This window comes from Caenispirillum salinarum AK4, from assembly GCF_000315795.1.
Classification (GTDB): domain Bacteria; phylum Pseudomonadota; class Alphaproteobacteria; order Rhodospirillales; family Rhodospirillaceae; genus Caenispirillum; species Caenispirillum salinarum.
Map to the genome: position 1 here is coordinate 1 of NZ_ANHY01000026.1, position 56015 is coordinate 56015.

Below are 56015 nucleotides of genomic sequence, written 5' to 3' on the forward strand. Positions count from 1 at the left end.
CCCGGGCGCCGCCGGCTCCCCCGCAGGGCGCGGGGGGCCGGGGGGGCCCGCCCGCCGGAGCCGCTGTCCACGCCGCATCCGTCGCCGTCGACGGGCACCGCCGCATCGCCGAGTTTCGACATTGCCCCGGCCGTTTCGACTTGGGCTCAACCGCCGCCCCGAAAGGCGCAAACCCCCGAGCCCAAGTACCGGTCTTGTATATCATTATGCGGAGGCGCGGCGGAACACCTATTTTCCCCTGCTTGGTGGAAAATGCGGCGGCCGTCAATGCGGGTTCAGGCCGCGGTGCTCCCTCAAAAGGTCGCGCGCCGGGATCGGGCTCTCGCGCCGGCGACCGAAGAAATAGCTTCCGGCAGCGGTGTCGTAGGACCCTTCGCGGCGCGCCAGCAGGTGATCGCCGTAGCGCACCGGCCAGGACAGAAGCCGCGCCGCCGCCTGTAGGCCGCTGCGCACGGACCCGCGCCGGCCAAAGCTGGTCAGCCAGTATTCGAAGGTCCACGTCAGCGCCATGCCGGGACCGCCGGCCATGCCCGCGCGCAGGGTGTCGAAGCGGCGGAACAGCGCCCGGTGGCCCAGCACGGTGAAGCGGGTGAAGTCGTGCGCCCCCATGTGGACCTGGGCGATGAAGGGCGTCACGGCGTAGACCAGCCCGTCCGGCCCCAGCACACGATGGATTTCGGCGACGCAGGCATGGGGCTCCAGAACGTGCTCCAGCACCGAGCAGCAGACCACCATGTCGAACCTGCCGTCCGCGAAGGGCAGCTGGTGGGCGTCGCAGACGTAGTGGGCATTGGGACCGACAGCGACGTCCGTGTAGACCATCCGCAGCCCCGGCCGCGCCGGCAGGGTCGCCTCGCCGGCACCGATCACCAGGACGCGCGCCGCCGGAACCTGCGCCGCCAGCGCATCCAGGGCCTGGGCGGCGCTGAAGTCCGAGGTGTTGTAGCTGCGATCGGGCAGCCGCCGCAGCACCGCCCGCGCCAGGCGCTTGATGGCACCGCCCCGCGCCGCCGCAGAGGCCTTCACGGTGCCCGGCATGGCTGCGCCGCCCGCGGGTGCCGTGAAGTCGGCGATGCGGAACAGGCTGGCGTCGTCGTCGATGAGCACCGGCACGCCGCGCACGACGGGATACGCGCGCTCGGGCACCACGCCGACGCTCACCAGCGCCCCCTCCCGCGGTACCAGGGGCGCCCCGGTGGCGGGGCAGCGCAGATCGGCGATGGTCAGGCCGCCGGGCATGTCGGCTGGTGCGACCTGGGTGGTGTTGGACATTGCTTCCCCCGGACTCGAAAACGGCGCTCGCACGCCCCCTCAAAGGGTCCGCTCTGCGCCGGGCGAATTCCATTCCCACTGCGGGGTGCCCGGCTGCTGCGTCGGCGTTACGCCGTTCGGCGCCATGAGCCGCTGTCGCGCGCCTTTCTTGTCATGACGAATGGTCCTACATAGAGGGTCCGGCCGTAGAGGCGGGACGGAGAAAGACGGAGATCATGGTCAAGCGCCTGTTGTGGCTTCTGCCGCTGCTCATCCTGGCCGCCGGCGTGTGGGCCTACGCTGACGGCGTCCTGCGACTGCCGTGGCAGGAGACGGCCGCCGGCGCGGGCGGTGGTGCCGAGGCGTCGCGCGCCCGCCCGGCCAAGCCCGTGGCCGTGGCGCCGGTGGAGCGCGTCACCATCACCGACGAACTGACCGCCAACGGCACCGTCCGGGCCACCGAGAGCGTCACCGTCGCCGCCGAAGCCTCGGGCACGGTGGAAGAGGTGATGTTCGAACACGGGGCCGAGGTGGACAAGGGTGCGCCGCTGGTCCGCCTAGACACCACCGAGGCCGAGGCCGAGTTGTCCGCCGCCCGTGCCGAGCTGGAAACCGCCCGCCGCGCCTTCGACCGCGCCCGCCAGCTCCGCGCCAACGGCACCATCGCTCAGGGCCCCTTCGACGATGCCCAGGCCGCCCTGGAGGCCGCCCGCACCCAGGTCGCGCTGGCCGAGGTGACCCTGCGCAAGCGCACCGTCGCGGCGCCCTTCGCCGGCCAGGTGGGCTTCCGCGAGATCAGCCCCGGCGCCTACCTCCAGCCGGGCGACGAGATCACCACGCTCGATGCCATCGAACGCGTCTACGTCGACTTCATGGTGGCCGAGGACAATCTCGCGCGCGTCGAGCGCGGGCAGACCGTCACGCTGCAATCCGTCGCCCGCCCCGATGCCGAGCGCACCGGCGCGGTGCTGACCGTGGCGCCGCGCGTCGATCCGGTCAGCCGACAGGCCCGCGTGCGCGCCCAGGTCGACAACGCCGACGGCCTGCTGCGTCCCGGCCAGCTGGTGCTGGTGAACGTCGCCACGGCCCGGCGCGAGACCATCATGGTTCCGGCCAGCGCCGTCGTGCCCGTCGGCTACCAGCATTTCGCCTTCATCGTCGGCGAGGACGGGACGGCCCAGCGCCGCACCGTCACGCTGGGCCGGCGCACCGCCGACCGGGTGGAGATCACCGCCGGCATCGAGCCCGGCGAGCGGCTGGTGATCGAAGGGGCGGCGAAGCTGCGCGGCGGCGACGCGGTGCGGATGGTCGATCCCCTGGCAGTCGATGCCTCACGCGATACCGACGGCGGCGCGACCGGCGCCGTCCCGGCCGAGACCTGAGCGGCGGGAGGCGTCGTTGGTCATTTCCACCCTGTCGGTCAAGCGCCCCATCGCCGCGGCGGTGGTGAACCTGCTGATCCTGGTGTTCGGCATTTTCGCCCTGGGCCAGTTGTCGGTGCGCGAGGCGCCCGATATCAACCCGCCCATCGTCTCGGTGAACACCAGCTACACCGGCGCAGCCGCCGAGGTGGTGGAAAGCCGCGTCACCAAGATCGTCGAGGACTACCTGAGCGGCATCGAGGGGGTGGAGACCATCACCTCGGACTCCAGCGAGGGCCACTCCCGCGTGACGGTCGCATTCGACCTGGACCGCGACATCGACAACGCCGCCAACGACGTGCGCGACCGCGTCAACCGGGCCCTGCGCGACCTGCCCGAAGACATCGAGGCGCCGCGCATCTCCAAGGCCGACGAAAACGCCGACGAGGTCATGTGGCTGACGCTGCGGGCCGACCACCTGGAGCCCATGGCGCTGACCGACATGGCGGAACGGCTGGTGGTCGACCGCCTGACCAGCGTCGACGGCGTGGCCCAGATCAACGTCGGCGGCGAACAGCGCTACGCCCTGCGCGTCTGGCTCGACCGCGACGCCCTCACCGCGCGCGGCCTGACGGTGGCCGACGTGGACGAGGCGCTGCGGCGCGAGAACGTGGAGCTTCCCGCCGGCCGCCTGGAGGGCAGCGCCCAGACCCTGGCGGTGCGCACGGTGCGCAGCTACCAGACGCCCGACGAGTTCAACGCCCTGCCCGTCGCCACGCTGGACAACGGCGACATCATTCGGCTGGGAGAGCTTGCCCGGGTGGAGATCGGGCCGTCGGACACCCACCGCCACTTCCGCGCCAACGGGCGGGAAGCGCTGGGCCTGGGCATCATCGCCCAGGCCGACGCCAACGTTCTGGACGTCGCCGCCGGCGTGAAGGCCGAGGTGGAGCGCATCATCGCCGACCTGCCCGAAGGCACCGACGTCGGCGTGTCCTACGACAGTTCGGTCTTCGTGGACGCCGCGCTGGACGGCGTGCTGGAGACGCTGGTGGTCGCCATCATCCTGGTGACCGCCGTCATCTACCTGTTCCTCGGCTCGGGCCGCATGACGATCATCGCCGCCACGGCCATCCCGGTCTCGCTGCTGGGCGGCCTGCTCGCCATGTGGGCGCTCGGTTTCACCATCAACGTGCTGACCCTGCTGGCCTTCGTGCTGGCCGCCGGACTGGTCGTGGACGATGCCATCGTGGTGGTGGAAAGCATCTGGCGCCGCTTCGAGAAGGGAGAGGCCGCCCGTCCCGCCGCCATATCGGGGGCACGCACCGTGGGCGTGGCCGTCATCGCCACCACCGGCGTGCTGGTGGCCGTCTTCGCGCCGCTGGCCCTGCAGCAGGGCGACGTCGGCCGCCTGTTTGCCGAGTTCGCCCTGACCATGGCCGCCACCGTCATCGTCTCCACGGTGGTGGCACTGACGCTGGTGCCTGCCATGTCCGGCCGGTTCCTAGGCAGGGAGCACAAGCCAAACGCCCTGATCCGCCTTGTCGACGCGGCGCTGGAGCGGCTGGAGGGCGGATACCGGCGGGCGCTGACCCTGTTCCTGCGCTCGCGCGTGCCGGTCGTGGTGGTGCTTGTGGCCGCCGTGGCCGCCGTCTGGGCGCTGTACCGCGACATTCCCCAGGAGCTGACGCCGCCCGAGGACCGGGGCGGGTTCTGGGTCGTCGTCAACACGCCCGAGGGGTCTGCCTGGGACTACGCGAAAAGCTATGTGGAAACCCTGGAGGACGCCCTGCTTCCGCTGGTCGGCGAGGACGGCGGCATCCGCCAGGCGCTGACCGCCATCTGGGGCAGCGGCGAGCCGCGCGTGCGCGGCATCGTCGCCCTGCACGACTGGGAGACTCGCGGGCGCTCGCAGGACGAGATCATGGACGAGGTGCGCGCCAACCTCGCCGACCTGCCGGGCGCCACCACCTATGTGCGCGGGCGATCCGGCCTCGCGTCGGTGGGCGGCGGCAACAGCAGCCGGCTGAGCGTCGTACTGGGCGGCCCCACCTACGAGGACCTCGCCCGCTGGCGCGACATCATCGTGGAGGAAATGGAGGCACACCCCGGCCTGCGCGATCCCGGCAGCGACTACAACGAGAAACGCCCGCAGCTGCTGGTCACCGTCGACCGCGCCCGCGCCGCCGAACTGGGCGTTTCGGCGCGCGAGGTGGGCCGCACGCTGCAGACCGCCCTGGCCTCTCGCACGGTCAGCACCTTCGTCGATCGCGGCGAGGAGTACGACGTCATCCTGCAGGCCGGCGCCGCGGACCGCGACGCGCCGGCCGACATCACCGGCCTGTTCGTGCGCTCCGACCGCTCCGGCGACCTGATCCCGCTGGAAACGCTGGTGTCGCTTGAGGAAGTCGCCTCGGCATCCAGCTACAACCGCTACCAGCGCATGCGGGCCGTGACCATCTCCGCCAGCCTGGGACCGGACATGCCCCTGGCCGAGGCCGTGCAGTGGGTGCGCGACACGGTCCAGCGCGAGCTGCCGGGGGATGCGCGGCTGTCCTTCACCGGCGCAGCCCAGGAACTGGTGGAGGCCACCGACGCCGGCTGGACCACCTTCGCCCTGGCCCTGGCGGTGGCCTTCCTGGTGCTGGCCGCCCAGTTCGAGAGCCTGCGGCTGCCGACGCTGATCATGATGACCGTGCCGCTGGCCATGACGGGCGCCCTGTTCGGCCTGTGGGTGACGGGGTTGACGCTCAACATCTACAGCCAGATCGGCATCGTCATGCTGGTGGGGCTGGCCGCCAAGAACGGCATCCTGCTGGTGGAGTACGCGACCCAACTGGCCGAGCAGGGCAGCCGGCGCCTGGATGCCGCCGTGGACGCCGCGGTGGCGCGCCTGCGGCCGGTGCTGATGACCGCCATCTCCACGGCGGCCGGCGCGGTGCCGCTGATCCTGAGCACCGGCGCGGGGCACGAGACGCGGCAGGTGCTGGGCGTGGTGATCCTGTCGGGCATCGCCTTCGCGACGCTGCTGACCCTGTTCGTGGTGCCCACGCTCTACCGCTGGACGGCCGTGAAGGGGGCCGGCGACCGGGTCGGAACGGCGGTGAAGGACGATGCCGAGGCACCGGCCGTCGGCCGGGCGGCGGAGTAGCGCGCGGTCAGCGGCCGGACCGCCGCCGATCCTCCATGGCGATCTCCGCAAGAATGCCCCGCGCCACCGCCTGGGCTGTGGTGCGCGCCCCGAAGTGGCGCTTCAGGCTTTCGATGTGCTTTTCCACCGTGCGCACCGACAGGCCGAGCGCATAGGCGATCTCCTTGGCCATCAAGCCCGACGCGAGCAGGCTGAGGCACTGGCGCTCGCGCATGGTCAGCCCGTCCTGGCGCACGGGAGAGACGGCATCCTCCACCACCAGGCGGATGCGCGACAGCGACAGGCAGCTCTCGCCGTCCCGGGTGGGCAGGATCAGGCGGTCATAGACGGCGAAGCGGTCCTGGATGCGGCTGCGGACGCGGTACAGCGCCGCGCGCCGCTCGGACTTGGCGATGGCGTAGTGTGGCGCGACGTTGTCCAGAATGTACTGCCTGTCGGGATAGTCCCCCAGCGTGGACAACGAGCCACGCATGTCCACGCCCATCTCGCCGATCTGCACGGCAAAGCCCAAGGGATCGGCGGTCGACATGTCGACGCTGTAAAGGTTGGTCAGGCCGTCTTTCAGCCCAGGATCTGACGAAAGACGGTGCAGCACGCTGTCCAGCCCGTCGCCCGCCTGTTCATGCGCGGCCAGGGCCTCGCACAGCAGCGGGTCGGTCGTCGGCTCCAGCCGCAGCCGGGTCGAATCGCACAGCATGAACCCCCCCGGGTTGTATTCATTGCCAAAATATCGCTGAAGGACTGGGTATTATCCCCCATTGGCGGGCACTTTGGCACACCCCTATAGTTGGCGCTAATAAAAAGAGATCAGCGCTCAAAGGGTTGAGAATCATGACTGTTTCGCGCCACCGGCTGGTCGAGGCCGTTCGCGAGGCCGCCTACCAGTGCGCCTGCCCCGAAGGAAGACGAAGCGTCGCCGCCATCCGCCCCGACGCACCCCGCCTGACTGTCATCGAAGACGCCACCGAAGCCGCGTTGGCGTGCACGCAGTGCTTCGGGGAATGCCCGTGCCTGCAGCCGCTGGTACAGCTCATCAACCATTGCGTGATGGAAAGCCGCCGGCCGTTGGGCCTGCATGTGCCTCCTGACATGCGCGACGACCACGGCGAGCCCCTGTCCTGCATTGCCGGCGGTTGAGCGCCGCATCGCCGTTCCAGCGTCTCAGCCGGTCACCCGATCAACCCCAGCACGATCCCCAGAAGCGCCAGCCCGCCGATGATGATGCCGGCCCACAGGCCGGGGCTCATGGGGCTCTTGCGCTGGGGCTGTTCGTGCGCGGCAAAGTGCTTCTGCTTCTGCTGGGCGCGCTGGCCGGTGCGTTTCTGATCCTCGGCGGCCTTGGCGGCCTCGGCCTTCGGTGTCGGCGTGCCGGCGGCCTCGGCGCCCGTTTCCAGCGGCGCGGTCGCCGGGTCGTGCTGGTTGATCTTGTCGCCCGTCTCGCCCCGATCCGTGGCGGCGCGAACCTGGTCCGTCTCGGTCGGCTTCTGCGACGTGTCGGCCATGAGGCTGTCCTCTCCCTTCCGATGATCGGAGTGCTTGTGAAGGGAACGGGTACGGTCGCGCCGGGGTTTCCGCGGCGCCGCCACGCGCGACGCGGCGCGAACCTCAGCCGGCGAAGGGCGACGCAGCCTGCACCTGGTCGGGCAGCATCTCGTTGACCGGCCCGTCGTCGTCCACCTGCACGAAGCGGTCCGCCCAGAACCCGTTGAAGCCGGTGCGCAGGACGTTGGAATAGGCCCCCATCATGCCGATCTCGATCCAGTCGCCGGTGCGCACGTCGGCCGGCAGCCAGAAGGGTCCGGGCATGGTGTCGATGCTGTCGCAGGTGGGGCCGTAGAACTTGAACACGGCCTCCTCCCCGACAGGGCCGGCGCCCTCGGGCCGCAGCACGCGCATGGGGAAGACGGGGCCCAGCAGCTTCAATTCCGACAGGCCGCCGTAGACACCGTCGTTCAGGTAGAGCCGGTCGCCCGCGCGCAGCTCGACACGCACCACCGCCGACATGCCGCCAGCGACCAGCGCCCGGCCGGGCTCGCACAGGACCTTGGGATCGCCCTTGAAGGTGATCCAGTCCAGCGCCTCGCGGATTTCCGCCGAGACCTCGGGAAATGTCGGCTCATCGCCCCGGTACCGGGCCGGGAAGCCGCCGCCCACGTCCAGCAGGTCGATGGGCACCTTCGCCAGGTCGACGGCCTGTGACGCCATCTCCAGCGCCTTGATCCAGGCCGAGGCGCTGATGCACTGGCTGCCCACATGGAAGGTGAGTCCCGCCCGCCCGGTGCGGTCGCGACAGGCGCGCAAGAGCGGCGCGGCGGTTTTCGGGTCGATGCCGAACTTCGACGACAGGTCCACCAGCGCCATGCCCGCCACAGTGCCCAGGCGCACCATGAGCGTCAGGTCGTCGGCGTTTTCCGTGGCGGCCAGAATCTTGTCCAGTTCCTCGGCATGATCCAGCGCGAACACCCGCACGCCGTGCTCGAAATAGGCTTCCTCGATGGCCCTGGGCGTCTTGACCGGGTGCATGAAGGACAGCCGGTGATCGGGAAACAGGGTATGCGTGCCGCGCACCTCGGCGGCCGAGGCCACGTCCCAGTGCCGGATGCCGCCCTCGGCCAGGGCCTGAAGCACCACGGGATGATCGTTGCATTTCACCGCGTACATGACCTCGCCGGGGAAGGCCGCGATGGCCTCGCGCGCCGTATCCGCGATCAGGCGCGGGCGCAGGCAGTACATGGGCGAGTCCTGGGGTGCGGCATCCAGGGCCTCTTCCGTGGTGGCGAAGGTTCTGAGCATCGGGCCTCCGGTGCGGTGGGCAGAACGGCGCGGGCGCCGGCCTTTAAGCCTACGCCCTTGCGCTCCTTGCGAAAAGGCCCCGCCGAAGCGGGGCCCGTTCTGCTGCCGCCGGCGTCAGGAATGCTTGAGGTGCTTGAGCAGGAATTCCTCGGTGCGCCGGTTGGCTTCCGTCGCCGCATCTTCCTTGTAGTGACCCGCGTCCGTCTGGCGGGCGAAGGCGTGCGGCGCGCCGGGATAGTGGTAGGTGGTGACGTGGCTGTTGCCCTGCAGGCCCTCGATCACCGTCTCCTGCTGCTCCTTGGAGACGAACTCGTCGTTGCCGGCAATGTGCAGCATCAGCGGTTTGGTGATGCCCTTGCACTCGTCCAGGTACTTGTCGATGTTCACGCCGTAGTAGCCGACGGCGCAGTCGGCGTCGGTGCGGCATGCGGTCAGGTAGGCCAGCAGGCCGCCCAGGCAATAGCCGATGGCGCCCACCTTGCCGGTGGTCTCCTTCAGCGTGCGGGCGTGGGTGATGGTGTCCTGGATGTCCTGGAGGCCCTTGTCGATGTCGAACTTGCCGAACAGGTCGAAGGCCTTCTGCATTTCCTGCTCGTTGGTCGGGTCCAGTTCGATGCCGGGGTCGATGCGCCAGAACAGGTCGGGGCAGATGGCGGAATAGCCCATCTGCGACAGGTTTTCGCAGATGCGCCACATCTCCTTGTTGATGCCGAAGATTTCCTGGCACACCAGCACGCAGGGCGCGGGGTCCTGGTGGGCGGCCGGTGCGAAATAGGCCTTGAACGTGCCGTCGCGGCCGGGAATATGGATCATGTGGCCCAGCGTCTCGCGGGTGCTCTTTACCGGATCGGGGCCTTCCAGATCGGCCATGGTCTGTCCTCCCTCTCTGCTGTGCGTGGCCTTCGGCGATCAGCCTCTACAACGGGACCGCCCCGTCGCGCGTTGCGAGCGGCCCGCCCCCGGAAGCCGGTGGCGCCGCCGCGGCGCGACCGTAGAGGAAGCCTTGAAGATAATCCGCGCCGTGGGCCCTTAGCCAGTCCGCTTCCGCATGAGTCTCCACACCTTCACACACGGTCGCGATGCCGATCTCGCGCGCCATGCGCAGCAGGCCCGCCAGAATGGGCGCCTTGACCGGGTCGTGGTCGACGCCGCGCACCAGCGCCATGTCCATCTTGACGTAGTCGGGGCGCAACTCGTGCAGGGCGTTCAGCGACGCGTATCCCGCCCCCAGGTCGTCCAGCGCCACCTTGAAGCCGGCGGAGCGGTAGACGGTGAGGATTTCCTTCAGGTGGTCCATGCTTTCCACGCTGTCGCCCTCGCCCACCTCGAACACGATGTTTTCCGGCGGATAGCCCAGCGACTCGATGATCTTGACCGTCGAGCGCAGGCAATGGTGCGGGTCGTAGATGGCCGCCGGGCTGAAGTTGATGAACAGCCGGCCGCGATAGCCGCGCTCCACCGCGGTGCGCACGGCCGAGGTGCGGGCGGCCAGGTCGACCGGAAACAGCATGTCGGCGGCACGCGCGGCCATGATGATGCGCCCGCCGCCGATCAGGCCGTCCGGGCCGGCGTCCTCTCCGTCCAGGGGAAGGCCGCGCGCCAGGGCTTCCACGGCGAAGGGTTCGCCGGTGGCGGCCTCGACGATGGGCTGGAAGTGGCTGGTCAGCCGCTCGTCGTCCAGAAGCGCCGACAGCCACCGGGCCTCCCCCCGGTGCGCCAGGCCCTCCAGCGTCGTCACCTCGCCCAGGGCGGCCAGCCCGGCCTCGCCGCCGTCCGGCACGAACAGCGCGCGCACCGCCGTGCGCTCCACTGGCGTCAGGGCCTTGGACAGCTCCTGGCACAGCGGCGTCAGCCAGCCGGTCCCGACCGCAACCTCGGCCCGCTTGCCCGCGGCGGCGACCGTGTGGGGCAGGTCGGCTGTGCGAATGGTCTCCAACAGTTTCTTCGCGACATGCCCCGCCGGCCACCACAGGTGCAGCGTTCCGCCGGTGTCTACGGGCGCTGGCCGGGCGGCGCAGGAGGGACAGGCGATCGGCGCTCGGGTCATGGGAAAGCCTCCGTTCGGTCAGGGTCTGGGTCTGACGTCTTGCGGTCGATCTTACGGAGGGGTGGTACGACATCCGATCGGATATGGATCAGGGCGCCGGCTTTATTCCCTATACGACAAGGCGTTTACCTAAACGTCATTCGGCTGTAGGCTGGCGGCATCTCCATCATTCGGGAAACGACCATGAGCCTCGAGTCCATCGAACACCGGCTGACACCGCTTCTGCCCCGCCTGGGGACGGTCAACGCCAAGGTGAAGATCGTCGTCGACAAGACCGACATCATCCACCTGGATGCCACGCAGAAGCCTGCCGTCATGACCTTCGCCGACGGTCCGGCCGACTGCACCATCAAGATGTCGCGATCGAACCTGGAAAAGCTCATTGACGGCAAGATGGACCCGATGGTGGCCTTCGCCATGGGCCGGTTGAAGGTGGACGGCTCGAAGTCCGTCGCCGCCAAGCTGACCGGCATTTTCGGCTGAAGCACGCGGCGCGGAACCGGCGCAGGACAGACGCCGCGCCGCCCTGATCGTCGCAGGGAGGATGATTACGATGACCATGCTGCTTCACCGCACCGCCACCGCCGCGGCGGGCTTCGCACTCGCGCTGCTCGCCGCCCCGGCGCTGGCGGCCGCACCGGCGCCCATGGAGTTCACCGTGCTGAAGGACGGGAAGCCCATCGGCGAGGAGACCTACACCTTCTCCGAGGCGCCGAACGGCGCGCTGACGGTGGAGGTGGAGACGCGCACCGACGTCCAGGTGCTGTTCCTCAAGTTCCACTACCGCCACCAGCGCACCGAGGTCTGGGAAGACGGCGTGCTGACGCGCATGACCGCCAAGACCGACGACGACGGCGAGCCTCACAAGATCGCGCTCGCCCGCGAGGACGGCGGCTACCGCGTGGAAGCCGACGGCGCAATCCGGCGCGAGGCGCCCGACGTGCTGCCGCTGACGCTGTGGACGCCCAAGGTTCTGGAACACGACCGGGTGCTGTCCATCATCGACGCCGAACCCTATGCCGTGGAGGTCGAGGAAGCGGGCACCGAAACCCTCGACGGCGAGGAAGCCGTGAAGTACGAGATGTCCGGCGACATCGACCGCGACCTCTGGTATTCGCCGGACGGACAGCTTCTGAAGGTCCAGTTCACCCGCTCGGGCTACAACATCGAATACGTCCGCCGGTAGAGGGTGGGACCGACCGCTTTGCGCTCACGCGGGCGCCGGGCTATGCTCGGTGCCCGCGACGTTTTTCGGAGGCATCCCATGGAGTTGGCATACACCGAGTACGGCGAGGCCGGGGCGCCGCCGATGGTGATCGCGCACGGCCTGTACGGCCAGCGCAAGAACTGGACGACCATCGCCAAGGGACTTGCCGACGACCTGCACGTCTTTACCGTCGACCTGCGGAACCACGGCGACAGCCCGTGGGACGCCAGCATGGACTATCGCGACATGGCCGCCGACCTGCGCGAATTCATGGCGGCGCGCGGAATCTTGGGCGAGGCGATCCTGGTGGGGCACAGCATGGGCGGCAAGGCGGCCATGACGCTGGCGCTCACCGATTCCGACGCCATCGCGGGCCTGGTCTCGGCCGACATGCCGCCGGCGCGGCTGAAAGCCGACACGGTGCGCTACGCCGCCATCATGAAGGCCGTCGACCTGGATGCCTGCGAACGGCGCGGCGACGTGGACAAGGCACTGGCCGCCGACGTGCCCGAGCAGATGGTGCGCCTGTTCCTGCTGCAAAGCCTGGAAAGCACGAAGAACGGCTTCCGCTGGAAGCTCAACCTGGACGCCATCACCGAACAGTGGGACCGGATCGCGGACTTCCCCGTGACCGACCGGACGTACGACGGGCCGGCGCTGTTCCTCTCGGGCGGCGCGTCGCCCTATGTCCAGCCCGAGCACGAGGACATCATCGCCCGCATGTTCCCCAACGCCCTTGAAAAGCGCGTGCCCGGCGCGGGCCACTGGCTGCACGCGGAAAAGCCCGACGACGTGGTGCAGGCCCTGCTGGAGTTCGCGGGCGTGTAGCGGATTGCGGGGCGGCTCGCGGCAGGATGGTTAGCACCGTATGTGGACTCCTGCTTTCGAGCGTGTGAAGAAATCGGTGGACGGTCCCCGGTCGGAGCGCGGCAGGATGATTGGGAGCAAAGGTGGATTCCTGCTTTCGCAGGAATGACGGCTTATTTTTTGTTTTCACAACAATACGTTAAGAACTCCGTCGCCCCTGCGAAAGCAGGGGCCCACCGACGCGGTTAGCCGCCCTTGCGACACCTCTAATGGCAGCCGGCCGATTTCTTGACACTGTCGAAAGCACGGGCCCACGCACTCCGCCAGCCACCCCTGCACCCACAAAAAACGCCGGGCACCCCCTCGGGCACCCGGCGCTTTTCGCTCAGGGCGGCGCGCGCCGCCCTATTTGCGGTCCTTGTCCTTCCCCTCGGGCTCGCCAGGGGTGAAGGACGGCGGGTCTGAGGCGGGGAAGGTTTCCTCCACGGCCTCGTCTACCTTTTCATCCTTGTCCTGCGGGGTCTTGTCCTCGGGCTTCTTCGGATCGCCGGTCATCTGGGTCTCCTTGGTTCCGGTCCGGGACGGTCATTTCGTATGGTCGGGCGCACCGCTGTCCTGCGGCGTCCACGACGGCGGATCGCTCGCCGGGAAGGTCTCGTCACCGGCCTCGTCCACCGGGTCGGTCGGGGGCGGCGGAGGGGGTGCCGGCGCCTTGGCCGGGGCCGGCGTGTCCTCGCCCTTGTTGGGGTCTGCGATCATGGCTGGGCGCTCCCATTCTGAAGGGCGTTAACATTCTGAAAGACCTACGCCCGGTGACGGGTTCCGGTTCGGAAAGAAGGCGGGGACGGTCCCGCGTCACCGCCCCTCGCGCCACCAGGCCAGCACCACGCCCCCCAGGATCAGCAGGATCGCCGCCCACAGCGGCAGCAGCGGAATCTGCCGCACGCCGGCGACCACGTAATCGCCATTGGCGCGCATCCCCATCCAGCCCGAACCGGCCATGGCGGCGTCGGGGGAAACGCGGCGTATCTCCGGCAGGCCGTCCTCGGCCAGCCACCATAGGCCGCCGCCGGAGGCCTCCACCACCGGGCGCAGCTTTGCGTCCGTCGCCACCACGGCCGAGGTCTCCAGCGGATTGGCGGCGCCGGCGGCGGCGATGGCCTGCATCTCGCCGTCGCCGATGCGGTAGACGCCTGGCTCGTCCACCGGCAGCGTCGCGGTGGAGCGCCCGCCCGGCGCCTCGGACAGCGGCACGGTTTCCTCGCGGCCCGAGGGCGTGGTGACGGTCACCGTTTCCGGCGCCGGGTCCAGGGAGCGACGCTCGATCTGCAACTGCCCGCCCGAGACCTCGGCGCGCAGGGCCTCCTCTTCCAGGTCCGGTTCCTTCATCAGCCAGTGGGCCAGGCGCCGCACCAGTTCCGCCTGGGGCCCGCCGCCGCGCCAGCCCTTTTCCCACAGCCACAGCGTATCCGACAGCAGGAGCGCGACGCGCCCTTCGTCCACCCGGTCGAGCAGCAGCAGAGGCTCGCGCTCCGCGCCCGTCATGACGCTGGTGGCGTCGGGCTTGGGGCGGGCCTGGATGTGGCGGATCCAGGGGCCCAGCGGCGGCGCTCCCGCCTCGGGCACGATCGCGTCGGTCACCGGATGGCGCAGGCCGACGCCGGCGACGCGCGGGCGAAAGGCTTCCGGCAACACCTCGCCCGACGGCGCGGCGGGCAGGATGTCGGCCAGCGGGCTGTCGTACAGGCTGAAGGGCTGGGCGAACTCGGGTCCCACCGCCAGCAGCAGCGCGCCGCCCTGGCGCACGTAGTTGGCCACGTTCGCCATGTAGGGGTTGGGCACCAGGCCGGATCGCATGTAGCGGTCGAAGACGATCAGGTCGAAGTCGTACAGCCGTTCCTCGAACAGCTCCTGGATGGGAAAGGCGATGAGCGCCAGCTCGCGCAGGGGCGTCAGGTCGTCCTTGGACGGCGGGCGCAGGATGGTGAAGTGCACCAGATCGACGTTGGGGTCGGACTTCAGCAGGTTGCGCCAGGCGCGCTCGCCCATGTGGGGCTTGCCGGAAATCAGCAGCACGCGCAGGCGGTCGCGCACGCCGTTGATCGCCAGCGCCGCCTGGTTGTTGAGCGGCGACAGGTCCTCTTCCCCGCCCGGGGTCTCCAGCGCGACGACCGTCTGGCCGGCGTGGGAGATGTCGACGGGCACCCGCACGGCGCTGCCCACCGGCACCTGCATGGTGCGGGTTTCGCCGTCGTTGACGGTGATGGTCAGCGGCACGCGGGTGCCGTCGGCCAGGCTTTCATCCTCCACCCGCACCGTCAGGCTGACGGGCTTGCCGACCAGGCCGAAGTCGGGCGCGCTCTGCACCAGCAGGCGACGATCGCCTTGGTCAGGCTCGCCGGTCAGCAGGGCATGGACGGGATACCCCGGCCCGCCCTCGGCCGGGTCCTCGGGCGCGTCGTGGACCTGGCCGTCGGTCACCAGCACCGCCCCGGCCACCCGCCCGCGCGGCACGTCGGACACGGCGCGTTCCAGCACCTCGAACAGGCGGGTCCCGGAATCGAGCGTCGAGGTCACCCGCTCCACCCGCACGTCCAGGCTGTCGTCGGCCGAGAGCTGTTCGGTCAGCTTTTCCACCGCCAGCGCGGTCTGGCTCTGGCGCTCGCCGACGCGCTGCGACAGGCTTTCGTCGACCACGATGACGGCCACGTCCTCCAGCGGGCGACGGTCCTCCTGCACCACCTGGGGGTTGGCGACGGCGATAAGCAGGGCGGCGACCGGAATGGCGCGCACAAGCGTCCCCCGCGCCCGGCGAAACAGCCCCCAGCCGAACAGCAGCAGCGCCACCACCGCCAGGGCGATGAGGGCGGGCCAGGGGATGACCGGCGCGAAGACCAGGTCTGTAACGGCCTCGATCATTGCGTCAGGCGCTCCATGATGGCGGGCAGGTGGACCTGATCGGCCTTGTAGTTGCCGGTCAGGGCGTACATGACCAGGTTCACGCCGAAGCGATAGGCGACCTCGCGCTGGCGCTCGCCGCCCGGCACCACGGGCGCCAGATAGGCTCCCTGGGGCGAACGCGCCCAGGCCGCCGCCCAGTCGCCGTTGCCGATGATGACCGACGACACGCCGTCATTGCCGCCGCCGGGCGGCTCCACCCACAGGGTCACGTCGGCATACCGGCCCGGCGTCTCCGACAGCAGGTAGAAGCTGCGGGTGACGACGTGATCCTCGGGCAGGCGCACCAGCGGCGGAATGTCGAACTGCGCGAGCGTCGCCTGCACGTCCTGCGGCGGGGTTTCGCGCGTGTCGAACAGGATCATGCCGCCATGGCGCAGGTAGTCGTTGACCTTGGCGCGGGCCGAGACGGACAGCCGCATGCCGCCCTCGGTCACCGGCCAATAGATCATGGGAAAGAACAGAAGCCGGTCGGTTTCCGGGTCCACCGCCATGGGCTCGGCCAGTTCCGCCGACGATCGCGCGGCCAGCACGCGCGTCAGGCCGCGCATGCCGGCTTCCGTCATGTCGTCGACGGTGGAATCGCCCGTGCGCACCCACGCCAGCCGCGTGTCCAGAACCGCCTCCAGTGCCCGGTCCGAGGCCGGATCGGCGGGCGGCGCGTCCTCCTGCGCGCGGACCGGGCCGGGACCGAGCGCCAGCAGCGCCGACAAGCCGGCGGCGAGCATCACCGCCGCCGCGCCGGCACCGCCTTTAGGCGCCGGGATGCGTCGCGGCGGCCGCGGCGACAGGCCGCGCAGGGCATAGCTCACCACCCAGTCGACCAGCGCCAGGATCAACGCCGCCAGCAGCAGCCACGGACGCAACTCCACCTCGCGCCCGATATCGGCCACCGTCGCGCGCTCCACTCCGCGCGGCAGGCCGGACAGGGCTTCCAGCGGCGGCACGTGGTCGACCAGGTTCACCGCCCGGCGGTTCTGCGGCGTGCCGTAGTAACCGGGCGGATGCGCCGGCCCCAGCTCCAGGGCCGCCAGCCCGGCGGGCGTCACGGCGCGCGCCGTACCCGGCGGTTCACTCAGCCGGCCGAAGGCGTCCAGCAGCGACAGCGGCGGCAGCGGCCGCCCGGCATCGTCGCCGGCTTCCGCCCCCGCCACGCCGGGCGACAGCGACAGCAGCCGCTCCATCATGGCGGGGAACAGGCCAGACAGCGGCAGCGACGACCATTCCGCATTGGCGGTGGTGTGGAACAGCACGACCCAGCCCTGCCCCAGCGGCTCGGCGGTGACCAGCGGCGTGCCGTCGGTCAACCGCGCCCATGTCTTGTCGGGCAGCGAGGGGCTAGGCTCCGCCAGCACCTGGGCAGAGACGGAAACGTCGTCGGGCACCCTGAGGCCGGCGAAGGGGCTGTCGTCGGGGAACGGCGCGAGCGTCACCGGGTCCGACCACGTCAGCGTGCCGCCGAACTGCCGGCCGCCGCCGCGCAGGCGCACGGGCAGAAGCGGGTCGGTGACCACGTTCTGCTCCAGCCTGGGCCCGGCGAAGCGCACCAACACGCCGCCGGCCTCCACCCATTCCGACAGCCGCCGCGCCTGGGCGCCCTGCACCGGGCCACTGTCGGCGATGGCGAGCATGGCGAGCGGCCGGTCGAGGAGGGCTTCCACGGTGCCCTGCCGGGTCTCGGCCACGCGATCCAGCGCGCGCTCCAGATAGTAGATGTCGCCCAGCAGCGGCAGATCGGCCCCCATGGGCGAGCCCGAGGCCAGCCCCACCGGCCGCCGACGCCAGGTGTCGTCGAGCAACACCACGGCGCCGGCGCTGGCGACACCCTCCAGATCGACGCGCCCGATGGCGTTGAGCAGGTCCGCCGGCACGTCCGCCCTGGCGCTGGCCGTGGTTTCGCCGGGCGCGAAGGTCAGCTCCGCCCGCGCCACGCCGCGCCCCTGCGCGTCCAGCACGCGGGCGGCGACGGTGCGTTCCGGCGCATCGTCCCCGGCGGCACGTCGGGCGGTCAGCAGCAGGCCGTCGCCCTCGCGCTCCGGCCGATCCAGCAGCATGGTGCCGCTCCCGCCCGTCAGCACGGTCAGCGATCCCAGCCGCTGAAGCGTCTCCGCCAGGGCGGCCGATTTTTCCGTCTCCAGCCCGTCGGACAGCCACACGACTGCGGCGCTGCCCTCGAACGACAGACCCCGCACCACCTCGCGCGCCCGTTCGTGGTCCACCGGCCAGGGATTGGGCGTGAGGCTCTGCAGGGCGGGCCGCAGTTCCGCCGCGGCTCCCAGGTTGCCGGCCGTCATGGGGTCGCCGTCGGGCGGCGGCGCGGTGGTCAGGAGCTGCACCGGCCGGCCTTCGCGGTCGGCGCGGGACACCAGGTCCAGTGCCGCCTGACGCCGCGCCGGCCAGTCGGCGGCCGAGGCCCAGCCGTCATCCACCACCAGAAGCAGCGGCCCGCCGCCGTCCGCCCCGGCCACGGGGTTGAGCAGCGGCCGCGCCAGGCCGACGATCACCAGCACCACGATCAGCAGGCGCAGCAGGATCAGCCACCAGGGCGTGCGGGCGGTCACGTCCTCGCGCGCCTGCAGGCCCAGCAGCAGACGCAGCGCCGGGAAGGTCATGCGGCGCGGCGCCGGGGGCGTGACGCGCAACAGGAACCACAGGGCCGGCAGCAGGATCAGCGCGGCCAGCACCCAGGGCGCGGCAAAGGCGATCGGGCCGAGTGTCCACATGCTCTAGCGGCCCTCCGTCATGCGGGCGTGCAGGGCGAGAAGCGGCACCTGCGGCGGCTGGTCCGTGTGGTGGACGGCGAAGCTCCACGTCAGGGACCGGCAGAGGTGCGACACCGCCTCGCGCTGTGCCTGGAACCTGCGGATATACGCCTCGCGCACGTCCTCGGTCCGCGCGATCAGCAGGTCGCCCTCGTCCTCCGGCCCGGCGAAGCGGATGCGGCCCTTGAAGGGCAGGCTTTCCTCGGCCGGATCGACCACCTGCACGAGGTGCCCGCGCAACCCCTGGGAGGCCAGGGCGCGCAGGGTTTCCTCCATGCGCTCGGGCACATCAAGAAAGTCGCCGAACAAGACCACCGAGCCATGCCGCCCGATCGGCGCACCGGCGATCAGGCGCGGCCAATCGGCATGACCGCCATGGGGCGCGCGCTCCAGCGCATCGGCCATGCCCGACAGCGCCTTGCGGCCGAGCCCCGGCGGCGGCGCGCCCGGCGCCAGGAGGCCGATGCGCTCTCCGCCCCGGTTCAGCAGGGCCGCCAGCGCCATGGCCAGAAGCTCCGCCCGCTCGCGCTTGGTGGGCAGGGTGTCGGCGCTGCGGAAGTCCATGCTGGCCGAACGGTCGCACCACATGAGCACGGTTTGCGCCGCCGACCATTCGCGCTCCCGCACGTACAGCGGATCACCGCGCGCCGACTGGCGCCAGTCGATGACCGACACGGCGTCGCCCGGCTGGTAGCGGCGGTACTGCCAGAACTGGTCCCCCGGCCCCGCCCGGCGACGGCCGTGGATGCCCGGCGCCACCGTGGCGGCGACGCGCTCGGCCCTGACCATCAGCGGCGGCAGGACGCCGGCGGCGGCCTCGGCACGGCTCTGGAGGGGAAGGCTGCGGTCCTCGGCCATGGGCGGCCCCGTTTCAGGCGATGAGCTGGCAGAGGCGCGAAATGACCTGCGGCACGGTCACGCCGTCGGCCCGCGCCGCGAATGTCAGCGCCATGCGGTGCTGCAGGACCGGCCGCGCCAGGGCCAAAACGTCGTCCACCGACGGCGCATAGCGGCCGTCCAGCAGGGCGCGGGCGCGCACCGCCAGCATGAGCGCCTGGCTGGCGCGCGGGCCGGGGCCCCAGGCCACATGCCGGCGCACCTCGTCCACATCCGTCGCCTCCGGGCGGCCGGCGCGGACCAGCTTGAGGATGGCGTCCACCACGCTGTCGCCGACCGGGATCTGGCGCACCACGTGCTGCGCCTCCATCAGGTCGGCCGGGGTGAGCACGCGGGCGACCTCTTCCTCGGTCGCGCCGGTGGTGGCGATGAGCATCTCGCGCTCGGCCTCCAGGCCCGGATAGCCCACGTCCACCTGCATGAGGAAGCGGTCGAGCTGCGCCTCGGGCAGGGGATAGGTGCCTTCCTGCTCGATGGGGTTCTGGGTCGCCAGAACATGGAAGGGCTTGGGCAGCGGCTGGCTCTCGCCGGCCACCGAGACGCGCATTTCCTGCATGGCCTGAAGCAGCGCGGATTGCGTGCGCGGGCTGGCGCGGTTGATCTCGTCAGCCATGAGAAGCTGGCAGAACACCGGCCCGCGGATGAAGCGGAAGCTGCGGCGGCCGTGCTCGTCCTCCTCCAGCACCTCGCTGCCCAGGATGTCGGCGGGCATGAGGTCGGGGGTGAACTGCACGCGCCGGTCATCCAGCCCCAGTACCAGGCCCAGCGTGTGGACCAGCTTGGTCTTCGCCAGTCCCGGAACGCCGATCAGCAGCAGGTGGCCGCCCGACAGCAGGGTGACGAGACTGTCCTCGATCACCGCCTCCTGGCCGAAGATCACGCCGTTGAGCGCATCGCGGGCGGTGGACAGGCGCTCGCCCAGGCGGTCGATGGACTCGGCGGCGGCGGTGGCGTGTGCGGCGGAGGGCGCCGCTGCATCGTTGGAAGGGTTGGTCACGACGGCTTCTCCGCACTACATAGGACAGGACAACCCATGGAGGAACGGATGCCCCGCAACGCCGACCATCAGCCGCCCCACACGGATGACGACCGGACCGAAGCCAAGGCCTCCGGCGGGCGGCCGCCCCAGACCATCTGCGGCGACCTGGACATGCGCATCGCCCGCGACGGCACATGGTTCTACCACGGCTCCCCGATCGGCCGGAAGGAACTGGTCCGCCTGTTCTCCACCGTCCTCAAGCGCGAGGAAGACGGCACCTACTGGCTGGAAACGCCGGTGGAGAAGGGCCGGGTCGAGGTCGAGGATGCGCCGTTCCTCGCTGTCGAGATGGAGGCGGAAGGCGATGGACGCAACCGCAGCCTCCGTTTTCGCACCAACGTCGACGATTGGGTCACCCTCGACGACGAGCACCCCCTGCGGGTGGAGCATGATCCCGAGACCGGCGAGCCCAGTCCATACATCCACGTGCGCAAGGGACTTGAGGCAAGGCTCAACCGTGCGGTCTACTATGAACTGGTGGAACACGGCGTCGAGGAAGACGCCGGCGACGGCAAGGGGGTACACTACGGCGTATGGAGCAACGGGACCTTCTTCCCCATGGGCACCCTGACGGAGGCCGATTGACCGACGCTGCCTCGTCTTCCGATGCCGGCGTGGCGGTGTTCGACCGCGACCATCTGGTGCGCCTGCTGGCGCGCGGGCGGCGCGGCGGGCAGCGGTCGGACGTCGCGATCAACCGGGCGCTGGGCGGCGACCACGACTACGGGCCCGCCATCGACAGCGACCCGCGGGTGACCACCCGCGCGCTGGCACCCGGCGAGCCTGTGGACGACCGCCCCAAGACGCCGGCCGCCGTTCTGGTGCCGCTGATCCAAAGGCCCGAGGGCACGACCGTGCTGCTGACCCAGCGCACCGCCCACCTGAAGAACCATGCCGGCCAGATCAGCTTCCCCGGCGGCCGCTGCGAGGAGGTGGACGACGGCCCCGTCGCCACGGCCCTGCGGGAAAGCCACGAGGAAATCGGCCTCGCGCCGGGCCTCGTGGATGTTCTCGGCCACCTGGACGACTACATCACGGTGACGGGCTTCGCGGTGACGCCGGTGGTCGGCCTGGTGGCGCCGCCCTTCGACCTGGAGCCCGACCCGTTCGAAGTGGCGGAAGTGTTCGAGGTGCCGCTGGCCTTCGTGCTGGAGAAAGCCAACCACGAACGCCACACGTACCAGATCAAGGGGCGCACCCGCGCCTATTACGCCATGCCCTATCAGGGGCGCTACATCTGGGGCGCCACGGCGGGCATGCTTGTCAACCTGGCGGAGGTTCTGCGGCCGTGATCATCCGGCTCCTCGTCCTGCTCCTGCTTCCCCTGATCCTTCTTCTGATCTGGCGCCGTTTCACCCGGGGCGAGGGCGAGACCGCCGGCGCCCTGGACTACGGCCTGCTGGGCCTGTCCCTGGTGATCCTCGCCGGCCTCGGCGTCATGGCCCTGACGCAGGACTTCGGCCGCCCCGGCGACGTTTATGAACCCGCGCGCGTTATCGACGGACAGGTGGTTCCCGGAACCAGCCGGCCCGCCGACGGGGAAGGCGGCGAGGCCGCGCCCGCCGCCGACGAGGGGGCGGAGAGACAAGCGGCGGACTGATGGCCGAGATAGACTACCGCCATACCGGCGGGCAGACCCGTGAAACGGCCCATGCCACGCTGGAGACCCTGCTGGGGCAGGAGCGTGCGCCGGTGGGACAGCTGCACCCCCAGGACTGGATGCAGGACGCCCGCACCCGCGCCGTCGTCCGCGCGCTGACGGCCGGCGGTGCCGAGGTCCGGTTCGTCGGCGGGTGCGTGCGCGATGCGCTTCTGCACAAGGCCATCAAGGACATCGACATCGCCACGCAGGAAACGCCCGAGGTCGTCATCCAGCGGCTGCAGGATGCAGGGCTCAAGGCGGTGCCGACGGGCCTGGAGCACGGCACGGTGACCGCCGTGGCCGACGGACTGTCCATCGAGGTCACGACGCTGCGCCGCGACGTGAAAACCGACGGCCGCCACGCCGAAGTCGCGTTTACCACCGACTTCCGCGAAGACGCGGCCCGCCGCGACTTCACCATGAATGCGCTGTCCGCCACCCCGGACGGCGCCGTCTTCGACTACTTCGACGGGCTGTCGGACCTGGCGGCGCGCGTGGTGCGCTTCGTCGGCCGCCCGCACGAGCGCATCCGCGAGGATTACCTGCGCATCCTGCGGTTCTTCCGCTTTCATGCCCACTACGGCGAGGGCGCTGCCCAAGCCGAGGCCCTGCGCGCCTGCCGCGCCAATGCCGCCGGTCTCGACCATCTGTCAGGCGAGCGGGTGCGGGACGAGCTTCTGAAGATCCTCGACGCGCCCGACCCCGCCCGCGTTCTGGTGGAAATGCGCGGCGAGACCGTGCTGGACCGCATCCTGCCCGAGGCCGCCCACTTCGATTCCCTGCGCGTGCTGTCGTGGCTGGAGACCTCGGGCCTGCGACGCCCGGGCGTCGAACCGGATGCCCTGCGGCGGCTGGCGGCGCTGGTGGCGGTGGACCACGACGGCGCCCGCGCACTGGCAGAGCGTCTCAAGCTGTCCAACGCCGACCGGGACCGTCTGGCGGCCCTGGCCGCTCCGCGCACGGACGATCCGGAGCCCGATCCCGCCGCCGACGACCACGGGCTGCGGGTCCAGACCTACCGCCTGGGACCCGAGCGCCTGCGCGACCGGGCGCTCATCCTGTGGGCCGGCGAGCGCGCCGGCACCGGCCGGCTCGACAGCGCCCGCACGGCCCGGTGGATGCGGCTGATGGACGTCGCGCTGGACTGGACGCCGCCATCCCCGCCGGTGCGCGGCCGCGACATTCTGAACCTTGGGGTCCCTCCCGGCCCCCGGGTCGGCGACCTTGTGCGCACGGCCGAGGACGCCTGGATCGACTCGGACTTCCGGGCCGACCGCCAAAGCCTTCTTCAAACGCTCCGGTCGCGGCTGTAGACTGCGAACCAGGACGTTGAACATGGGCCCTGCATTTGTGAAAGTTGAGTGATACTCATCACTGCACAGACAGGGGCGCGGCGGGATGATCGTGGCATGGTGAACCGGACTCTGAAGCAAGGCGGCACGGTCATGCCGGTCAGGAAGTTCTGCGTCTTCGGCGACGGCATCGCGTTCGGCGTGGGCGACGACCGCCCCGGCGGATGGCCGGCACGCATCGGCCGGCGCGAGATGGACCTCGTTCCCGACCTGCAGGTCTACAACATGGCCGTGCCCTGGCAGTCCACCGCCGACATCGTCGCGCGCTGGCGCACCGAGGCCGAGCCGCGGGTGACCGGTGCGGCGCGCTGCGGCGTCGTGTTCCAGTTCGGGTTCTCCGACACCGCCGACGTGGACGACCAGGGCATCCGCGTCCCCCTGCCCGAGTCGCTGGCCCACGCCGAAAAAATGATCAATGACGCGCGGCACTGGCGCCCGGTCCTGTGGATCGGCCCGCCGCCCATGCTGCGGTCCGCCGAACCGCGCGAGGAAGGCGGCCACTGGGTGGCCTACGGGCCGGCCCGCCTGGCCGCCCTGAACGAGGCCTTCAGCGAACTGGCGCGCGAGTTGAAGGTGCCGTACCTGGATCTTTGCGACGTGCTGGGCGACCGCGCCGATTACCGCAACGCCCTGATCGACGGCGATGGCGTGCATCCCGCCGCGGCCGGGCATGCCGTCATCGCCGAGGCCGTGGCCCAGTGGGAGGCCTGGAAGGACTGGTTCCCCCGGCCCGAGCCGCCCAAGGCCAAGCCCGACCCCAAGGCGTTCCAGCCCCTGTTCTTCAAGAAGGCCAAGGCCGACGACCGGATCGCGACGGCTATTCTCTAGACCCCGCGCCGCTCCCCGTGGCGAAACCGCCCGTCTGGCGCAGTGCCTCGCCGACGACCATGGCGGCCGACACCGCCACGTTCAGGGACCGCGCGCCTTCGGCCATGGGGACGACGACGCGGGCATCGGCGAGGTCATGAACCTCGTCGGGCACGCCGGCACTTTCCCGCCCCAGCAACAGCGTGTCATCCGCCCGGAATGCGAAATCCGTATAAGGAACGGACGCCCGGGTGGTCAGCAGCACCAGCCGCCCCTCCCCGCCCGGACGGGTAGGGCGCGAGTCGAGAAACCGGCGCCACGAGGCGTGGCGGATCATGTCGACCTGCGCCATGTAATCCATGCCCGCGCGCCGCATGCGACGATCGTCGAACAGGAAACCGCACGGTTCAATGATGTCGCACCCCACGCCCAGACAGGCGCAAAGCCGCAGGATCGTGCCGGTATTCTGGGGGATGTCGGGCTGGTAGAGGGCGATCCGCATGACGCCAGATGCACACGGGAGTTACCGGCGGTCAAGCTTGGTGTCGGGGTTTGTCCTTTTCAAGAAGCGGCTTTTCGATTATACCGCGATCGCAACCGGACCCCCCTTTTCGCGCGGTCGGGGGCCTATCGCATGGGGCCGGTTCGGGCGATGTGAGGCCGCGCAGATTTGAGAACCTGGTTCGTTTCCCCGCAACGGGCCTTCAACAGACGACGAATGCGTGCCCCCCAGTGCGCTTTGAGAGGGTAACTGAGCATGGCTGACACGGCACATACCGCTCATGGGTCCTCCGAGGGCGAGAGCCGTCGCGACTTCCTGCTGTACGCCACCACGGCGGTCGGCGCCGTCGGCGCCGCGCTCGCCGCGTGGCCCTTCATTCACAGCATGAACCCGGCGGCCGACGTTCTGGCGCTGGCGTCCACGGAAGTGGACCTGTCGCCGATCGAGGAAGGCCAGGCGATCACCGTCACCTGGCGCGGTAAACCGGTTTTCGTGCGGCATCGTACCGCCGAAGAGATCGAGATGGCGAACGCCGTCGACGTCTCGGAACTGCGCGATCCCCAGACCGATGAAGAACGCGTGCAGAAACCTGAATGGCTGGTCGCCGTCGGCATCTGCACGCACCTTGGGTGCGTCCCCCTGGGCCAGAAGCCGGGTGAGCCGAAGGGTGAGTGGGGCGGCTGGTTCTGCCCCTGCCACGGGTCGCACTACGATACCTCCGGACGCATCCGCAAGGGTCCTGCTCCGCTGAACCTGCCCGTCCCGGGCTATGAGTTCATCGAGGACCAGCGGATCGTCATCGGCTAAGGGGCTGCCAGAGATGAGCGAACTCAACACCAACAACCGGGCCCTCAAGTGGTTCGAGGCGCGACTGCCCGTCGTGTCCTTCCTGGACCACTCGCTGGGCACCAAGTATCCGGCGCCGAAGAACCTGTCCTACATGTGGAACTTCGGCTCGCTGGCGGGCATCGTGCTGGTCATCATGATCATCTCGGGCCTGTTCCTGGCGATGAACTACACGGCGCACACGGACTACGCCTTCAATTCCGTCGAGCGCATCATGCGCGACGTGAACTATGGCTGGCTGCTGCGCTACATCCACATGAACGGCGCGTCGTTCTTCTTCATCGTCGTCTACATCCACATCTTCCGCGGCCTGTACTACGGCTCCTACAAGCCGCCGCGCGAGGTGCTGTGGTGGATGGGCCTGGTCATCCTGCTGCTGATGATGGCCACCGCGTTCATGGGCTACGTGCTGCCTTGGGGCCAGATGTCCTTCTGGGGCGCCACGGTGATCACCAACCTGTTCTCGGCCTTCCCCATCGTCGGTGACGACATCGTGACGCTGCTGTGGGGTGGTTTCTCGGTCGACAACCCGACCCTGAACCGCTTCTTCGCCCTGCACTTCGTCCTGCCGTTCGCCATCGTCGGCGTGGTGATCCTGCACATCTGGGCGCTGCACGAAGCCAAGTCGAACAACCCGCTGGGTATCGACATGAAGGGCCCGAACGACGCCATTCCCTTCCACCCGTACTACACGGTGAAGGACCTGTTCGGCCTGGGCGTCTTCCTGATCTTCTTCGCCTACTTCGTGTTCTGGGCCCCGAACTACATGGGCCACCCGGACAACTACATCCCGGCCGATCCGCTGGTGACCCCGGCGCACATCGTGCCCGAGTGGTACTTCCTGCCGTTCTACGCGATCCTGCGTGCGGTGCCGGACAAGCTGGGCGGCGTGCTGCTGATGTTCGCCTCCATCCTGGTGCTGGCGGCCCTGCCCTGGCTGGACACCTCCAAGGTCCGGTCGGCCGTGTTCCGCCCGATCTACAAGTGGTTCTTCTGGCTGTTCTTCGCCGACTGCATCCTGCTGGGCTACATCGGCGCCATGCCCGCGGAAGAGCCCTACGTCCTGATCGGCCAGTTCGCCACGGCCTACTACTTCCTGCACCTGATCGTTCTGCTGCCGCTGATCGGCTGGTTCGAGAAGCCCAAACCGTTGCCCGAGTCCATCTCGGCCGCAGTGTCGAAGAAGTCGAAGGGCGGCCACGGGCCCGTTCCCGCAAACGCTCCCGCGCAGGAGAAGGCCTGATGCGTAAGTTCATCCTGACCGCCGCGGCGGCCGTGGGTTTGTCCCTGGCCGCCACCACCGGCGCCAACGCGGCGGGCGCCATCGAAGTGCCCGACGAGAGCTGGACCTGGGAAGGGCTGTTCGGCTACTACGACAAGGCTCAGTTGCAGCGCGGCTTCCAGATCTACAACGAGATCTGCTCGTCCTGCCACGGCCTGTCGCTGGTCGCCTACCGCAACCTGCAGGAAATCGGCTTCTCCGAGGACCAGGTGAAGAACATCGCCGCCCAGCGCGAGGTCGAGGACGGCCCCGACGACACCGGCGAAATGTTCATGCGCCCGGCCCTGCCGGCGGACCGGTTCGTCTCCCCGTTCCCGAACGAGGAAGCGGCCCGCTTCGCCAATGGCGGCGCGCTGCCGCCGGACCTGTCGCTGATGGCCAAGGCCCGTCCGGCCGGCGCGGACTACATCTACCACCTGATGCTGGGCTACAAGGACGAAGCCCCCGAGGGCTTCGAACTGGGCGCCACGCAGTACTACAACGAGTACTTCCCCGGTCACGCCATCGGCATGCCGCCGCAGCTCTATGAGGGCATGGTGGAATACGCCGACGGGACCGAGGCGACGGCCGAGCAGATGGCCCATGACATCACCGGCTTCCTGCAGTGGGCCGCCGAGCCCGAGCTGGAAGAGCGCAAGTCGCTGGGCATCAAGGTGATGCTGTTCCTGATCGTGCTGACGGCCATGCTCTATGCCCTGAAGCGCCGCATCTGGTCGGACGTCGAGCACTAAGCCGACCCGATGCAGCCCGTCTCAGCCGGGCACTGGGGATACGAAGGCCGCCGACCCTGCCCAGGGTCGGCGGCCTTTCCCTTTTCAAGCCCCGCCCCTGCCGCTACAACTTGGGTCCACGGCCGGCCGCGTCTTCTCGCGCGGCCCGCGATCATGGTACAGCAGGCGGACAGGAGCACAGGGCATGGCGGACGGTCATTCCAAGCCGGTTTTCGGCATCATCGGCGGCAGCGGCGTCTACGACATCGACGGCCTGACCAACACCCGGTGGGAGACGGTCGAGACACCCTGGGGCGAGCCGTCCGACCAACTGCTGTTCGGGGAACTGGAGGGCCAGCCGCTGGTGTTCCTGCCCCGCCACGGCCGCGGCCACCCGCGCCCGCCGACCGAACTGAACTACCGCGCCAACATCGACGCCATGAAGCGCGCCGGCGTGACCGAAATCCTGTCGGTCTCCGCCGTCGGTTCGCTGAAGGAGGAGCTGCCGCCGGGCACCTTCGTCGTCGTCGACCAGTTCATCGACCGCACCTTCGCCCGCCAGAAAAGCTTCTTCGGCACCGGCTGCGTCGCCCATGTCTCCATGGCGCACCCCGTCTGCGGGCGCGTCGGCGAGGCCTGCAAGGAAGCGCTTGCGGAAAGCGGCATTCCCCACCACATCGGCGGCACCTACCTGGTGATGGAAGGGCCGCAGTTCTCCACCAAGGCCGAGAGCGAGCTGTACCGGCAGTGGGGCTGCGACGTCATCGGCATGACCAACATGCCCGAGGCCAAGCTCGCCCGCGAGGCGGAGATGTGCTACGCGACCGTCGCCATGGTGACCGACTACGACTGCTGGCATCCCGACCACGACCACGTCACCGTGGAGGCCGTCATCAAGGTGCTGCTGGAGAACGCCGACAAGGCCCGCGCCCTGGTCCGCGCCGTCGCGCCCAAGCTGGCCGACCGGGCGGAACCCTGCGGCAAGGGGTGCCACACGGCGCTGGACAACGCCATCATCACCGCCCCCGACATGCGCGACGAGGGCCTGCTGGACCGGCTGGACGCCGTCGCCGGCCGTGCGCTCAAGGGCTGACCCGCCCCTCAACCGGAGAGAACCGCCCCATGAAGGTCAACGGCACCCCCACCCGCACCATCTGGCGTGCAGAGGACGGCGCAGGCGTGGAGATCATCGACCAGACCAAACTGCCGCACGCCTTCGTGACGACGCGGCTGGAAACCCTGGACGACGCCGCCCGCGCCATCAAGGACATGCTGGTGCGCGGGGCGCCGCTTATCGGGGCGACGGCGGCCTACGGCATGGCGCTGGCCATGCGCGCCGATTCATCGGACGAGGCGTTGACCGCCGCCCACGATCAGCTCTACGCCACCCGCCCGACGGCGGTGAACCTGCGCTGGGCACTGGCCGACATGAAGCGCGTCCTCAGCCCCCTGTCGCCCAGCCAGCGCGAGAACGCCGCCTGGCTGCGCGCGGCGGAACTCTGCGACGAGGACGTCGCCATCAACGAGGCCATCGGCGACCACGGGCTCGACCTGTTCGGCGAAGCCTGGGAGAAGAAGGGCAAGACCGGCACGTTGAACGCGCTGACCCACTGCAACGCCGGCTGGCTGGCCACCGTGGACTGGGGTACGGCGCTCGCCCCCATCTACAAGGCGCACGACGCCGGGCTGCCCGTGCATGTGTGGGTGGACGAAACCCGCCCCCGCAGCCAGGGTGCGAGCCTGACGGCGTGGGAGCTGAACCAGCACGGCGTACCCCACACCGTCATCGTCGACAATGTGGGCGGCCACCTCATGCAGCACGGCATGGTGGACCTGTGCATCGTCGGCACCGACCGCACCACGGCGGCGGGCGACGTCTGCAACAAGATCGGCACCTACCTCAAGGCGCTGGCGGCGCACGACAACGGCGTGCCGTTCTACGTCGCGCTGCCCAGCCCCACCATCGACTGGTCCATCAAGGACGGCCTGAAGGACATTCCCATCGAGGAACGGTCGGGCGAGGAGGTTTCCGTCATCACCGGCCGCACCGAAAGCGGCGAGGTCGTGTCGGTGACCATCACGCCCGAGGGCAGCCCGTGCGGCAATTGGGGCTTCGACGTCACGCCGGCGCGCTACGTGACCGCGCTGGTGACCGAGCGCGGCGTCTGTCGGGCGACGGAGGAAGGCCTCAAGAGCCTGTTCCCCGACGTCGCCGGCAATGCGGCCGCCGAGTGATTGAAAAGAACAACAGACTGATACAGGGGGAAGACGCGTGACCATTCTCGCGCTGCGCAACCAGTTGGTGGACCTGTCGACGGCCCTGGTCCGCAAGGGCCTGAACCGGGGGACGGCGGGCAACGCGTCCATCCGTGTGGACGACGACAGCTTCCTGGTCACGCCGTCGGGGGTGGAGCCCCACGCCATGAAGCCCGCCGACACGGTGATGATGGAGATGGACGGCCGCTTCCGCGGCGAGCGCGCGCCGTCCAGCGAATGGCGCTTCCACCGCGACATCCTGGCCGCGCGCGAGGATGTGGGCTGCGTCATCCACACCCACGCCCCCTTCTGCACGACGCTGGCCTGCCTGGGCCGTGGCATCCCGTCCTTCCACTACATGGTGGCGGCGGCGGGCGGCCATGACGTGCGGTGCGCGCCCTATGCCACCTTCGGCACGCAGGGGCTTTCGGACCACGCGCTGGAGGCGCTGGAGGGCCGCCGCGCCTGCCTGCTCGCCCACCACGGCATGATCGTGACCGGCGAAACCTGGCAGAAGGCCCTGAAGCTGGCGGTGGAACTGGAGGAACTGGCGGAACAGTACTGGCGCATTCTCCAGGTGGAGCCCAACCCGCCCCTTCTGGACGCGGCGGAGATGGACCGCGTGCTGGAGAAGTTCAAGACCTACGGCCGCCCCATCGAAGCCGACGAGGACGGCCAGCGGACGGCGGCGGAGTAGGGCTCGCCACAAATTTCTCCAGCGGTCGACGGCGCGAATCGAGAGGTTCGCGCCGTTTTTGCGTGCCGCCTTCCGCTTGACCTGCCTTTTCTAAGCGATCAATCCGCGACCCGGATGAAAAAACTCGCTCAACGGGTTGCACGATTGCAAAACATGCATCGATTGCAGTTAGAGATCGAAAGACGTATCTTTCCGATCGGTCCGCGTGAGTCGCAGGCGGGATACACCTTTCGGCTGATCGGGCGTCAACTCAATTTTGTGTTTGATCTTGGATCAAACTTCCCCATATAGTTCCTCATGGTCGGAGCGCTGAAACGTTGTTCGAAACCGAAAGCGCTGAAATTCGCAAACTGATGCAGGATCGGAATGTCCGCCTCATCTTCACGACGCACGCGCGCAAAATCCGCATGCCGGAGCGAAACATTACGGACTCTGATGTACGGACCGTTCTGAGGTCCTGCACGGTTACGGACAAACGTTTCAGTCATCCCGGTGAGGTCCTGAGTGCCGAGGGAAAAGATCTGGATGGACGCAACCTGCGTATTTGCGTTCGGATCAACCCGCCGTGCACCCTCATCGTTGTAACCACCATCGACCTTGATAAGAGGAGCTAGGAGGGAGCCATGGCTACCTGCATCGCCTGCGGCGCTGATAACGCCACCGAGAAGGTGTTGGCGTCGTATGACGACGATGCGTTCGGCATCCCCGTCACCATCAAGAATGCCGTCGTTGAACATTCCTGCCCCGAGTGCGGGTTTGAAGGCGTCGAAATCCCGGATACCGAGGACCTGGAGGCCGCCATCGCCATTGCGCGCGTCCTGCTGCCCATCGCCCTGCGGGGCCCGGAAATCCGGTTCCTGCGGAAGGCGTGCGGCATGACCGGCAAGCAGTTCGCGACGGAGCTTGATTGCGATAACGCCTCGCTAAGCCGCTGGGAAAACCACGGCGGACAGGGCAGCTTCACCGACAAGCAGATACGCGATGTCGTCGCCGGTATCCTGCATCCGCGAGTGCCTGCCGTCACGCTCAAGCCCGGCGAGTTCCTGCGCATGCGGATCGTTTGCCTGGAAGAGGGCGCGGCGCTTCCCCGCCTTGTCCTTGAGCGCGTTCGGCTGAAGGATGGCGCCACGCATGAAAAGTCCGACGAATGGGACATCTGCGACGAGGCCGCCTGACCGCCGTTGCGGCCAAACCTGATACCGGTCGCCTCGCAAGGGGCGGTCGCTGTCTTTTCTCGCCTCGGGAAGCTGCTGGTGCCCGCTGCCGGACTTGAACCGGCACGACCTGAACGGTCAACGGATTTTAAGTCCGCTGCGTCTACCAATTCCGCCAAGCGGGCCCATGCCGGAGGCAACCTAGAGCGTCCCCCACGCCTGCGCAAGCGCTTAACACGCAAGCGCCGCCGCCGCGCCACGCTGCCTTGGTCGGGGCCTTCGCTACGCCCTTCATCCGGGCGCGCCTACCACCCATGACACGCCGTGGTCACGACTCTGTCACTTCCGTTCCGCACCCGTCTGGCGCGAAACTACGGGCGTTGGTGCACAGGAACAGAGCATCGGTCATGACCGCCGACAGTCGCCTCATGCTTGCGGAAATCTCGCGTCGGCGCCTGTTCGCCGTGTTGAACGTCGCGCTCGGGGCGCTGGCCGTCTCCGTCCTGCCGTTCACGCGGACGGGGCGCGCGGTCGCGGCGGCGGGCGGACCGGCCGGCGACTCCGCCCATGCCCGGGCGGCCGGGAAGTACGTCTGTACCAACCCCGACTGTGATCCCTACGTCTACGACCCGGCGCGGGGCGATGGCGACAACATCAACGGTGGCGGCCGTCCCATCGCGGCGGGCACCTCGTTTGCCGACCTGCCGCACGACTGGCTGTGCCCCTACTGCGGGTCGGGCAAGGACTGGTTCCGGCCGCTGAGCTGACCAGCCCCCTTTCAAGACACACGGACCGTTCACCCGCCGGCCCCTCCGCATCCACCATCCCCCCTCGGCGTCGTGAACGACAGAAGGGCGGCCCCTCCCCCGGGGCCGCCCTTCCTCGTTCCGGGGCGACGGCGCCCTAAGCCGCCGTCGCCCCTCCCCCTCAAGTCCCCCGGACAGGGTCAGGAGCCGATGACCCCACCGCCCTTCTTGGTGATCGCCACCACGCTGGGGCGCGGGGGCATGCCGGGGGTGAAGTCCGGCCAGCGGGTCACGGGGTTGGCGAAGGACGAACCACTCTCGTCGCCCGGGTGCTGCACGGCGACGAACAGGGTGGTGTCGTCGGGCGTGAAGCAGGGGCCGCACATCTCGGCACCGCGCGGGGTGCGGAAGAAGTGGCGGGTCAGGGCGCGGCCGTGGCCTTCCACGTCGGCCGCCCACACGCCGTCGGCCAGGCCGGACTTGGGCGCGCCGTCGGTGGTGATCCAGATGCGGCCCTTCTTGTCGAAGGCGACGTTGTCGGGGCAGGACAGCCAGCCGTTCTCGGTGACGCCCGAAGCGTACTGCGCGCCGTCCTCGGGGTTGGCGGGGTTGCCGGCCATCAGGAAGATGTCCCAGGTAAACTCCTGCGAGGCATGGTCGCGGACGGCCGGGGTGCCGCCCGGCGGGATCATCTCGATGACGTGGCCGTGCTTGTTGGCGGCGCGCGGGTTGGCGGCGTCCGTCTGCTCGTCCTTCCGCTTGGTGTTGTTGGTGAGCATCATGAACACGGTCGACGTCGCCGGGTTCGGCTCCACGTCTTCCGGGCGGTCCATGGGGGTGGCGCCCAGCAGATCGGCGGCGCGGCGCGTCTCGATCAGCACGTCGGCCTGGCTGTTGAAGCCGTTCTCGGCGGTCAGCGGGCCTTCGCCATGGACCAGCGGCATCCACATCAGGGTGCCGTCGGCGTCGAACTTGCCGACGTACAGCACGCCGTCGTCCAGCAGGTCGCCGTTGGCGGCGCGGTCTTCGGTGTCGACGGTGCCGTTGGAGACGTACTTGTAGACGTAGTCGAAGCGCTGGTCGTCGCCGGTGTAGACAATCAGGCGGCCGTCCGGGTTGACGATGGTGGTCGCCCCCTCGTGCTTGAAGCGGCCGAGCGCGGTGCGCTTCTTGGGCACGGAGTTCGGGTCATAGGGGTCGTACTCGACCATCCAGCCGAAGCGGTTGGCTTCGTTCGGCTCCTTGTTCAGGTCGAAGCGGTCGTGGTGGTCGGCCCAGGCGTAGCGGCTGGCGTCCTTGATGCCGTAGCGCTCGTAGTTGCGCTTCTCCGGGTGGTTCTCAAGGGTGCCCTTGAAGTAGCCGTGGAAGTTCTCCTCGGCGAACAGCACGGTGCCCCAGGGCGTCTCGCCGCCGGCGCAGTTGTTCAGGGTGCCGATGACCTTGCGGCCGGTCGAGTCGGCGCTGGTCTTCAGGCGGTCGTGACCGGCGGCGGGGCCGGTCAGTTCCATGGGCGTGTCCAGCGCCGTGATGCGGCGGGCGTACTGGCTGCCCGGCACGACGGTCCAGGTGTCGCCGTCCTTCTTGACCTCGATGACGGTGTGGCCGTGGGCCGCCATCTCGACGTCGACCATCTCCTTGGTCTGCTTGGCCAGGTCGTCCTCGCCGATGCCGTCGAACATCATGTGACGGTCGGTGTATTCGTGGTTGATGGCCAGCAGGCCGTGGGTCGAGTTGTTCGATCCCTGCGGCAGCGGGAAGAAGCCGATGTAGTCGTTGTTGTAGCCGAACTGCGTCTTCTGCGCGTCCGCCGTCAGGTTGTTGACGTCGAAGTCCGGGGCGCCGGCGGTCACCGCATCGCCCCAGCGGATCAGGACTCCGGCGTTGTAGCCGTCGGCGACGTGCATGTACTCGTCGTAGCCGTGCGGCAGTTCCTTGAAGGTCAGGGTCGAGGCCGAGGCGGCCAGCGCCTCGCGGCTGGCACCGGCGGTGACGGCGCCGCCGACGGTGGCCATGGCGGCGGCCACCGACAGGCCCTTCAGCGTGGCGCGGCGGCTGACGCGCGCGGCCACCAGGTCACCCATGGTGGGCACGGCCGGAGCGTGGGCGGGAACGTCGTCGTCGTCGTTCACGACCTCGACGAACTGAGAGGCGGTGTGCTCGGTCATGGAACCCTTCCGCTGCATTGATGGTGATGAGAAAGCACGAGATTTCGGCGTCAATGTAGAGCCGGCGGCAGGGATTTCCCGTGAATGTTACATGGCGTCGCGTTGACGAAATTGTTGCGCGAAAACGCAAATCATTCGCAGAAATCGGCTGTTGCATGATCCAGGCACGCGATCAGCGCGACACGCGCCGGACGTGCATGTTCGAGCAGAAAGGTCAATTGAACAGGCGCTCGCGGAAGGGGCCGATGTAGCCCAGGTAGCCGCGCCGGGCCGCTGGGGTCAAGGCCTTCTCGGTGCTGCTGTCGCCGTAGGGATGGGCGACGGAGCTGAACAGGTATCCCCAGTCCCCCATGTGCGGAAACCACGCCACGCCCGAGACCGCAGCGCCATACGGCGTCGTCTGGAGCCGGCTCAGCGACCCGGTGGCCGCATCCCAGGCCCAGAGGGCGTCGTTCTGGTGCCCCCGGGCGGTATCCTCGGCCAGGATGAGGGTGTCGTCGTCACCGAGGAACGCGAGCCCGCGCGGGTTGGCGATGCCGTTCAGGGCGCAGTCGTTGCGGTCGACCGCATCGGCGCCGGCATCCTCGACCGGCACGCCCGCCACCACCGCGCTGGCCCGCGTCGCCACCCGGTCGGACGCAATGCCCGCCACCGTCCCCAGCTGCATGGCATAGATGGTGCCGCAGGGGTTGGCCGGCAGCGCGATATGGTCGGTTCCGGGTCCGGCGGTTCCGCCCGGCTCGGTCATCGGCCCGGCCACCGCACCCACGGCCAGGAACACCCGCTTGCGCGCGGGATCAAGCGCGAGGCCGCCGGAGCGGACGAACTCGGTGGTGGCGCCCAGCATGGCGGCATAGCGGCGGGTTTCCAGGCGCGACGCCGCCATCTCCATGCCCGGCTTCACGGCCAGGCACTCGGGACCGGCGGCGGTTTCCAGTCCCGTGAAGCCGTCGGGGCAGTGTCCGTCCAGAGCCTCGCGCCGGTCGAACAGGTCGGTGAAGGTCACCCCGCGATCGAGCAGGCGGGCGATGTCCACCTCGCGGGCGTGGCCCAGGTCGATCCATTCCACGTCGGCGGCCCCGCCCGCGACGCTGGCCGTCTGGCGCCAGCGCGCCGCATACAGGTGCCCGGCCGACAGGTCGGCCATCTCGTCGGCGATGAACATGAACAAGCCGCCGCCGTCCGCCCGGTCGGTGATGTAGACCGTGCGGCCGTCGGGCATGGCAAGCACGTCTTCCGGCGCCGTCCGGCCCAGGGCAAACCGGCGATGCACCGTCGGCCGGCCCCGGTGGTCCACGTCGGCCTCGATGATGTGGCCGTAGCGATAGGGGTCCACCGTCTGGCGGAAGGCCTCCAGCGCCGCCCGGTCGCCACCCCGCGCCGAGCGGCCGAACCAGGACGCCATGGCGGCAGCGTCCTCGAGCGCCGCCATGTCCTGCGCCTCGTCCACCAGCCGCGCGTCGGGCGGGGCGCCCTCGGCAGCCAAGTGGGTGTCCCAGGGCGTCATGCCGCCTTCCATGGGCCGCCAAAGGCCGCCGATGGGCGCGGTGTCCACCGGCGCGGTCTGCATGGCGATGAGCGTGCCGTCGCGCCCCTGCACCAGTTCCGACAGATAAAGGGCGCCGGGCAGATCGCCGAACTGCGTCAAGGCGAACCACCGCCTCCCGCGGTGCAGCAGCGAGGTGAACCCGACCTCGTCGGAGACGCGCGGCTCGGCGCCGTCGTAGAGGGCCGTGCCGCGCTGGTCGTGAAGGACGCCGAAGGTGCCGGTCCCCACCTCCTGGCCGCTGCGGGCAAGCACGCGGTAGCCGATGGTCTCGCCCTCGCCGTCGCGGCGCAGGACGCGCGGCGTGGTGCGGATGGAGCGCTTTTCCAGGTCGGTTTCGGGCGCCTCGACGGCCAGGAAGGTCAGTTCGGGCTCGGCGGCCGCAGCGGCGGTCGATCCGCCGACGGCCAGCAGCGGCGCCAGAAGAAGGGCGATGACCCCGCCGAAGCGGGCGCGGCGCGGAAACGGCGGGCACGGCATGCGGCAGCGGTTCTCCCTGCGGCTGGAGGATCCATGGCACGCCGGCCGTGCAGGATCGGCCATGCGGCGTCCCGCGATGGTACGGCGCGCCGCCACCGCAACTGAACCCGGGCAGGGTGGTTACGACGTCCGGCCCGCCCGTCCCTCCAGGGTGGCAGGCGGTGCCCCTTCCGTCACGGCCTCGGGCGCGTCGTCCTTCAGCGCCACGCCGCTGACACCCAGTGCCCGCGCCTGCCCCATCAGCCAGGCGATCTTGGCGCCTGCGCGCGCCGGATCGAGCCCTTCCGGCCGGATGTTGGAAACGCAGTTGCGGTCGGCGTCGCGGCGACCGGCACGCGGCGCCCAGGTCAGGTAGGCGCCCAGGCTGTCGGACGCCGAGAGACCCGGTCGCTCGCCGATGAGCATCACCGAACACGCCGCTCCCAGCGCCTCCGCCACCGGATCGCCGAGCGCGACGCGCGCCTGCCGCGCCACCACCACCGGCGCGAGCGTCCATCCCTTCAGCCCCGCCACGGCGGCGGCCAGAGTGGCGGCGGCATGCGAATGAACGGCACGAGCCGACAGGCCGTCGCCGATGATGAAGACCGCGTCGAACGGCCCCTCCCCCGCCGCCTCGCGCAGCCGTGCCTCCTCCCCCTCAGCCAGGCGCCGGCCCAGGTCGGGGCGCTGGAGGTAGGCGGCGCGGTCGGGCGCGGCGGAGGCAGCCTGCATCACCGTCAGGTCCGGCACGGCCTCGCGCACGGCGGCCGCCACGCCGGCCGCGTCGAACGCCATGTAAACGGCGTCGCGCGCACGGGCGTGGGCCATCTGGAAACGCAGAAGTTCGGCCGTCGGCAGGCCGTCGCCCGCCCGGCCGAGCGCGATGCGGGCGGCGGTGTGGCGGCGCAGGACGTGCCAGGGATCGGGATTGCTCATGCCGCACCTCCACCGTCCTCGGGTGCGGTGGGCGCCATGTGGCCGATCATGCGCCCGGCGCCACTTCCGGCAGAGAGCGAGGGCCGCACCCGGCCGCCGGCATCCATGATCTCCATGCCGTGCAGCCACGCCTCGAACTCCGGTGCCGGCTTCAGCCCCAGGGCGGCCCGGACATAAAGCGCGTCGTGGAAGCTGGTGCTCTGGTAACTGAGCATGATGTCGTCGCCCCCCGGCACCCCCATGATGAACGAACATCCCGCCACGCCCAGCAGGGTCAGCAGGGTGTCCATGTCGTCCTGGTCGGCCTCGGCGTGGTTCGTATAGCAGACGTCGACGCCCATGGGCACGCCCAGCAGCTTGCCGCAGAAGTGGTCCTCCAGTCCGGCGCGGATGATCTGCTTGCCGTCGAAAAGGTATTCCGGCCCGATGAAGCCGACAACCGTGTTCGTCAGAAGTGGCCGGAACGCCCGTGCGACGGCATAGGCACGCGCTTCCATGGTCTGCTGATCCACACCGTGGTGGGCGTCGGCCGAGAGCGCCGCGCCCTGTCCCGTCTCGAAGTACATGACATTGTCGCCGACCGTGCCGCGCTTCTGCGCCAGCGCCGCCTCGCGCGCCTCGGCCAGCAGGGACAGGGAAATGCCGAAGCTGTCGTTGGCGGCCTCGCTGCCGGCGATGGACTGGAACACCAGATCCACCGGCGCGCCGCGCTCCATCACCGCCAGCGCCGTCGTCACATGCGCCAGCACGCACGATTGCGTGGGAATGGCGTAGCGCTCGCGGATGCCGTCCACCAGCTCCAGCAGCCGCACCATCGCCGCCGGGCTGTCGGTGGCCGGGTTGATGCCGATGACCGCATCGCCGCAGCCGTACATCAGCCCGTCCAGTATGCTTGCGGCGATGCCGGCGGGGTCGTCGGTCGGGTGGTTGGGCTGCAGCCGCACCGACAGCCGCCCCGGCAGGCCGATGGTGGAGCGGAAGGCCGTTGTCACCCGGCACTTGCGCGCCACCGCGATCAAATCCTGGTTGCGCATCAGCTTGCTGACCGCCGCCGCCATCTCGGGCGTCAGGCCGGGGCGCAGGGCCGCCAGGGCCTCGGGTGTGGCGGCGTCGCACAGGAGCCAGTCGCGGAAGGCGCCGACGGTCATGGACCGCACGGGCTGGAAGGAATCCGCATCGTGCAGATCGAGGATCAGGCGCGTCACCTCGTCGTCCTCGTAAGGCACCAGCGCCTCGTCCAGGAAGCGCGCCAGCGGCACGTCGGCCAGCGCCATGCGGGCCGCCACCCGTTCCTCGTCACTGTCCGCCGCCACGCCAGCCAGCACGTCGCCCGATCGCGGCGGGCTGGCCCGGGCGAGCAGCGTCTTCAGGTCGTGGAAGACGTAGCGGGTGGAGCGATGCGTCGCAGAGGCCTGGGTCACGGGCGCCTCCCTCGGGCTCGGGCCGGTGGACAGGACGTCAGTGTCCTACAGCCGCGCCCCGGAGGGAACCCGCCGGTGGCAACGCCGCCGCCGGCCGCCCGTTTTCCTGGCGGAACAGTCAGAGGAGGCCGCTCATCCTGAAGATCGCCGTCACGCTGGCCGCCGCGCTTATGGCCCTGGTCACGGTGGCCGTCCTGAACGCCCGCCTGTGGTGGCCGTTCGACCTTCTGACCCACTTCCGACTGCAGTATGTGGCGGCGGCGGCGGTGCTGCTGGTCGCCGCCCTGCTGCTGCGCGCGTGGCCAGCCGCGGCCATCCTGCTGACTGTCGCCATCCTGCACGGCTGGGTCATCAAGGACCTGTGGACGGCACCGACGCCCGAGGCTCCCCCCGGCGAGCGCCTGCGGGTTGTGGCCGCCAACGTCCTCAACGCCAACCGCACGCCCGATGCCGTGGCCGACTTCGTCGCGCGCTCCGATGCCGACGTGGTGATCCTGGTGGACGCCGTCGGCCCGCGCTGGACCCAGGCGCTGGAGGAGATCGGCGGGCTGTATCCGCACGCCGCACCGGACGGCTGGCGCAATGGGGCGCCGGCACTGATCTTCAGCCGTCACCCCATCTGGTATGACAGGGTGGCACGCCGCACCGCCGGCAAGACGCCGTACCTGGTGACGCGGCTGACGGTGGGGGAGCGGGCGGTGTCGGTGATTGGCGTGCACCCCACCTCGCCGGCGCCCTTCGACGGCGACGGCAGCCGGGCCCGCAACCAGCAACTCCGGCAGATCGCCCAGACGGCGTCGGGGCTGGACGATCCGCTGATCGTCGCCGGCGATTTCAATACCACGCTTTGGTCGCCCCATGCCGCGGCCCTGCTGGACGCCACAGGACTGCGCCCCGCCGCCCACGGCCACGGCTGGCACGCGACCTGGCCCCGCTGGATGCCGCCCGGCCGCATCCCCATCGACCACGTCCTGCTGCGCGGGCCGCTGACGGCGGAGCGCTTCGGGCGCGGCCCGGCCATCGGGTCGGATCATTATCCCGTCGTCGCCGACCTTGTCCTGGCACCGAGGTCCTAAGCCGCGATTGGACGAAAGGCGCACGCGTTACCCCTCCTGCGCCTTGCCGTTTCAAGACCTGCTTAACGTTTGCGGAGCCATCCTGAGCGCCCGATCCAGGAAAGCAGAACGCTGGACGAGACCGGAGAGGAAGAGAAGGAGGGGTACCCGCATGACGACGACGATGCACGCGCACCTGTCGGACTTTCTGGCCGGCTACGTCGCCGGCCTGGGCCGCGACGCCGCGCCCGCCGTCGCCCGCCGGCTGGACGACATGGCCCGCCGCCTGCCTGAATGGGAGGCCGAGGCGCTGGAGTGCCTGTACCGCGACATCGCCCTGTGGTTCGACGCCGGGCTGACGCAGGACCGCGTCGCCGCCCGCCTTGCCGACGTCCACGCTCCCGCCCTCAGTCCCGGCGAGTAACCCCTTGGTCCGCCGCTGCACCGCCACCCGGCAGCAGCCGGAGGAACGGCACCATCATGCCCCGCGTTTGCCCGGTACGTGACGTTCCTGCAACGGTTGTCGGCAAAGGACCATGACGGACCTTCTTGCGATCCTGATTGCCGCGCTGGGCGCGGGCGCCCTGGTGGCGCCGCTCCTGCTCATGGGGCGGTCCGCCAGCGCGCTGACCGAGCCGCAAAAGACGCCCTTCCTGGGTGGGTCCGCGCCGCGCACCCATGCGTGGCAGCGCTATCATGCGCGCTACTACTCCATGACGCTGCTCTTCATCGCCTTCGAGATGGAGATGATGTTCATGTACCCCTGGGCCGTCGTCTTCGTCGAGGAGGGCATGAAGGCGATGGTGGAGATGGGGATGTTCCTCGCCATTCTGTCCATCGGCATCCTCTACGGCTGGCGCGAGGGGATCTTCAAGTGGCAGTGACGGCCCTGGTGCATCGCCTGGCCGCCAGCGCGCCCGTGCCCGTCTTCGCCGCCGTCGGGGAAGACGGCCTGCGGGCGGTGGACCGGCTGGCGGTCGATCCGCGTGTGGACCTGGTGGCGAGCCCGCTTCACGCCGCGCTGCTGCTGGTAGTGGGAACGATCCGCGATGACGACCGGCCGGAGCTTGAGCGCCTGCATGACCAGCTTCCGCATCCCCGCGCGACCGTGTCCTGGGGCGGGAACGCGGTGTTCGAGGGCGAGGCGGTGGACGGCACCGTTGATCCACTGCCGCTTCTTTCCGACATGCATCGTGCATTGATGACCCGCGCCCGCCCGTCGGAGCCCGACCTGCTGCCGAACGCCCCGCCCAACGACTGGCGCGGCAAGGGGGACTTCGGCCAGGGCGGCGAAGGCATGATGGGCGGCGTGCCCTACGGTCGCCCCATGCCCATGACCGACGACGACATGCGCGACGGCCTGGCCCTGGACGCCTATTCCGCGCCGTTCGGCCCCTTTCTGCCGCAGTTTCCGGCGGGGCTGACGCTCGACCTGACTCTTCAGGGCGACGTCATTCAGCAGGCGAAGGTACTGCGCCCACCCTATCCCCAGCACGAATCGGGCGGCGCGGCGGTCGCCTTGCGCCATGTCGCACGGATGCTGCGCCTTCTGGGCCTGCCGGCGCGGGCGGAACGGGTGCTTCACGACGGGCCGCGCGAGCGGCTCGCGCAAACCCTCTCCCGCTGGGGCGCCTTCGCCGCCATCCCGCCGGGGCTGGGGATGATCGACGGCACCGACGTCCGCGGTCGCCTGCGCGCCTGGTGCGCCGAGGCCGGCGGCGGCGCCGGGCCGGTCGTCGAGGATGACGGCCCGCTGACCGACCTGCTGCCGGGGCTGGAGTGGCACGAGGCTGTGCTGGTTCTCAACAGCCTGCCCGATGCCGCCCTGCGCCGCCTTGTGCCCGTTCCGAAGCCGGACGACGACCAAGGCGAACACAAACACGAACACCATCACGACCATCATCACCACGATCACGATCATGGGCACGGGGAGGCGCACGGATGATGGCTGTCGCCGCCTTCGTCTCGCTGTTCGCCTTGCTGATCCTCGGCACCGCCCTTGCCGCGGTCATGGACCGCGCCGCCGTGGCACTTGCGTCCGGACGGCCGATGGGCGCAGCCCTGAAGGAACCGGCACGCCGCGCGGCGGCGCTGCTGCTGCGCCAGAAGGTCGAGACCGAGCGCCCCGATTCCATCACCTGGCCGCTCGCGCCCGTCGCCTACCTGATGCTCGCCGCCGTGGGCCTGAGCGTGGTGCCCTTCGCGCCCGGCGTGGTGGTCACCGACATCTCCACCGGCATCGTGCTGTGGGGGGCGTGCGAGGCACTGACGGTGATCGTGGTCTTCCTGCACGGCTGGTCGGCCAACGCGCCCATGGCGCTCATCGGCGGCTACCGCTACGTCGGCATCGGGCTGCCGGTGCTGCTTCTGTCCATGTTCGTCCTCATCGCCGCCGCCCTGCCCGCCGAGAGCCTGTCGGTGGTGGAGATCGTCCGCGCGCAGGAGGCGGGCCTCTGGAACGTGGTGCGCCAGCCGCCGGGACTGGCGCTGTTCCTCATACTCGGCCTGATGCTCACCCTGCGCGGACCGTTCGACTATGCCGACGCCGAGGATCTGGCGGGCGGTACGAAGGCGGAGGCGTCGGGCCCCCATCGCCTGGCGTGGCGGGTGGCGCGTCTGGCGATGCTCGTCAGCTTTTCCGCCATGGCGGCCACCGCCTTCCTGGGCGGCTACCTGGGGCCGGTGCTGCCGGGACCGCTATGGCTGGTGCTGAAGACCGTCGCCGTCATGGCGGCGGTGATCGCGGCCGGCCACATGCTCGCCCGGCTGCCGCCCTCGCGGATGTTGACCACCGTCTGGGTGGTGCTGCTGCCCCTGTCCTTCCTGGTTCTGGTGCTTGTGGGCGTGGAGTTGCTGCTATGGCCGTGACCGCCGCCGACGTCCTGTTCTGGCTGCTGGCCCTGTGCGCCGGGGTGAGCGGCTGGCGCGTCTTCGCCACCGACAGCATGGTGCGCGCGTCGTTCCTGCTGCTTCTGTCGTTCCTGTCCGTCGCCGGCATCATGCTGCTGCTGGCCGCGCCCTACATCGGCATTGCGACCGTCTTCATGATGGCCGTGGAAATGATGGTCATGGCCCTGTTCATGGTCATGTTCATGATGAACCCTGCCGGCCTGAACCCCATGATGATGGTCCACCAGCACAAACTTGCCATCGGGGCCGGCGTGCTGGCGTTCCTGGGGCTGACCGCCGCCATCCTGCTCACCGACCTCCCGTCCGACCCCGTGCCGGCGGACCGTGCCGTCGTCCACGACCTGGGGATCGAGCTTCTGGGCGACTCCATGCTGGTGTTCGAAACGGCCGGGGTGACCCTGCTCGCCACCATGATCGGCGCCGTCGTGCTCTCCAGCCGGCGCGGGCGCTACGGCGACGCCGACACGGGCTCCCGTCCACCCGGCCTGGAGCCCGGCGGCGACCCCGCCGGCCGCGAGCCCGAAGAGGGCGGCGGCGGTCATCACCATCACCACCACTAAGGCGAGGGAGCCGGCATGACCCTGACATCCGTCCTGATCGTCGCGAGCGCCCTGGTGGGCATCGGCCTCTATGGCGCGCTGTCGCAACAGTCCTTCGTCATGCTGATGATGGGGCTGGAATTGATGCTGAACGGTGTCCTGCTGGCGGTCATCGGGTTCTGGTCCTTCGGCCTGGGCGGCGCGCCGGAAGGGCAGCTGTTCGCCATCATCGTCATGGCGGTGATGGCGGTGGAAATGGCCATCGGCTTCGCCCTGGTGGTCGCCGTCTACCGCAAGAAACAGGCCGACATGACCGAGGCGCTGGAGACGCTGAAGAACTGATGCTCTGGACCCTCGCCCTCCTCCCCGCGCTCATCGGCGCCGGCGTGATCTTCGCCGGGGCGGGCCGGTCGCGTGTGGTCCTGGGGCTGCTCGGCGGTGGAACGATGGCCGCGACACTGGCGCTGGCCGTGGCGGCGGTGTCCGGCGGGTGGACGGGCGTGCTGCCGTGGAACGAGGCGCTGAGGCTCACCGCCGCGCTGACGCCGCTGTCCGCCGCCGTGGCGCTGCTGGTGCCGGTTATCGCGTTGCCCATCCTGGTCTACGCCAGCGCGCACGAGCACCGTCCGGGCCTGTCGCAGCTGATCGGGCTGCTGCTGGTCTTCGTCGGCGGCATGGAACTGCTGGTCATCGCCGACGACCTGCTGACGCTTTTGATCGGGTGGGAACTGGTGGGCGCGTGCTCCTGGGCCCTGATCGGCCATGACTGGCGGGTGCGGGACAATCCGCGATCGGGCCTGTACGCCTTCGTCGTCACCCGCTTCGGCGACCTGGGCCTGTTCGCCGCCGCCATGGCGCTGTACGCCGGGACGGGCGGCTTCGGCTATGACCGGCTGGCGGACCTGGAGGGGCCGCTGCTGCATGTGGCGGCCTTCGGCGTGCTGCTCTCGGCGGCGGCCAAGTCGGGGCAGGTGCCCTTCGCGCCCTGGCTGTTCCGCGCCATGGCCGGTCCCACATCGGTCTCCGCCCTGCTGCACGCCGCGACCATGGTCGCCGCCGGCGCCTACCTGCTCGCCCGCCTTCAGCCGGAGCTTTCCGCCGCCGCCGGGTGGTCGGGGACGGTGATCGGCATCGGCTTGGCGACGGCGCTGACGGGCGGCGTGGTGGCCTGTCTTCAGCCGCACGCGAAGAAGCTGCTGGCCGCCTCCACCTCCGCCCACTACGGGTTGATGTTCGTGGCCGTGGGCGCGGGATATCCCGCCGTCGCCGTTTTGCACCTGATCGCCCACGCCGCCTTCAAGGCACTGCTGTTCCTCGCCGCCGGGTCGGCCGGGGAGCAGGCGGAAACGTTTGCGCTGCACCGCCTGGGCATGGGCCGCGTGCTGCCGGTGATGGCGGTGCTGTCGGCCGTGGGCGCGCTGGCCCTGGCCGGCGTGCCGCCGCTGGGCGCGGCCTTCACCAAGGAGGCCGTGGTGACCGCCGCCGGGCATCTCTCCCCCTGGCTGGCGGGCGGGGTGATGGTCGCCGGGGGCTTGAGCGCCGCCTACGCCGCCCGCTTCCACCTGCTCGCCTACGGCCGCTCGCGCGAGGCGCCGGAGGCCCCGCCACAGCCCTGGACGGAGCGCGCCGCCGCCGGGGCTCTGGCACTCCTGACACTCGGCCTGTCGGTCCTCTGGCTGCCGGGCCTGCGCCCCGACACGCCCCACGCCCCGCTGTGGGAGGTGGTCGTCTCCGTCCTGCTCATCGGCCTCGGGCTGCTGGTCGGCACCGTTCTCGCCCGGCGATATCCAAAGGCTGGCACCACCGGCGCCCCCGCGGAGGCCGCCGAATGGCTGGGCCTGCCCGCCCTGCTGCGCCACGGCATCGCTCGCCCGTTCGAGCGGCTGTCGGCCTTCGCCGGAACCGTGGACGACCGCGTGATCGACGCCCTGCCCCGCCTCGTCGCCCGCCTCGGCCGCTGGCTGGCTGGCTTCATCGGCCGGGGCGACCGTCGCGTGGTGGATGCCGGCGTGCGCGCCACCGCCCGCTTCGGGGAATGGCTGGCGGGCGTCGGTGACCGCATCGGGGAGGCTGTTTCCGACGGGCTGCCGGAGGGCACGGCGCGCCTCGTCGCCTTCAGCGGCGCCGACGCCCGGCGCCTGCAAACGGGCATGAGCCACCATTACTACGCGCTGCTGGCCGGCGGCGCGGTTCTCGTCATCGTCACCATCATCGCACTGAGCTGACATGCTGACACTCGCCATCCTCAGCCCCCTGCTGGGCGCCCTGATCCTCGCCTTCGCCACCGGCCTGCACGAGCGCGGCGCGCGGATGCTCGCCGTCGCCGTCAGTGCCGTGCCGCTGGTGCTGCTGGTGGCGGTGTGGATCGGCTTCGACGCCGGCCCCGGCGCACCGCAGTTCCAGGCCGTGGCGGAGGTGCCATGGGTGCCGTCGCTGGACGTGGCGTGGCGCGTCGGCGTCGACGGCATGTCGCTGGCGCTCGCACTGATGAGCGCGCTTCTGTTCCTCGGCTCCATCGCCTGGCCGGCGGAAACGCGGGGGCGGCCGCGCGCCTACTATGCCTGGTTCCTGTTCCTGGAAGGGGTGTCGCTGGGCCTGTTCCTGGTGCTGGACCTTTTGCTGTTCTACGTGTTCTTCGACCTGTCGCTGGTCGGCATGTACTTCCTGATCGGCCGCTGGGGCCATGGCGAGGCCGAACGCGCGGCGCTGAAGTTCTTCATCTACACGCTGGCCGGCTCGCTGGCCTTCCTGCTGGCGATCCTGGGCCTCGTGCTGGCCTCGCCCCAGGGCCTGACCTTCGACATGCGCGTGCTGATCGACATGCAGCCGCTGACCGGCACCGGCCTCTACGCAAGCCTCGTCCTGCTGGGCTTCCTGGTCGGGTTCGCCATCAAGACGCCGCTGTTCCCCTTCCACACCTGGCTGCCGTCCGCCCACGTGGACGCGCCGGGGCCGGCCTCGGCCATCCTGGCGGGCGTGCTGCTGAAGATGGGCACCTACGGCATGGTGCGCATTCCCTTCAGCATGATGACCGAAACCTTCGCGGCCTACGCCCTGCCGCTGGGGATCGTGGCCGTCATCTCCATCCTGTGGGGGGCGATCGTGGCCTTCGGGCAGGGCAACCTGAAGCGGCGGATCGCCTATACCTCGGTCAATCACATGGGCTACACGGTGCTGGGCATCGCCGCCGCCGGCGCCCTGGTGAGCGGCGAGGCGGCGGCGCGGGAACTGGCCCTGACGGGTGCCGTGGTGGAGATGATCGCCCACGGCCTGATCACCGGGGCCCTGTTCCTCATCGCCGGCGCCTTCTGGCAGCGGGGCGAGACATACGACCTGGACGCCTACGGCGGCCTGGCCGCCACCGCGCCGCGCCTGACCGGCGCCACCGTGCTGGCGGCCTTTGCGAGCCTGGGGCTGCCGGGGCTGGCGGGGTTCGTGGCGGAGTTCCAGATCTTCGCCGGCACCTTTGCCATCTACCCGTGGCTGGCGGGGATCGGCCTGATCGGCATCCTGATTACCGCCGCCCTGTTCCTGACCATGCTCCAGCAGCTGTTCTTCGGCCCGCTGCCACCCCGCTGGTCCAAGCTGCCCGACCTGGGCCGGACGGAAGGCGCGGTGCTGGCCGTGCTGCTGGTTCTGGTGGTGGTGATCGGCGTCTATCCGGCGTGGCTGCTGACGGTGATCGACAGCGCTTCCGCCGTGATCGTGGGAGCGGGCTGACATGCCGGTCGGCGACATCCTGCCGGAGATCGTGCTGATCCTGACGGCCGTCGCCGTGCTGCTGACGGCGAGCTTCACGCCGCACCGCCTGCAATGGATCGGCGCGGTGCTCGCGCTGGCCGGGCTGGCGGTCGCCGGCGCGCTGACGGCGGGGCAGATCGGCGCCCACCGCCTGACCTTCTCCGGCACCTGGGCACTGGACGGCGCGAGCATCTATGCGCGGCTCATGATCCTGGCGGCGACGGCGTTCTGCGTGGTGCTGACCCCGCGCTGGCTGGCAACGGACAAGCGCCACGGCGAGTACTACGCCATCCTGCTGTTCTCCGCCCTGGGTGCCCTGGTGCTGGCGGCGGCGGCGGACCTGCTGGAACTCGTGATGGGTGTGCTGCTGTCGTCGGTGACCGGCTACACGCTGGCCGCCTGGCACCGCGATTGGGGGCTGTCCGTCGAGGCAGGAATGAAATACTTCCTGGTCGGCGCGCTGGCCAACGTCATCCTGCTCATCGGCGTGGCGCTGATGACGGGGATGCTGGGCGGCTTCGGCTTCGCGGACCTGGCGCCCGCCCTGGCCGCGCCGGGGGCTGCCTCGCCGCTTCTGCTTCTGGGCGTGGCGCTGGTGGTGATCGGCCTGTCCTTCAAGCTGGGCGCCGTGCCCGCCCACGCCTGGATGCCCGACGTGGCGGAAGGCGCGCCCGCCCCGGCGGCGGCCTTCCTGACCGTCGTGCCCAAGATCGGCGCCGCCATCGCCCTGGCCCGTCTGGTGAGCCTGGTCCCGCCCGACGCCCTGGCGATCCGCCCGGTGGTGGCGGTGCTGTCGGTCGCGACCATGACGCTCGGCAACCTCGCCGCACTCTGGCAGGACGATGTGCGCCGGCTGATCGGCTGGTCGTCCGTCTCCCAAAGCGGATATGCGCTGATGGCCGTGGTGGTGGTGTCTTTCAGCGGCGACGCCCTGTCCGCCCTGCTGGCCTTCCTGACGGCCTACGCGGTGGGCAACCTGGCGGCGTTCGCGGTGGTGACGCATCTGCGCGGCCGCACCGACCGCGCCGACTACGCCGGCCTCGCCCGCACCCGGCCGCTGGCGGCGGCGGTGCTGATCCTGGCCTTCCTCAGCCTTGTCGGCATCCCGCCGCTGGTCGGGTTCTTCGGCAAGCTGGTGCTGTTCGTTGCGACCATCGACGGCGGATACGCTTGGCTGGCGGCCGTGGCGGTGGCGAACACGGTGGCGTCGCTGTTCTATTACCTGCGCGTGGTCGGCCCGATGGTCTTTGAAGGCGACGACGCCCGCCGCCCAGCCGTGCTCGGCCGGTGGACGGCGGGTGCCGTGCTGGCGGGCGGCGTGCTCACCATCGCCCTGGGGCTGGCGGCGGAGCCGGGCCTCGCCGCTTTCGGCGCGGCCCGGCTGCTGCCGTAGGACGTCGGATCAGGCCACCCTGCGGATGCCGGTGACAAAGGTTTCGACGCTCGTGGTCATGGTATCCGCGTGCTCGGTGAGCGTGCCGCCGGCGGCGTTGACCTGGGCCACCGCGCCCTCCGCGCCCAGGGCCGCCACGTCCACGGCCTCGACCACATGATGGACGCTGCGGGCGTAGCGGGCGGCTTCCGCCGCGTTGCGCGAAATTTCGTCCGTCGCCGCGCACTGCTCCACCACGGCACTTGCGATGGCGGCCGAGATGGCGTTGAGCGTCCCGATGATGCCGGAGATGTCATCCATGGCCGCCGCCGATTCGGTGACCGCCGTCCGCACGCTTTCGATCAGGCCGCCGATCTCGCCAGTGGCCTTGGACGTCTGGTTCGCCAGCCCCTTGACCTCGTTGGCGACCACGGCGAAGCCCTTGCCCGCGTCACCGGCGCGCGCGGCCTCTATGGTGGCATTGAGCGCCAGAAGGTTGGTCTGGCTGGCGATCTTGTCGATCAGGCCCACGATCATGCCGATATCGTTGGCCGCCGTCTGAAGACGGTCGACAACCTTAGAGGCGTCCTTGATGCGCTTGTCGGCCGTGTCGGCGCGGGTGGAGATGTCGTGGACCTGCCGCTCGATCTCGCGGATGGAGGCGGACAGTTCCTCGGACGCGGCCGAGACCGCCTGGACGTTCTCATTCGCCTGCTCGGCAGCATCGCGGGCGCGGCCGGCCTCCTGCCGCACCGTTTCCGTGGTCGAGCGCATGTGCGTCGCCGCCGCCCCCAGTTGGGTGGACGCGGCCCCCAGGTTGGTGACGATGGTTTCCACGTCGCCCTGGAAGGACCTGGCCTCCTCCTCCACCGCCTTCTGCGTCCGCGTGCGCACAAGTCCGAAATAGACATTGAGGCTCATGGTCAGGTCCAGGAAGATCGCCGCGTGCACACCCTGCAGCACCGCCGCCGCGACATCCGGCTTGCGCCTGAATTCCGCCGTGACATGGCGGGTCAGCGCATCCAGGAAGAAGGCATAGCCCGCGAAATAGGTGTTCGGCGAAATGTCGTGCCGCGCATGGGCGGCGCCGATGCGCCGGCAGTTTTCCTCGTACGCCTCGTCCCAGCGGCCGGCGAAGACGAACTCCATCCAGTGCCGCTTCTGCGCCGTCTTGACGTGATCCAGCGCGGCGTGCTGCGCGAACGGCTCCCGCAGTCCCGGCGTGACTGTCACAAATTTGTAAAAGTCATCAATGATGGCATCGATGTACCGCTCCAGTATGGGGCGCGCCTTTTTCAGCGCGGCGATCGTCTGCGCGTCAATCCTCAGCGCCGTCAGCATCGTGTTCTGCATGATGGGCCTCCCATTCCACGAGCCGGATTGGCTCCCTGCCCACCACAATTTCTAGGGCGGTTTTGACCCGGGGCGAAAGTATTGTATTGCGCCCACACAATGTCGCCAACGGCAGGTATATTCGGCCCAAAAGCCCTTTTCTCAGTAAGAGATTTCGCGAAAAGCAGGCCATCAGCACGACCTTTCGCCCGAGCAGCCGGATCACCTTTTCGGGATTGGCACCATGGTGGCGGCCCGCGGCGTATACCTTTTTCCTTGTGGTGGCAGGAAACAGGCGGTCGGACGACCCGCACCGGCCGGCGGCGAGAATCAAGTGCCGGCACCCCGGTACCGGCACCTGCGGCCTAGCCCCGAGGATGCACCGCCCGACCGAGTCGCCCCCGCCCGCGCTCCAAAGCCACCTGCCGGCCCAGGCGGATGAGGCGCTGGGTGCGGGCGCGGCGCAGTTCCTCAAGCCGATCCGCCAACTCGCGGCCCAGGCGAAGAAGTTCCGTCCGGCCCAGGGAGCGGGCGGCGGCGAACATCTCCCGTTCTTCCGTTCCCGCGTGGTGCTCCACGGCGTTGCGCAGGGCACGCAGGTGGGAATCGAACTCTGCCGATGCGGTGTCGAGCGTGAGCAGGATCGCCAACTGGTCGGCCAGCTGCCGGTGCTCGGCGCCGGCGGCTGGGACCATTCCGGTGACGCGGCGGACGGCCGGATAGAAAATCTCGTGCTCGATCTTCTCGTGCATGTCCATCTCGCCGGCCAGCTCGTCCAGCACCGCGAGCCGCGCCTCACCCTCCGGCGGGGTGGCGGCCGCCAGGTCGAACAGGGTGCGCATGACCTCGTGGTGCAGGGTGAGGACGTGGACGGCATCGCCGTCCTCTCCTGCCGGGGCCGTCGAGTGCAGCGCTTCGGCCGGGACGCGCTCGGGATCGCCGGGCGGAGCGGGGCGGCGGATGGCGATCATGCCGTCCTTCTCGCGCACCTCGAAGCGCGGCTGTCGGCCAGTGGCGGGGCCGTCCAGCGGGTCGCCGCTGTCCAGGCAGTAGCGCGAGCCGTGCCAGGGACAGACCAGCCCGCCGTCGAACACCCACCCCTGCGACAGGGGCCGCCGAAGTGGGAGCATCGGTCGGACAGGGCGGAGAGGCGGCCGTCATGCCGCACCAGCACCACGCCCACGCCGTCCACCTCCACCCGGCGGGGCGTGTTTTCCGGCAGAGCGGCCGAGGACAGAACGGGCGTGAAGCCCATCGGCGCCGGACTGCGGTCGGCGTGGTCGGTGCCCACCCGGCGGCGGTAGGCCAGATGGCCGCCGAGATAGCCGCCGCCGAAAACTGTAGCGAAGCCGAGCAGGCTCAAAGACCGTGCGGCCCGCCGCCGGCCGCGCCGACGCAGGCCCAGCGAGCCCAGAAACAGTCCCAGCGCCATGGCGTTGACGGCCGCGTGAACGATGCCGACGCGCCGGGCCTTGCCGTGGGTCTCCTGCCAGTCCACCAGCCCCGTCAGCACGGCCCCGCCAGCGCCCAGGCAGCCGAGGCCGAGCGTCATGACGGCGGCGGCGCGGGCGCGCGGGGCGGGCTGCTCCGAAGCCCCGTCCAGCAGGTCGAACAGTACCGAGGCCGTCCACGATCCCACCGGCACCGCCACCAGCATGGGATGCAGCGGATGGCCGTAGCGGGTGCCGTGCAGCAGGCTCCGAAGGTCCTTGCCGCGCCGGCCCATCAGGCGGAAGGCCAGCGACACCGCCACGCCCAGCGCGTGGCCCGGGGCGTCCAGGCTCCGGCGATGCTCGATCCACTCGGTGATCCGGTCGCCGATGCGCGCCCGCCGCTGTGCCATTCCGGTTGTTCCTTGCCGCCACTCGTCGCCGATGCCGGGAAGAACGGCCGAGCGTCCACGCGCGATGCCCCCTCCAAACGGCGAACGGCCCGCCGGAGGGGCGGGCCGTTCATGCGGTCGGGATCTTGGCCGAGGATCAAGCGGCGCTGTCCTGCTTGCGCAGCAGGAAGCGCTGGATCTTGCCGCTGGGGGTCTTGGGCAGCTCGTCCACGAAGACGATCTCGCGCGGGTAGGCGTGGGCGGCCAGGCGGGTCTTGACCAGCAGGCGCAGTTCCTCCGCCAGGTCGTCGGAGGCCTCGAAGCCCTTCTTCAACACCACGAAAGCCTTCACGATTTCCGTGCGCTCCGGGTCCGGCTTGCCGACAACGGCCGTCTCGGCGACGGAGGCGTGCTCGATCAGCGCGCTTTCCACGTCGAACGGCCCGATGCGGTAGCCCGACGAGGTGATGATGTCGTCCGACCGGCCGACGAAGCTGAAGCTGCCGTCGTCGTTCAGCTCCACCGTGTCGCCGGTCAGGTAGTAGTCGCCCTTGAAGGACTTGGTGTCCTGCTTCCAGTAGCCCTGGAACCAGAAGCCCGGCGACTTGGACCGCACGACCGCCATGATGCCCGGCGTGTGCGGCGGCAGTTCCTCCAGCGTCTCCTCGTCCACCACAGTGACGACGAAGCCCGGCAGCGGCAGGCCGGCGGCCCCCGGCTCCACATGGTGGGACAGGCCATGGTGGTTGCAGACCGCCATGCCCATTTCCGTCTGGCCGTAGTGGTCGAAGATGGGACAGCCCAGCGCGTCGTCGAACCAGCGGATGACTTCCGGGTTCAGCGGCTCGCCGGCCGAGGATACCACGCGCAGCTTGCCCTTCACGTCCGCCGCCGCCTCTTTCCCCGCGCCCATGAGCAGGCGGTAGGCGGTGGGCGCGCCGGCCAGGTTGGTGATGCCGTTGTCCAGGATCACCTTGTAGGTGCCGTCGACGGTGAACGGCCCGTCATAGAGCGTGGTGGCGTGGCCCATGAACAGCGGCCCCGTCACGGCGTAGTAGAGACCATAGGCCCAGCCCGGATCGGCAATGTTCCAGTAGCGGTCGTCGGGGCGCAGGTCGACGGAGAACCGCATGTACTCGTAGAACGCCACCATGGCCTTCAGCGGCACCGCAACGCCCTTGGGCAGGCCCGTGGTGCCCGAGGTGAACATCATGAGGAAGGCGTCCTCGCCGTCGCGCATGACGGGGGCAAAGTCCTCCGACGCCGTGTCCATTTCGGCGGCGAAGTCCAGGTCACCGTCCTTCGGCGCGCCGATGGTGGCGATGGCCGGGCAGTCCTTGACGTCGTCCAGCTTGGACCGGTTGGCGGCGTCGGTGACCACCAGCTTGGCTTCCGACGCGCCGCAGCGGTACTCAATGGCCTTGGGGCCGAAGGCGGTGAACAGCGGCTGGTAAACGGCCCCGGCGCGCCACGTGCCCAGGATCACGGTCAGCAGTTCCGGGATGCGCGGCAGCAGCCCGGCAACGCGGTCGCCCGGCTGCACGCCCTGGGCCTTCAGCACGTTGGCGAAGCGGGCGGCGCGGCGGGACAGCTCGGCGAAGGTGACGGTGGCCTGCTCGCCGTCCTTGTTCTCCCAGTACAGCGCGATGCGGGACGGGTCGTCAGCGTGGCGGTCGCAGCACTCGACGGCGGCATTCACGGCACCGTTCAGGTCGCCGGACAGAATGGTGCGCGCCAGCGCGTCGAAATCGAACTCCGCCACGTAATCCTCGTAGCGGGGCACCTGGCCGTTCAGAACGTCGAGTTGGGCCGACATGGGGTCCTCTTGATCCGTTTCCTTGGGGAGGGCGCTTCGGCGCGTCCTTTCTCGGCCCCTAGCTGACGAAAAATATGCAGCGGGGTCAACCCTGCATACAATTCTCTACCCCATGAGTGCAGCGATGCGCCCCGCACAATCGCGCACGGCGGCGGCGGCGGCGGCGGTGTCCAGGTCGTCCAGGGCGACGACGCCGACGCAGCCCTCGAAGCCCCCCGGCCGGCGCTCCACCGTCGTGATGGGACTCGCGACTCCGACCGCGCCGCGCTGGAGCTGCCCGCGCGTAATGCTGTAGCCGTCGCGGCGGGCCTGCTTCACCTCGTCGGGCTCGTCGGGGCTCTCCGGCCGCGCTGTCAGGATGGCGATGCCCGCCGCCCCGCGTATCAGCGGGTGCCGGCTGCCCACGCGATAGCCGACGCGCAGCACGCCCTCGTCCGGTTCCGCGACCATCAGCGCCACGCACTCGTCGCCCTGCGCCGCCGACAGGAAGGCGGTAGCCCGCGTCTCGCGGGCCAGCGTCGTGAGCAGGGGCCGCGCCACGGCGCGCAACTGGGGCTCGAAGTGCGAGGCCAGCACCATGAGCCCGCTGCCCAGGTGCACCTGCCCGTCCGCGCCGCGCGCCACCAGGGCGTGGGCCTCCAGCGTCGCGACGATGCGATAGGCGATGGCGCGATGGACCTGCAGCCGCTCCGCCAGTTCGGCGATGGACATGCCGCCGGCGGTGCGGGCGATGATCTCCAGGGCGTTGAGGCCCCGGTCCAGGGTCTGAAGCGTGCTCATTCCTGCCCTTCCAGCCATTTTCGCGCCTCTTCTTCGCAGGCGCGAAGTACAGAATTCCCATAATTAAAATACCGTCTTATCCGACTAAGTCGTAAAAAGTTTGGGGAAAGTATAAACCGCCTCACTCGCTTGACCTCGCCGGACCGTGATCGTATGTTCGTTCACAGCACAGGTTTGTGCAATAAAAGAAAACACAGGGAACGTAGCTGGGGACTTTCGATGACGGACCACCCCGCGACCAAGACTGACGACACCACCCGTGCGCCCGCCGGCTGCCCGGCGCACACCGCCATGCAAGGTCCCACCGGCTGCCCCGTCAGCCACAACGCCGCCGCCTTCGACCCCTTCGAGGGGCCATACCAGGTCGACCCGGCCGAGGCCCTGCGCTGGTCGCGGGAGGAGGAGCCGGTGTTCTGGAGCCCCAAGCTCGGGTACTGGGTCGTCACGCGCTATGACGACGTGAAGGAAATCTTCCGCGACAACCAGACCTTCTCGCCGTCCATTGCGCTGGAGAAGATCACCCCGCCGTCGGACGAGGCCGTGGAGACGCTCAAGCGCTACGACTACGGCATGAACCGCACGCTGGTGAACGAGGACGAGCCGGCGCACATGGAGCGCCGGCGGGCGCTGATGCACTCCTTCACGCTGGAGGAACTGGAGCACCACGCGCCCATGGTCCGCCGCCTGACGCGCGAGTACGTCGACCGCATCATCGACAAGGGCGAGGCCGACCTGGTCGACGAGATGCTGTGGGAAATCCCGCTGACGGTCGCCCTGCACTTCCTCGGCGTGCCCGAGGAAGACATGGACACCCTTCGCGAATACTCCATCGCGCACACGGTCAACACCTGGGGCCGGCCGTCGCCGGAAGAACAGGTCGCGGTGGCCGAAGCGGTCGGCAAGTTCTGGCAGTACGCCGGCAAGGTGCTGGAAAAGATGCGCCAGAACCCCGACGGTCACGGCTGGATGAAATACGCCATCCGCCGTCAGGCCGAGCTGCCGGACGTCGTCACCGACAGCTACCTTCACTCCATGATGATGGCGGGCATCGTCGCTGCGCACGAGACCACGGCGCACGCCACCGCCAACATGCTCCGCCTGCTGCTGGAAAACCGCGCGGTGTGGGAAGACATCTGCGAGAACCCCTCGCTGATCCCCAACGCGGTGGAGGAATGCCTGCGGTATTCGGGTTCCGTCGCCGCGTGGCGCCGCATCACGGTCAACGACACGCAGGTCGGGGAGCATTTCATTCCGGCAGGGTCGAAATTGCTGATCGTCAGTGCATCGGCCAACCACGACGGCCGGCACTTCGAGAACCCCGACGACCTGGACATCTACCGCGACAACGCCACCGACCACCTGACCTTCGGCTACGGCGCGCACCAGTGCATGGGCAAGAATCTGGCCCGCATGGAGATGCGCATTTTCCTGGAGGAGTTCACCCGCCGCCTGCCGCACATGGCGATCGTGCCGCAGGAGTTCACCTTCGTGCCCAACACCTCGTTCCGCGGCCCGGAACACCTGTGGGTGCGCTGGGACCCGGCGAGAAACCCCGAGCGCGCCGATCCGTCCATCCTGGAGCGCGTGCAGGACTTCGAGATCGGCGCGCCGTCCAAGCATGACGCCGCCCGCACGGTGCGCGTCTCGGAAGTCGTGCAGGAGGCCGACGACGTCATCCGCCTGACGCTGGAGGACCCGCGCGGCCGCCCGCTGCCCCGGTGGAGCCCCGGCGCCCACATCGACGTCATCGTCGGTGACTACACCCGCAAGTATTCCCTCTGCGGCGACCCCGACGACACCCACCGCCTGCAGGTCGCCATCCTGAAGGAGGCCGAGGGGCGCGGCGGCTCGCGG

At 69.6% G+C, this 56015-nt stretch carries 53 protein-coding genes and 1 tRNA gene (1 of these 54 running past the window's edge); 31 read left to right on the top strand and 23 right to left on the bottom strand.

Annotated elements, in window-relative coordinates:
* Window positions 1-264: 264 nt before the first annotated feature.
* A complete protein-coding gene (locus C882_RS20565) occupies window positions 265-1272 on the bottom strand; it encodes a methyltransferase domain-containing protein (protein WP_009542613.1) in 1008 nt (335 codons plus the stop codon).
* 215 nt (window positions 1273-1487) lie between these two features.
* On the opposite strand from C882_RS20565, the gene C882_RS20570 reads away from it, so the two are divergent.
* Both C882_RS20570 and C882_RS20575 read left to right on the top strand, forming a co-directional pair.
* Window positions 1488-2633 carry an efflux RND transporter periplasmic adaptor subunit gene (locus C882_RS20570; RefSeq protein ID WP_009542614.1) on the top strand — a complete coding sequence of 382 codons (1146 nt, stop codon included), beginning with the start codon at window positions 1488-1490 and terminating at the stop codon, window positions 2631-2633.
* A 16-nt stretch (window positions 2634-2649) separates the two neighbouring features.
* Window positions 2650-5763 (top strand): efflux RND transporter permease subunit, encoded by a 3114-nt coding sequence (locus C882_RS20575; protein ID WP_009542615.1) that lies wholly within the window; start codon window positions 2650-2652, stop codon window positions 5761-5763.
* A gap of 7 nt (window positions 5764-5770) precedes the next feature.
* Here C882_RS20575 and C882_RS25590 read toward each other — a convergent pair whose 3' ends face one another.
* Window positions 5771-6460 carry a response regulator transcription factor gene (locus C882_RS25590; protein WP_009542616.1) on the bottom strand — a complete coding sequence of 230 codons (690 nt, stop codon included), beginning with the start codon at window positions 6458-6460 and terminating at the stop codon, window positions 5771-5773.
* Between the two features lie 134 nt (window positions 6461-6594).
* On the opposite strand from C882_RS25590, the gene C882_RS20585 reads away from it, so the two are divergent.
* Window positions 6595-6900 (top strand): hypothetical protein, encoded by a 306-nt coding sequence (locus C882_RS20585; RefSeq protein ID WP_009542617.1) that lies wholly within the window; start codon window positions 6595-6597, stop codon window positions 6898-6900.
* A gap of 32 nt (window positions 6901-6932) precedes the next feature.
* Here C882_RS20585 and C882_RS20590 read toward each other — a convergent pair whose 3' ends face one another.
* The 4 genes from C882_RS20590 to C882_RS20605 all read right to left on the bottom strand — a co-directional run bounded on the left by C882_RS20590 (window position 6933) and on the right by C882_RS20605 (window position 10603).
* A complete protein-coding gene (locus tag C882_RS20590) occupies window positions 6933-7265 on the bottom strand; it encodes a hypothetical protein (RefSeq protein WP_009542618.1) in 333 nt (110 codons plus the stop codon).
* A 103-nt stretch (window positions 7266-7368) separates the two neighbouring features.
* A complete protein-coding gene (locus C882_RS20595; protein WP_009542619.1) occupies window positions 7369-8556 on the bottom strand; it encodes a type III PLP-dependent enzyme in 1188 nt (395 codons plus the stop codon).
* A gap of 114 nt (window positions 8557-8670) precedes the next feature.
* A complete protein-coding gene (locus C882_RS20600) occupies window positions 8671-9426 on the bottom strand; it encodes a dienelactone hydrolase family protein (RefSeq protein ID WP_009542620.1) in 756 nt (251 codons plus the stop codon).
* Between the two features lie 46 nt (window positions 9427-9472).
* Window positions 9473-10603 (bottom strand): EAL domain-containing protein, encoded by a 1131-nt coding sequence (locus C882_RS20605; protein WP_083876089.1) that lies wholly within the window; start codon window positions 10601-10603, stop codon window positions 9473-9475.
* A gap of 183 nt (window positions 10604-10786) precedes the next feature.
* Between C882_RS20605 and C882_RS20610 the strand changes: the two genes are divergently transcribed.
* The 3 genes from C882_RS20610 (at window position 10787) to C882_RS20620 (ending at window position 12638) form a co-directional block, all read left to right on the top strand.
* A complete protein-coding gene (locus tag C882_RS20610; protein ID WP_009542622.1) occupies window positions 10787-11086 on the top strand; it encodes an SCP2 sterol-binding domain-containing protein in 300 nt (99 codons plus the stop codon).
* Window positions 11087-11156: 70 nt separating this feature from the next.
* Window positions 11157-11789, top strand: coding sequence for a DUF6134 family protein (locus C882_RS20615; RefSeq protein WP_009542623.1), 633 nt, complete (start codon window positions 11157-11159; stop codon window positions 11787-11789).
* 78 nt (window positions 11790-11867) lie between these two features.
* Window positions 11868-12638 (top strand): alpha/beta fold hydrolase, encoded by a 771-nt coding sequence (locus tag C882_RS20620; RefSeq protein WP_009542624.1) that lies wholly within the window; start codon window positions 11868-11870, stop codon window positions 12636-12638.
* Window positions 12639-13022: 384 nt separating this feature from the next.
* Here C882_RS20620 and C882_RS25310 read toward each other — a convergent pair whose 3' ends face one another.
* The 6 genes from C882_RS25310 to C882_RS20640 form a co-directional block, all read right to left on the bottom strand.
* Window positions 13023-13172, bottom strand: coding sequence for a hypothetical protein (locus tag C882_RS25310; protein WP_009542625.1), 150 nt, complete (start codon window positions 13170-13172; stop codon window positions 13023-13025).
* A 30-nt stretch (window positions 13173-13202) separates the two neighbouring features.
* The gene (locus C882_RS25150; RefSeq protein ID WP_009542626.1) at window positions 13203-13376 is read right to left on the bottom strand and encodes a hypothetical protein; all 174 of its coding nucleotides are present in this window, start codon (window positions 13374-13376) and stop codon (window positions 13203-13205) included.
* 96 nt (window positions 13377-13472) lie between these two features.
* The gene (locus C882_RS20625; protein ID WP_009542627.1) at window positions 13473-15536 is read right to left on the bottom strand and encodes a threonine dehydrogenase; all 2064 of its coding nucleotides are present in this window, start codon (window positions 15534-15536) and stop codon (window positions 13473-13475) included.
* Window positions 15533-18298 (bottom strand): DUF4159 domain-containing protein, encoded by a 2766-nt coding sequence (locus C882_RS20630; protein WP_009542628.1) that lies wholly within the window; start codon window positions 18296-18298, stop codon window positions 15533-15535. The genes C882_RS20625 and C882_RS20630 overlap by 4 nt, the downstream gene beginning before the upstream one ends.
* A gap of 3 nt (window positions 18299-18301) precedes the next feature.
* Window positions 18302-19195, bottom strand: coding sequence for a DUF58 domain-containing protein (locus C882_RS20635; protein WP_009542629.1), 894 nt, complete (start codon window positions 19193-19195; stop codon window positions 18302-18304).
* A 13-nt stretch (window positions 19196-19208) separates the two neighbouring features.
* Window positions 19209-20231, bottom strand: coding sequence for an AAA family ATPase (locus C882_RS20640; protein ID WP_009542630.1), 1023 nt, complete (start codon window positions 20229-20231; stop codon window positions 19209-19211).
* A 36-nt stretch (window positions 20232-20267) separates the two neighbouring features.
* Between C882_RS20640 and C882_RS20645 the strand changes: the two genes are divergently transcribed.
* From C882_RS20645 to C882_RS20665, 5 genes are all read left to right on the top strand, one after another.
* The gene (locus C882_RS20645) at window positions 20268-20858 is read left to right on the top strand and encodes a DUF1285 domain-containing protein (RefSeq protein WP_009542631.1); all 591 of its coding nucleotides are present in this window, start codon (window positions 20268-20270) and stop codon (window positions 20856-20858) included.
* Window positions 20855-21565: a CoA pyrophosphatase gene (locus C882_RS20650; protein WP_009542632.1), complete on the top strand. Its 711-nt coding sequence runs from the start codon at window positions 20855-20857 to the stop codon at window positions 21563-21565. Before C882_RS20645 ends, C882_RS20650 begins: the two co-directional genes overlap by 4 nt.
* Window positions 21562-21873, top strand: a complete 312-nt coding sequence (locus C882_RS20655; protein ID WP_009542633.1) for a hypothetical protein — start codon at window positions 21562-21564, stop codon at window positions 21871-21873. The genes C882_RS20650 and C882_RS20655 overlap by 4 nt, the downstream gene beginning before the upstream one ends.
* The gene (locus tag C882_RS20660; RefSeq protein WP_009542634.1) at window positions 21873-23228 is read left to right on the top strand and encodes a CCA tRNA nucleotidyltransferase; all 1356 of its coding nucleotides are present in this window, start codon (window positions 21873-21875) and stop codon (window positions 23226-23228) included. Before C882_RS20655 ends, C882_RS20660 begins: the two co-directional genes overlap by 1 nt.
* Window positions 23229-23324: 96 nt before the next feature.
* Window positions 23325-24095 carry a GDSL-type esterase/lipase family protein gene (locus C882_RS20665; protein WP_009542635.1) on the top strand — a complete coding sequence of 257 codons (771 nt, stop codon included), beginning with the start codon at window positions 23325-23327 and terminating at the stop codon, window positions 24093-24095.
* Here C882_RS20665 and C882_RS20670 read toward each other — a convergent pair.
* Window positions 24085-24576: a tRNA (cytidine(34)-2'-O)-methyltransferase gene (locus tag C882_RS20670; RefSeq protein ID WP_009542636.1), complete on the bottom strand. Its 492-nt coding sequence runs from the start codon at window positions 24574-24576 to the stop codon at window positions 24085-24087. The genes C882_RS20665 and C882_RS20670 overlap by 11 nt on opposite strands.
* Window positions 24577-24831: 255 nt before the next feature.
* Here C882_RS20670 and petA point away from each other — a divergent pair, with 255 nt between their 5' ends.
* The 8 genes from petA to C882_RS20705 all read left to right on the top strand — a co-directional run bounded on the left by petA (window position 24832) and on the right by C882_RS20705 (window position 31542).
* Window positions 24832-25383 carry a ubiquinol-cytochrome c reductase iron-sulfur subunit gene (gene petA / locus C882_RS20675; protein WP_009542637.1) on the top strand — a complete coding sequence of 184 codons (552 nt, stop codon included), beginning with the start codon at window positions 24832-24834 and terminating at the stop codon, window positions 25381-25383.
* Window positions 25384-25396: 13 nt separating this feature from the next.
* Window positions 25397-26665, top strand: a complete 1269-nt coding sequence (locus C882_RS20680; protein ID WP_009542638.1) for a cytochrome b — start codon at window positions 25397-25399, stop codon at window positions 26663-26665.
* Entirely contained in the window at window positions 26665-27435 is a 771-nt protein-coding gene (locus tag C882_RS20685) for a cytochrome c1 (RefSeq protein ID WP_009542639.1), read from the top strand. The genes C882_RS20680 and C882_RS20685 overlap by 1 nt, the downstream gene beginning before the upstream one ends.
* A gap of 184 nt (window positions 27436-27619) precedes the next feature.
* Window positions 27620-28507 carry an S-methyl-5'-thioadenosine phosphorylase gene (locus C882_RS20690; protein WP_009542640.1) on the top strand — a complete coding sequence of 296 codons (888 nt, stop codon included), beginning with the start codon at window positions 27620-27622 and terminating at the stop codon, window positions 28505-28507.
* A gap of 29 nt (window positions 28508-28536) precedes the next feature.
* Complete coding sequence (mtnA, locus tag C882_RS20695) at window positions 28537-29649, top strand: S-methyl-5-thioribose-1-phosphate isomerase (RefSeq protein WP_009542641.1); 1113 nt, start codon at window positions 28537-28539, stop codon at window positions 29647-29649.
* A gap of 37 nt (window positions 29650-29686) precedes the next feature.
* Window positions 29687-30367, top strand: a complete 681-nt coding sequence (locus C882_RS20700) for a class II aldolase/adducin family protein (protein WP_009542642.1) — start codon at window positions 29687-29689, stop codon at window positions 30365-30367.
* Between the two features lie 353 nt (window positions 30368-30720).
* Window positions 30721-30981 carry a DUF4258 domain-containing protein gene (locus C882_RS25850; RefSeq protein WP_083876093.1) on the top strand — a complete coding sequence of 87 codons (261 nt, stop codon included), beginning with the start codon at window positions 30721-30723 and terminating at the stop codon, window positions 30979-30981.
* A 9-nt stretch (window positions 30982-30990) separates the two neighbouring features.
* A complete protein-coding gene (locus C882_RS20705; protein WP_009542643.1) occupies window positions 30991-31542 on the top strand; it encodes a transcriptional regulator in 552 nt (183 codons plus the stop codon).
* Window positions 31543-31618: 76 nt separating this feature from the next.
* Here the strand turns inward: C882_RS20705 and C882_RS20710 are convergent.
* Window positions 31619-31706 (bottom strand) — tRNA-Leu (locus C882_RS20710).
* A 222-nt stretch (window positions 31707-31928) separates the two neighbouring features.
* On the opposite strand from C882_RS20710, the gene C882_RS24220 reads away from it, so the two are divergent.
* On the top strand, window positions 31929-32288 hold the full coding sequence (locus tag C882_RS24220) for a rubredoxin (RefSeq protein ID WP_009542644.1): 360 nt from the start codon (window positions 31929-31931) through the stop codon (window positions 32286-32288).
* A 179-nt stretch (window positions 32289-32467) separates the two neighbouring features.
* Here C882_RS24220 and C882_RS20720 read toward each other — a convergent pair whose 3' ends face one another.
* From C882_RS20720 to C882_RS20735, 4 genes are all read right to left on the bottom strand, one after another.
* Entirely contained in the window at window positions 32468-34432 is a 1965-nt protein-coding gene (locus tag C882_RS20720) for a PhoX family protein (protein ID WP_009542645.1), read from the bottom strand.
* A gap of 214 nt (window positions 34433-34646) precedes the next feature.
* Complete coding sequence (locus tag C882_RS20725) at window positions 34647-36458, bottom strand: alkaline phosphatase PhoX (RefSeq protein ID WP_009542646.1); 1812 nt, start codon at window positions 36456-36458, stop codon at window positions 34647-34649.
* A gap of 120 nt (window positions 36459-36578) precedes the next feature.
* A complete protein-coding gene (gene eutC / locus C882_RS20730) occupies window positions 36579-37373 on the bottom strand; it encodes an ethanolamine ammonia-lyase subunit EutC (RefSeq protein ID WP_009542647.1) in 795 nt (264 codons plus the stop codon).
* Window positions 37370-38794 (bottom strand): ethanolamine ammonia-lyase subunit EutB, encoded by a 1425-nt coding sequence (locus C882_RS20735; protein ID WP_009542648.1) that lies wholly within the window; start codon window positions 38792-38794, stop codon window positions 37370-37372. The genes eutC and C882_RS20735 overlap by 4 nt, the downstream gene beginning before the upstream one ends.
* Before the next feature lie 170 nt (window positions 38795-38964).
* Here C882_RS20735 and C882_RS20740 point away from each other — a divergent pair, with 170 nt between their 5' ends.
* From C882_RS20740 to C882_RS20785, 10 genes are all read left to right on the top strand, one after another.
* Entirely contained in the window at window positions 38965-39870 is a 906-nt protein-coding gene (locus C882_RS20740; RefSeq protein ID WP_009542650.1) for an endonuclease/exonuclease/phosphatase family protein, read from the top strand.
* Between the two features lie 151 nt (window positions 39871-40021).
* Window positions 40022-40273 carry a hypothetical protein gene (locus tag C882_RS20745; RefSeq protein WP_009542651.1) on the top strand — a complete coding sequence of 84 codons (252 nt, stop codon included), beginning with the start codon at window positions 40022-40024 and terminating at the stop codon, window positions 40271-40273.
* A 112-nt stretch (window positions 40274-40385) separates the two neighbouring features.
* Window positions 40386-40733 carry an NADH-quinone oxidoreductase subunit A gene (locus C882_RS20750; RefSeq protein ID WP_009542652.1) on the top strand — a complete coding sequence of 116 codons (348 nt, stop codon included), beginning with the start codon at window positions 40386-40388 and terminating at the stop codon, window positions 40731-40733.
* The gene (locus C882_RS20755; protein ID WP_152415445.1) at window positions 40724-41794 is read left to right on the top strand and encodes a hypothetical protein; all 1071 of its coding nucleotides are present in this window, start codon (window positions 40724-40726) and stop codon (window positions 41792-41794) included. Before C882_RS20750 ends, C882_RS20755 begins: the two co-directional genes overlap by 10 nt.
* Window positions 41791-42717, top strand: coding sequence for an NADH-quinone oxidoreductase subunit H (locus C882_RS20760; protein WP_009542654.1), 927 nt, complete (start codon window positions 41791-41793; stop codon window positions 42715-42717). Before C882_RS20755 ends, C882_RS20760 begins: the two co-directional genes overlap by 4 nt.
* Window positions 42708-43319 carry an NADH-quinone oxidoreductase subunit J family protein gene (locus C882_RS20765; RefSeq protein WP_009542655.1) on the top strand — a complete coding sequence of 204 codons (612 nt, stop codon included), beginning with the start codon at window positions 42708-42710 and terminating at the stop codon, window positions 43317-43319. The genes C882_RS20760 and C882_RS20765 overlap by 10 nt, the downstream gene beginning before the upstream one ends.
* Before the next feature lie 15 nt (window positions 43320-43334).
* The gene (nuoK, locus tag C882_RS20770; RefSeq protein WP_009542656.1) at window positions 43335-43640 is read left to right on the top strand and encodes an NADH-quinone oxidoreductase subunit NuoK; all 306 of its coding nucleotides are present in this window, start codon (window positions 43335-43337) and stop codon (window positions 43638-43640) included.
* Window positions 43640-45523, top strand: a complete 1884-nt coding sequence (locus C882_RS20775; protein ID WP_009542657.1) for an NADH-quinone oxidoreductase subunit 5 family protein — start codon at window positions 43640-43642, stop codon at window positions 45521-45523. The genes nuoK and C882_RS20775 overlap by 1 nt, the downstream gene beginning before the upstream one ends.
* Window position 45524: 1 nt before the next feature.
* Window positions 45525-47018, top strand: a complete 1494-nt coding sequence (locus C882_RS20780; RefSeq protein WP_009542658.1) for a complex I subunit 4 family protein — start codon at window positions 45525-45527, stop codon at window positions 47016-47018.
* A 1-nt stretch (window position 47019) separates the two neighbouring features.
* The gene (locus C882_RS20785) at window positions 47020-48432 is read left to right on the top strand and encodes an NADH-quinone oxidoreductase subunit N (RefSeq protein ID WP_009542659.1); all 1413 of its coding nucleotides are present in this window, start codon (window positions 47020-47022) and stop codon (window positions 48430-48432) included.
* A 9-nt stretch (window positions 48433-48441) separates the two neighbouring features.
* On the opposite strand, the gene C882_RS20790 is transcribed toward C882_RS20785, so the two are convergent.
* The 5 genes from C882_RS20790 to C882_RS20810 form a co-directional block, all read right to left on the bottom strand.
* Window positions 48442-49764: a globin-coupled sensor protein gene (locus C882_RS20790; RefSeq protein WP_009542660.1), complete on the bottom strand. Its 1323-nt coding sequence runs from the start codon at window positions 49762-49764 to the stop codon at window positions 48442-48444.
* 344 nt (window positions 49765-50108) lie between these two features.
* Window positions 50109-50714, bottom strand: a complete 606-nt coding sequence (locus C882_RS23620) for a hemerythrin domain-containing protein (RefSeq protein WP_009542661.1) — start codon at window positions 50712-50714, stop codon at window positions 50109-50111.
* Window positions 50711-51586 (bottom strand): DUF2231 domain-containing protein, encoded by an 876-nt coding sequence (locus tag C882_RS20800; RefSeq protein ID WP_009542662.1) that lies wholly within the window; start codon window positions 51584-51586, stop codon window positions 50711-50713. The genes C882_RS23620 and C882_RS20800 overlap by 4 nt, the downstream gene beginning before the upstream one ends.
* Window positions 51587-51722: 136 nt before the next feature.
* A complete protein-coding gene (locus C882_RS20805) occupies window positions 51723-53381 on the bottom strand; it encodes an AMP-binding protein (RefSeq protein WP_009542663.1) in 1659 nt (552 codons plus the stop codon).
* A 105-nt stretch (window positions 53382-53486) separates the two neighbouring features.
* On the bottom strand, window positions 53487-54161 hold the full coding sequence (locus tag C882_RS20810) for an IclR family transcriptional regulator (protein WP_009542664.1): 675 nt from the start codon (window positions 54159-54161) through the stop codon (window positions 53487-53489).
* 219 nt (window positions 54162-54380) lie between these two features.
* Here C882_RS20810 and C882_RS20815 point away from each other — a divergent pair, with 219 nt between their 5' ends.
* Window positions 54381-56015: the 5' portion of a cytochrome P450/oxidoreductase gene (locus C882_RS20815; protein WP_052000245.1), read on the top strand. It continues 708 nt past the right edge of the window; only the first 1635 of its 2343 coding nucleotides appear in the window; it begins with the start codon at window positions 54381-54383; its stop codon lies beyond the right edge, outside the window.

Bases quoted from the DNA above. Each gene is read 5' to 3' on its own strand.
- C882_RS20750 (WP_009542652.1), top strand. From the start codon at position 40,386: ATGACGGACCTTCTTGCGATCCTGATTGCCGCGCTGGGCGCGGGCGCC.
- C882_RS20590 (WP_009542618.1), bottom strand. From the start codon at position 7,265: ATGGCCGACACGTCGCAGAAGCCGACCGAGACGGACCAGGTTCGCGCC.
- C882_RS20800 (WP_009542662.1), bottom strand. From the start codon at position 51,586: ATGGCACAGCGGCGGGCGCGCATCGGCGACCGGATCACCGAGTGGATC.
- C882_RS20605 (WP_083876089.1), bottom strand. From the start codon at position 10,603: ATGACCCGAGCGCCGATCGCCTGTCCCTCCTGCGCCGCCCGGCCAGCG.
- C882_RS20705 (WP_009542643.1), top strand. From the start codon at position 30,991: ATGGCTACCTGCATCGCCTGCGGCGCTGATAACGCCACCGAGAAGGTG.
- C882_RS24220 (WP_009542644.1), top strand. From the start codon at position 31,929: ATGACCGCCGACAGTCGCCTCATGCTTGCGGAAATCTCGCGTCGGCGC.
- C882_RS20610 (WP_009542622.1), top strand. From the start codon at position 10,787: ATGAGCCTCGAGTCCATCGAACACCGGCTGACACCGCTTCTGCCCCGC.
- C882_RS20630 (WP_009542628.1), bottom strand. From the start codon at position 18,298: ATGTGGACACTCGGCCCGATCGCCTTTGCCGCGCCCTGGGTGCTGGCC.
- C882_RS20785 (WP_009542659.1), top strand. From the start codon at position 47,020: ATGCCGGTCGGCGACATCCTGCCGGAGATCGTGCTGATCCTGACGGCC.
- C882_RS20790 (WP_009542660.1), bottom strand. From the start codon at position 49,764: ATGCAGAACACGATGCTGACGGCGCTGAGGATTGACGCGCAGACGATC.
- C882_RS20680 (WP_009542638.1), top strand. From the start codon at position 25,397: ATGAGCGAACTCAACACCAACAACCGGGCCCTCAAGTGGTTCGAGGCG.
- C882_RS23620 (WP_009542661.1), bottom strand. From the start codon at position 50,714: ATGATCGCCATCCGCCGCCCCGCTCCGCCCGGCGATCCCGAGCGCGTC.
- C882_RS20720 (WP_009542645.1), bottom strand. From the start codon at position 34,432: ATGACCGAGCACACCGCCTCTCAGTTCGTCGAGGTCGTGAACGACGAC.
- C882_RS25590 (WP_009542616.1), bottom strand. From the start codon at position 6,460: ATGCTGTGCGATTCGACCCGGCTGCGGCTGGAGCCGACGACCGACCCG.
- C882_RS20775 (WP_009542657.1), top strand. From the start codon at position 43,640: ATGCTCTGGACCCTCGCCCTCCTCCCCGCGCTCATCGGCGCCGGCGTG.
- C882_RS20595 (WP_009542619.1), bottom strand. From the start codon at position 8,556: ATGCTCAGAACCTTCGCCACCACGGAAGAGGCCCTGGATGCCGCACCC.
- C882_RS20570 (WP_009542614.1), top strand. From the start codon at position 1,488: ATGGTCAAGCGCCTGTTGTGGCTTCTGCCGCTGCTCATCCTGGCCGCC.
- C882_RS20740 (WP_009542650.1), top strand. From the start codon at position 38,965: ATGGCCCTGGTCACGGTGGCCGTCCTGAACGCCCGCCTGTGGTGGCCG.
- C882_RS20625 (WP_009542627.1), bottom strand. From the start codon at position 15,536: ATGATCGAGGCCGTTACAGACCTGGTCTTCGCGCCGGTCATCCCCTGG.
- C882_RS25150 (WP_009542626.1), bottom strand. From the start codon at position 13,376: ATGATCGCAGACCCCAACAAGGGCGAGGACACGCCGGCCCCGGCCAAG.
- C882_RS20645 (WP_009542631.1), top strand. From the start codon at position 20,268: ATGGAGGAACGGATGCCCCGCAACGCCGACCATCAGCCGCCCCACACG.
- C882_RS20665 (WP_009542635.1), top strand. From the start codon at position 23,325: ATGGTGAACCGGACTCTGAAGCAAGGCGGCACGGTCATGCCGGTCAGG.
- eutC (WP_009542647.1), bottom strand. From the start codon at position 37,373: ATGAGCAATCCCGATCCCTGGCACGTCCTGCGCCGCCACACCGCCGCC.
- C882_RS20725 (WP_009542646.1), bottom strand. From the start codon at position 36,458: ATGCCGTGCCCGCCGTTTCCGCGCCGCGCCCGCTTCGGCGGGGTCATC.
- C882_RS20690 (WP_009542640.1), top strand. From the start codon at position 27,620: ATGGCGGACGGTCATTCCAAGCCGGTTTTCGGCATCATCGGCGGCAGC.
- C882_RS20565 (WP_009542613.1), bottom strand. From the start codon at position 1,272: ATGTCCAACACCACCCAGGTCGCACCAGCCGACATGCCCGGCGGCCTG.
- C882_RS20810 (WP_009542664.1), bottom strand. From the start codon at position 54,161: ATGAGCACGCTTCAGACCCTGGACCGGGGCCTCAACGCCCTGGAGATC.
- C882_RS20600 (WP_009542620.1), bottom strand. From the start codon at position 9,426: ATGGCCGATCTGGAAGGCCCCGATCCGGTAAAGAGCACCCGCGAGACG.
- C882_RS20805 (WP_009542663.1), bottom strand. From the start codon at position 53,381: ATGTCGGCCCAACTCGACGTTCTGAACGGCCAGGTGCCCCGCTACGAG.
- petA (WP_009542637.1), top strand. From the start codon at position 24,832: ATGGCTGACACGGCACATACCGCTCATGGGTCCTCCGAGGGCGAGAGC.
- C882_RS20635 (WP_009542629.1), bottom strand. From the start codon at position 19,195: ATGGCCGAGGACCGCAGCCTTCCCCTCCAGAGCCGTGCCGAGGCCGCC.
- C882_RS20745 (WP_009542651.1), top strand. From the start codon at position 40,022: ATGACGACGACGATGCACGCGCACCTGTCGGACTTTCTGGCCGGCTAC.
- C882_RS20765 (WP_009542655.1), top strand. From the start codon at position 42,708: ATGGCCGTGACCGCCGCCGACGTCCTGTTCTGGCTGCTGGCCCTGTGC.
- C882_RS25850 (WP_083876093.1), top strand. From the start codon at position 30,721: ATGCAGGATCGGAATGTCCGCCTCATCTTCACGACGCACGCGCGCAAA.
- C882_RS20585 (WP_009542617.1), top strand. From the start codon at position 6,595: ATGACTGTTTCGCGCCACCGGCTGGTCGAGGCCGTTCGCGAGGCCGCC.
- C882_RS20620 (WP_009542624.1), top strand. From the start codon at position 11,868: ATGGAGTTGGCATACACCGAGTACGGCGAGGCCGGGGCGCCGCCGATG.
- C882_RS25310 (WP_009542625.1), bottom strand. From the start codon at position 13,172: ATGACCGGCGATCCGAAGAAGCCCGAGGACAAGACCCCGCAGGACAAG.
- C882_RS20660 (WP_009542634.1), top strand. From the start codon at position 21,873: ATGGCCGAGATAGACTACCGCCATACCGGCGGGCAGACCCGTGAAACG.
- C882_RS20670 (WP_009542636.1), bottom strand. From the start codon at position 24,576: ATGCGGATCGCCCTCTACCAGCCCGACATCCCCCAGAATACCGGCACG.
- C882_RS20780 (WP_009542658.1), top strand. From the start codon at position 45,525: ATGCTGACACTCGCCATCCTCAGCCCCCTGCTGGGCGCCCTGATCCTC.
- mtnA (WP_009542641.1), top strand. From the start codon at position 28,537: ATGAAGGTCAACGGCACCCCCACCCGCACCATCTGGCGTGCAGAGGAC.
- C882_RS20760 (WP_009542654.1), top strand. From the start codon at position 41,791: ATGATGGCTGTCGCCGCCTTCGTCTCGCTGTTCGCCTTGCTGATCCTC.
- C882_RS20615 (WP_009542623.1), top strand. From the start codon at position 11,157: ATGACCATGCTGCTTCACCGCACCGCCACCGCCGCGGCGGGCTTCGCA.
- nuoK (WP_009542656.1), top strand. From the start codon at position 43,335: ATGACCCTGACATCCGTCCTGATCGTCGCGAGCGCCCTGGTGGGCATC.
- C882_RS20685 (WP_009542639.1), top strand. From the start codon at position 26,665: ATGCGTAAGTTCATCCTGACCGCCGCGGCGGCCGTGGGTTTGTCCCTG.